This is a genomic window from Parvibaculum sp., from assembly GCF_045863935.1.
In the GTDB taxonomy this organism is placed as follows: Bacteria; Pseudomonadota; Alphaproteobacteria; order Parvibaculales; family Parvibaculaceae; genus Parvibaculum.
On record NZ_BTVP01000002.1, the window covers coordinates 110,784 to 156,680 of the forward strand.

Consider the following 45,897-nt stretch of genomic DNA (forward strand, 5'->3'; position numbering starts at 1 on the left):
GAGCGCGCCATCTGGAGGGAGACACAGGCGCAGCTACGCTGGAAGTGGCACCAGTTCTTCAAATCATACGACGTCGTTCTCGCGCCGGTCATGATGCGCCCCGCCTTCGAGCACAATCACGAGACGAACTGGCACAAGCGCGAACTCGCCGTGAACGGCATCATGCGGCCCTACATGGACGTGCTGATCTGGGCGGGCCCCGCCGTCGTCTCCCACCTCCCCGCCTCCGTCGCGCCGGCCGGCATCACCAGCGAAGGCAAGCCCGTCGGCATCCAGATCATCGGCCCGCATCTCGAGGACTACACAACCATCGAAGTGGCGGCGATGTTCGAGGAGATACTGGGCAGCTTCAAACCGCCGAAGGGGTGGTGAGGCAGTAGGATTTCCACAACTGCCAATCTGGGCATCAAATGTGTGATCGGGCCTGACGTTCAAATGAATGATGTCTTACTTCTCTGTCTCGTCGTTCTCGGCCTTGTGTCGATGGGTTCATATATCTATTTGCGACTTGTCACAAACAGTCGTCCTCACTCCAACAATACTCCTGTTGCCTCTGAAAGTTTGCACCGCTTGGTCGCTATAAATGAAAGGCACCTTCGGATACTCGTTCCCCTAATTATTGACTTAGAGAAGGTTCGATCCGATCTGAGGTTTGACGAACAATTTAAAGTGGCCATGGGGGCCAAGGCGGGTCTTGTTGCAATCGCCGAGATCAACAAACGATTAAAAGAAAACACGGCGCCAATGACTGTCAGTGAGTTCGAGCATCATCGCGATAGCTGCAAGCGTGTCGTGATAAGCATGTATGAGGCATTGAAGACCATACATGGCGAGCATCGCGCAACACAGTTGATTTCGGATTCAAGAATATTAGAAAAGCTGGAATAAGGACGGGCCGACCTCACAAGCTGCAATATCAACGGAAGTATACGCACCATTCCTGTCCCTTATGACCCGCCTAAAGCGGGTCATGACGATTTAGGGGAATGGGAGAGACAAACCGCCCCTTTGACACCCCCTCACGCCCCGCCGCATGATGCGGCCAAGCCTGACACAAGAAACCCGAGGAGCTCACCCATGAGCCTGTCCAACGCCGCCGTTCGCGATATCGAGACCCTGATCCATCCCTACACCAATCTCGACAGCTTCCGCGAAACAGGCCCGATGATCATCGAGCGCGGCGAGGGCATCTATGTCTTCGACAATGGCGGCAACAAATATATCGAAGGGCTTTCCGGTCTCTGGTGCACCTCGCTCGGCTATAACGAGCAGGAGCTGATCGACGCGGCGATGGAGCAGTTCCGCCAGATCCCCTTCACGCATACATTCGGCGGCAAGAGCCATGAGCGCGCGGCGGAAGCGGCCGAGCGTCTCAAGGCCATCGCGCCGCATGCGGCTTCCAAGGTTCTCTTCTGCGGCTCGGGCTCGGAGGCGAACGACCAGCAGGTGAAGCTCGTCTGGTATTACAACAACGCGCTCGGCCGCCCGAACAAGAAGAAGATCATCGCGCGCCAGCGCGGCTATCACGGCGTCACCGTCGCGTCCGGATCGCTCACCGGGCTTCCCGCCAATCACCGCGACTTCGACCTGCCGATCGCGGGCATGCTCCACACCGACTGCCCGCACTACTACCGCTATGCGGAGCCGGGCGAAACGGAAGACGAATTCACGACGCGGCTTGCGAAGAACCTCGAGGACATGATCCTCCGCGAAGACCCCGACACCGTCGCCGCCTTCATCGCCGAGCCGATCATGGGTGCCGGTGGTGTCGTCATTCCGCCCGCCGGCTATTTCGAGAAGATCCAGGCGGTGCTGAAGAAATACGACATCTACTTCATCGCCGACGAAGTCATCTGCGGCTTCGCGCGCACGGGCAACATGTTCGGGTCGCAGACCTTCAACATGAAGCCGGACTCGGTCTCCGTCGCCAAGGCGCTGTCGTCGGCCTATTTCCCCATCGCCGCCGTCACGGTCGGCGAGGAGATGTATCAGGCGATGATCGACGAGAGCAAAAAGATCGGCACCTTCGGCCACGGCTTCACCTACACAGCGCATCCGGTCGGCGCCGCCATCGCCGCGAAGACGCTGGAGATTTACGAGAAGCGCAACATCGTCGGCCATGTGCGCTCCCTTGCGCCCCGCTTCGAGGGCCATGTCGAGCGCCTCGCCGAACATCCCCTCGTCGGCCACGCCCGCGCCAAGGGGCTTCTCGGCGCCATCGAACTCGTCGCCGACAAATCCTCCAAGCGCGCCTTCGACGCGAAGGCCGGCATCGGCGCCGCCGTCGTCGCCGCCGCGCAGCGCCACGGTCTCATCGTCCGCGCGCTTGCGGGCGACATCGTCGCCTTCTGCCCGCCGCTCATCATCGCCGCCGAACAGATCGACGACATGTTCGCCGCCGTCCACAAGGCGCTCGACGAGGTGGAGGCCCAGGTAACGAAGGAAGGGCTGCGCGCCGCCTGATGCCCGAACTTCGTTATCAGCTCACCTTCGAGGGCACCGTCTCGCCCGAAGACGAGATGGGAAGCCGCATGAACATCCTGTCCGTCGCAGCCATTCCGCCGGGGCTCGATGCCGCGCTCACGCAAGGCGGCCGCAGCGCGACGCTCAGCGCCACGGTCGAGACGGACGATTACGGCGGCTTCACCGAGACGGGCGAGATTTCCTTCGGTGCCGGCGCGATCCGCTATTCGACGCGCGGCGAAGGCTTCATCGAGGACACGGAAGAAGAAGACATCCAGCAAGGTTGCGTCATCCGCCAGGTCGATGGCGGCAGCGGCATCTTCGAGAATGCAACCGGCTACATCGTCTCGACATTCACGGTCAGCGAAGACGCCGTCATCCGCGACAGCCAGAGCGCGGTGATCTTCACGATGTGAAGGGGGGTGCCCTTTTCTTACTTACTTTGTCATGCCCGGGCTTGACCCGGGCATCCAGAAGCCGCCGCAAGCGGCGTCACTCTTCACACGACTCTTCAAGCCGCACACAAAGGGATTCTTGCGCAGAGAGACGGCGCGTTCCGCGTCTACTGGATTGCCGGGTCAAGCCCGGCAATGACGAAACTAAAGAGAAAGCCCCACCACGCCCCTTAAACGTGCTGCCCGCCGTTGATCTGAATCTCTGCGCCGTTGACGTAGCTCGACTGATCCGTGCACAGAAAATAGATGGTGCGGGCGACTTCTTCCGGCGTGCCGAGGCGCTGCATCGGGATTTCCGCGACGATCTTGTCGGTTCCCGGCGACAATATCGCCGTGTCGATCTCGCCCGGCGCGATGGCGTTCACGCGGACGCCGAGGCGGCCGAATTCCGAGGCCATTTCCCGCGTCAACGCCGCAAGCGCCGCCTTCGAGGTCGCGTAGGCGGAGCCTGCGAAAGGATGCACGCGCACGCCCGCAATCGAGGTCACGTTCACGACCGAGCCTTGCGCCTTCTTCAGCTCCTCCACGAGCCCGCGCGCCAGCATCACCGGCGCGAAGAAATTGACCTGAAAGACCTGGGTCCAGGTGGCGACTTCCGTATCGAAAACGCCGAGGCGCGAGCCGCCCGGCCCCTTGGGCGAGATCGCCGCGTTGTTCACAAGTGCGTGAAGCCGCCCGCCCTGATCCTTCAGCCGCTCGCGCATTTCGGCGATGGCGGCTTCCGTGTTCTTCACATCGGCAAGATCGACCTGGATGTGATCCTCCGGGCCCGCCTCCCAAGGACAGTCCTCGGGAAAGGGATGGCGCGAACAGGTAATCACGCGCCAGCCCGCGCTCGAAAAGCGCTTCACGGTCGCATGGCCGATGCCCCGGCTCGCGCCGGTCAGGATCAGCGTCTTGCGCTTGGCATTGTCGTTCTGTGTCATGGGCGCAATCTAGAGGAAGGCGCGGGTGCGCGCCAGCGATGGCGCATCGCTAAACAAATATGTCACCCCCGGGCTTGACCCGGGGGTCCAGAACGGCAGTCGCCGGGCAAGCGGCCCCTGGATGCCCGGATCAAGTCCGGGCATGACACTATTGGTTTTGATTGAGGACCATTTTCAGCGCCCCCGCCAGCGCCTGCTCCGGCGCGCCGGACGCATCGACCTTCTTCCAGGTCATCTCGCCGAGATCGTAGCCAAGCTGCTGCTTCAGCACGGCGACGCCCGCATCCGAGGGATCGCGGCCCTGCCGTTCGCGCGCCGCGACGCGCGCTTCGAGCACGGATGCGGGTGCATCGAGCCAGAGCCCGTCGAAGGGCGCGCCCGACGCCGAGGCAAGCTCCGCCACCGCGCGGCGCTCCTCTTCCGTCGCGAACACAGCATCCGCCACCACGCTCATGCCCGCATCGAGCGCGAGCGTCGCGAGCCGCATCATCTCCGCATAAACCCTTTCGCCCGCGTCGCGCGCATAGGCTTCATCCGGCAGCCGGTCGAGCGGCCCCACGCCGAAGAGCCTCTTGCGGATCGTGTCCGTCCGCAGATGCACCGCGCCTACGGTGCCGCCGATGGTCCCTGCGAGTTGCTTCGCCAGCGTCGACTTTCCGGTGCCTGACAATCCGCCCACAGCGACAAGCCTCACCGGACAAGGCTTCAACGCGCGGCCGGCAAAATCGAGATAGGCGCGCGCGAGATCGCGCTTCCCGTCGTTCCCGCCCTTTGCCTGCACCGCCGTCACCTTGGCGCGGACCACGGCGCGCATGGAAACGAAGAGCGGCAGCAGCGCAAGGCCCCGTGTCGCGGCGTCGATTTCCACCATCGTCAGATGATCGAGATAGACATTGAGCGCGCGGTTCGCAAAGCCGCGGAGCCGCTCGTCGCGTTCACCGCGAAAGGCAAGGTCCATCAGCAGGAAGGCGAGATCGTAGAGAGTGTCGATGCGCGCGATATGGTCGCTGAACTCCACGCAGTCGAAGATGACGGGCTTGCCATCGATTTGCGTCACATTGCCGAGGTGAAGGTCGCCGTGGCAATGGCGGACCCAGCCCTGCTCGCGCCTCTCGTCCAGCAGCGCGCAGTGACGCGAAATCAGCGCGCGGCTCTTTGCCGTCACGTCCCGCGCCTCGTCCGCATCGAGCACGGGCCCGACAATCTCCTTCATATCCTCTTCGCTGCCCGCGACGATCTTCGCTGTTCCCTCCGCGCCGCCGAAGTCGCGCCGCACCTCGGCCCTGCGGTGAAACGCGGCGACCTCCGCCGCCAGCTCTTCCACGAGCGGAAGCTTCAATCCGCCGCTGCCGGCCAGCGTTGCCAGAAGCCCCTCGTCGCCGAAGCGTTTCATCTCCACGAGATATTCGGCGATCTCGCCTTCATCGCCGCCAAGGCGGAAGCCGCGTCCCACGCGCCACACCGGCACGACCCCCAGATAGATGTCCGGCGCGGTGCGGCGGTTCAGCTCCACCTCGCGGTCGCAGGCCGCCTTCCGTTTCTCGAGCGTCGAAAAATCCAGGAAGGTGAACCTCACGGGCCTTTTCATCTTGTAGGCGCGCGCGCCTGCCAGAAACACATGCGAGGCATGCGTGTCGATGCGCCTTATCTCGTCGCGCGCGTCGAGGCCGTAGGCTTCCGGCTTCGCAAGGAAGTCGAGCAGCGCGGCATTCTCGGGCAAGCCGGTCAAACGATGCGTCCGTTCACGTGCGCTGCAGGCGGGTCAGCTTCTCGATGCCTGCCGGGTCCTGGTGGATGATGACCTCGGCACCGGGAAAAGCCGTCATCACTTCGTTCTCCACCTCATCCGAAATCCGGTGCGCCTCCATCAGCGAAATCTTGCCGTCCAGTTCGAGATGGAACTGGATGAAGCTGTAGATGCCGGAGGTGCGCGTCCTCAGTTCGTGCAGGCTCACGACCTCGGGGTGCTGGCGCGCGATATCCTTGATGCGCTCGCGATCCTCTTCGGAGAACTCGCGGTCCATGAGCTGGTCGAAGGCGTTGATCACGATTTTCGCCGCGCTCCAGGCAATGAGCGCCGCGATCACGATGCCGAAGGCGGGGTCGGCCCAGTGAAAGCCGAGATAGCCGGAGAGCACGAGCGCGGCGATCACGGACAGGTTCATGAACAGGTCGCCGCGATAGTGGATCGAGTCCGCTTCGATGGCGAGCGAACGCGTTTGGCTGACCACATGGCGCTGATAGGCGACGAGGGCGAGCGTCAGCACGATCGCGACAACAACGACGGCGATGCCCGAACCCGAATAGGCGACAGGCTGCGGGTCGAGGAACCGCCTCACCGCTTCGAAGACGATGTAGGCGGCCGATCCGAAAATGAAGATCGACTGGCCGAGCCCCGCCAGCGCCTCCGCCTTGCCATGACCGAAGCGGTGTTCCCGGTCGGCGGGCGCGAGCGAGGCCCGCACCGCGAAGAGGTTGAGGAGCGAGGCCGCGCCATCGAGCAGCGAGTCGGTGAGCGTGCCGAGCATCGCGATCGAGCCGGTGAACCAGAAGACTGTCCCCTTCAGCGCGATCAGAATGACCGCGACCGCGACGGCGGCGAGTGTCGCGCGCCGCATCAGCCGTTCATATTCCGGCGCGACGTTCTCGGGCGCGTTTCCGGGGATATCTTTTTTCGCAGTCTCGGCGGCGCTCATGCGTCGGTCCATGACCCGTGGGATTTGTGACAGTTCGATGACATTTCAATGACAGTCAGGGGTAGAGCTTCTCGGTTTGCCACCGGTCTGCGGGAGATTCCCGTTTGAAAACAAGGCGGTCGTGCAATCTGAAGGGCCTGTCGCGCCAGAATTCGATGCGTCGCGGCTCGATACGAAAACCGCTCCAGTGAGGTGGTCTCGGAATCTGGCCCAAGCCGAATTTTGCTACAAAAACAGCGACTTGCTTCTCCAGTTCAAAACGCCCCTCCAGCGGCCGCGACTGCTTCGAAGCCCAGGCACCGATCTGACTGTCGCGGGCGCGGGTGGCAAAATAGGCATCCGCCTCGATGTCGGAAACACGGGTCACGGTGCCGCGCACACGGACCTGACGGCGCAGGCTCTTCCAGTGGAAGCACAGGGCAGCACTCGGATTTTCCTTTAATTCCAATCCCTTGATGCTTTCGAGATTGGTATAGAAAACGAAGCCCTGCTCGTCCACGTCCTTCAGCAGCACCATACGGACGTCGGGAAAGCCATCCGCATCCGCCGTCGCCAGCGCGACCGCGTTCGCATCCTCGGGTTCCTTCTCGCGCGCAAGCTTCATCCATTCGTGAAACAGCGCAATCGGCTCGTCACCCTCGAATATCCGGCTCTCCTCCGCTTCGGCCACCGTGTCGCTCATAACCTGTCCATCAGACGGAAATGCTTTGAAAAGCGCCATTTTCTGCGCTTTTTGCCGCAGCTCTCCGCTCCATTCTCGCCACAATCTGGCTCCTATATAGGTAAGTCTTATATCGCTTGAGGGCGACCAACGCACAGGATTGATCACCATGAAATTCGTTCAAGGCATAGCCATCGGCGCAATAGCGCTGTCGCTCGCCGCATGTGACCAGAGCATGTATGGCAATGGCGGCGGCATCAACAAACAGACCGTCGGCACCGTCGGTGGTGCGGTGGCAGGCGGCCTCGCCGGTCAGGCGATCGGCAGCGGCACTGGCCGGCTCTGGGCCACCGGCGCCGGCGTCCTTCTCGGCGCCTTGATCGGCAGCGAGATCGGCAAGTCGCTCGACCGCGCCGACCAACAGTATATGGGCCAGACGACTTACAACGCGCTGGAGAGCGGCCCTTCCAATCAGGCCGCCCGCTGGACCAACCCGGACAGCGGAAATTATGGTACGGTGACGCCTTACCCTGCCTATCAGCAGGGCAACTATAACTGCCGGGAATATACGCAGACGATCTATGTAGACGGGCGCAGCGAAACGGCCCGAGGCACCGCCTGCCGGCAGCCGGATGGATCCTGGCAGATTCAGAACTGATCGAAACACCGGGGGTGGACCGATACTCATGCGTTTTCTTTGGTCCACTCTTCGGTCCGGGTTCCTGTTGCCGGCGCTGTTCCTTGCCCTTTTTCCTGCCGCATCCGGGGCAGCGCCCGGCGTTACGGTTCAAGAACAGATTGAAAAAAGCGGCCCGACCAGAGGCGAGCTCAGAGCGCGCTTCGACGAGGGCGTTGCGTCTTACGACAGGGGCGACTACGCCCGCGCCTACGAAATCTGGTTGCCGCTCGCACAGCGCGACGATCTCGCTGCAATGCGCAATGTCGCGCTACTCCTCCGCAAGGGGCGCGGCGTCGAGCGCGACCCGGAGCGCGCGCTCTATTTCTACGAACGCGCCGCACATGGCGGTCTCGTGTCCGCGCAGGTGAACACCGCCTTCATGTATCTCGCTGGCGACGGCGTTCCGCAGGACTACAAGACGGCCTCCTTCTGGTTCCACGCCGCCGCCATCGCGGGCGTTCCGGCCGCCAGGTACAATCTCGGCGTCATGTACGAAAAGGGTCTCGGCGTCGAAAACGATCCCGCCCGGGCCCTCGCCTGGTATGCACTCGCCGCGCAGGTCGGCCATGAACAGGCCCTTCAAAGGTTAATGCAGCTCGTTCCGAGCCTGCCGGGTCCGCCTCCGCCAAGCGGTGCCGATGCCGCACCTTCTGTGACCGCGCCGCCTCCGCCGCCAGCCGAACTGGACTACCTCGATCACGAGGCGCCTTAACTAATTTGTATGGGGCCTGCCCTAACCTGCTCTCTCCATCAGGTCAGGGAGTGGCGCCTTTGCGCGATCCTTACGAAGTCCTGGGCGTGGGCCCCGGCGCGAGCAACGCGGATATCAAGGCTGCCTATCGCCGGCTCGCGAAGGAACTCCATCCCGATGCGCGCGGCGGTTCGCCCAAGCTCCCTGCGCGCTTCCAGGAGGTGACGGCCGCCTATAATCAGCTCAAGGACGAGGCGGCGCGCCGCCGTTTCGAAGCCGAACGCCTGAGCCAAACCATGCGCCGGCAGCCAGCATTCGAGGAAACCGCCGCCCCGTCCGCCACCACGGACCATGCGGCAGATGACGTGTTCTCGGAACTTTTCGAGGGCATCAAGAATGCAGGCAAACGTGTCTTCCGCGCGCGCGGCGAAGATCAGACCTATCGCCTCTCGGTCGATTTCCTGGAAGCGGCAAATGGCGCGCGAAAGCGCGTGAAGCTCGCGAGCGGGCGAACCATGGAAATCACCGTCCCGCCCGGGATCAAGGACGGCGCCCGTATCAAGATGCGCGGTCAGGGCGGCGACGGCCATGGCGGCGCGGCGGCTGGAGACGCAATTGTCGTCGTTGAGGTCGGGCCGCATTCTCACTTCGTCCGGGAAGGCGCGAATATCCACCTCACCCTCCCGGTGACGCTGCCCGAAGCCGTGCTCGGAGCAAAAGTCGAGGTTCCGACGGTCTCGGGGCCCGTATCGCTCACGATCCCCGCCGGTTCCAATTCGGGAACACGGCTCCGGCTCAAAGGCCGAGGCCTGCCCGAAGAAGATGGAGCGGCACGGGGGGACCAGTACGTTACCCTCTCTATTGCCCTCCCGGACGCTCCAGACAACGCTCTGCGGGACTTTGCGGCAAGCTGGAGCCAGAGTCTCAAACACAATCCCCGCAAGGGTTTTTCGTAAGACCGGCCGACACGAATCGACACGATTCGTGAAGGAAGCCCATCCTCGAAACCCGGCTTTTTTGTTAGACCCCTAGGACCTTTTGTGTAGGATGCGGCTCGATTTTCGGCCAAGACAGTTCATGGGGAAACGATGAGCGAAGCCATCACCAGCACGAGCCCGGTCGTGACGGGCAGCCTGATGAAGGGCAAGCGCGGCCTCATCATGGGCGTCGCGAATAATCGTTCAATCGCCTGGGGCATAGCCAAGGCCTGCGCCGACCACGGCGCGGAAATCGCGTTCACCTATCAGGGCGAAGCGCTGCAGAAGCGCGTCATCCCGCTTGCGGAATCCGTCGGCTCGAAGCTCGTGCTACCCTGCGACGTCACCGATGCGGCCAGCATGGACGCGCTCTTCGAACGCCTCGCGAAGGAATGGGGCAAGATCGATTTCTTCGTTCACGCCATCGCCTATTCGAACAAGGACGAGCTCGACGGGCGCTACCTCGATACGACGCTCGACAACTTCACCGCCACCATGGCCATCTCCTGCTACTCGTTTGCCGCGCTCTGCCAGCGCGTCGAGAAGCTGATGACGGATGGCGGATCGATCGTCACCCTCACCTATTACGGTTCGGAAAAAGTTATCCCGCACTACAACGTGATGGGCGTAGCAAAGGCGGCCCTTGAAGCGAGTGTGCGCTACCTCGCGGTCGACATGGGACGGAACAAAATCCGCGTCAATGCCGTGTCAGCCGGTCCAATCAAGACGCTTGCCGCGTCGGGCATCGGAGACTTCCGCTATATCCTCAAGTGGAATGAGCTCAACTCGCCCCTGAAGCGCACCGTCACGATCGAGGAAGTGGGCAACACCGCGCTTTACCTCCTTTCCGATCTCGGTTCGGGGGTCACCGGCGAGGTGCACCACGTCGATGCCGGCTACCACGTCGTCGGCATGAAGGCGGAAGATGCACCCGACATGAGCATCGTCTGACGATTTCCTGTATCGTTTCCCGCAATTGGGGCCCGCCGGGTCATGTGTATGAGGGAGGTCCTCCGGGACCAGACTGACAGCCATGTCGCACAACACGTTCGGCCATCTGTTCCGCGTCACGACCTGGGGTGAAAGCCACGGGCCGGCGCTTGGCTGCGTGGTCGACGGTGCGCCGCCGCGCATCCCGCTCAAGGCCGAGGATATCCAGCGCTGGCTCGACCGCCGCCGCCCCGGCCAGTCGCGTTTCACGACGCAGCGGCGCGAACCGGATGCGGTCAAGATTCTCTCCGGCACTTTCGTGGAAGATGGCGTGGAACTTACCACTGGCACGCCGATCTCGCTGATGATCGAGAATGTCGACCAGCGCTCGAAAGACTACGGGGACATCGTCGAGAAGTTCCGTCCGGGTCACGCCGACTTCACCTATTTTTCGAAATACGGCATTCGCGATCATCGCGGCGGCGGGCGCTCCTCCGCGCGCGAAACGGCGGCGCGCGTCGCGGCGGCGGGCGTTGCCCGCGCCATGCTTCCGGGCATCACCATTCGCGGCGCTCTCGTGCAGATGGGACCGCACAAGATCAACCGCGCGAATTGGGACTGGGAGGAGACGGAAAACAATCCCTTCTGGTGTCCGGACGCGAAAGCCGCTGCGCATTGGGAAACCTATCTCGACGGCGTGCGCAAGAACGGTTCGTCCTGCGGCGCGGTGATAGAGGTCGTTGCCTCGGGCGTGCCCGTGGGCCTCGGCGCGCCGATCTATGGCAAGCTCGATGGCGATCTCGCGGCCGCGATGATGAGCATCAATGCGGTGAAAGGCGTCGAGATCGGCGAAGGCTTTGCCGCCGCCGCCCTTTCCGGCGAGGAGAATGCCGACGAAATGGAGTCCACCAATCATGGGCTCGCCTTCTCCTCCAACCATGCAGGCGGCATTCTCGGCGGGATATCCACGGGTCAGGACGTCGTGGTGCGCTTTGCCGTGAAGCCGACATCGTCGATCCTCGCGCCCCGCAAAACCGTGACAAAGAGCGGTGAGGCGACGGAGATCGTGACAAAGGGCCGGCATGATCCTTGTGTCGGCATTCGTGCGGTGCCTGTCGGCGAGGCCATGATGGCCTGCGTGCTCGCGGACCACTTGCTCCGCCACCGGGCGCAGGTCGGAGAACGGCGGAACGATGAGTGAAGCCGGGGACAATTCGTCCGGGGGCGCTGTTTTTCTGACCGTGCAATATGCAAGGCAGAAGGGCGAGAGCATCGTTTATAGCGGCGTGCTGATCGCGGGGGCGCTTGTCCTTTTCGGCATGCCGCGCGCGCCGATCCTCGCCCTCATCGCCGCCCTCGTGTCGGCGGGCGTCGCGATCTATCACTGGCCCTATGTCGCGAAGGATCGCAAGGCGTTCGCTGTGACACCGGCGGGGATAAATATCGACCGGCTGGGACTGCTGCCCTGGAATGCGATCGCGGGCGTGGAGATCGTGGACCGCTATGTGCGGATGATCCGCAACGCGGAGTTGCGCATCGCGCTCAAGCGGCCGTTCGACACGGCGGTGGAGAATGCGCCGCAGGTGGGCCCGTTGCGGCGCCATATGTATCGCTGCTGGGGCATGGTCTCGCCGCAGGAAATCTCCGTGAAGCTCTCGACACTCGACACGCCGCCAGAGACCGTCGAAGCGGCGATCCGGCCGCACATCCATCGCAATATCTGACCGGCGCTCAGCCGCGCCGGAATATCCCCACCAGTTCGACATGGGCCGACCAGAGGAACTGGTCGACCGGCGTCACGCAGTCGAGACGGTATCCCCCATCGAGAAGCGTCCGCGCATCGCGCGCGAAAGTCACCGGATTGCACGAGACAGAGGCGACGACGGGCACTTTCGATTTCGCGATTTCCTCCGCCTGCGCCAGTGCGCCCGCGCGCGGCGGATCGATGACGATGGCTTCGAACTTGTTCAGTTCCTCCGCAAGAAGCGGGCGGCGGGCAAGATCGCGGGCCTCGGTGGTCAGGGGCTTCAGGCCGAAGCCGGGTCCGTACATCCGGGCTGCGCGTTCCAAGGCAGCGAGCGCCGGCTTCTCGCCCTCCACCGCGTGAACGGCGGCCGTGCCGGCAAGCGACGCCGAGAAGGTGCCGCAGCCCGCGAACAAGTCCACGACGCGGCGCGCTTCGCCCACACCGGCGCGCACGAGGGCAATGAGCGCTGCCTCGCCTTCCTGTGTCGGCTGAAGAAAACCGCCGACAGGCAGGATGACGCGGAGCCCCGACAGATCGATCTCGGGCGTGCGGCGCTCGGCAACGATCTCGCCGTCCCACGAAAGCCGCGCGACATCGGCCGCCTGCGCATGTCCGCCGAGGTCGGCACGAAGAGGACCGTCGAGCGGTTTGCCTCCGGTGACTGCAACATCGAGCCCGTTCGCCGTCGAAGTGACGAGGACAGAAGCGCGCGTGCGGCGCGAGAGGCCCGGCTGTATGAGTTCACCGAGCCGGGGGATAAACCGCTCGATCTCGGGAACAACCAGCGGGCATTCGGAAAGAAGCACAATGTCGTGGCTGCCGCGCGCATAGTAACCGGCGGTGACGCTTTTCTTCGTGCGCGTGAGCGCGAAGGTCGCGCGGCGGCGACTGTGCGGCGGCGCGGCGACAAGGGGTTCAACCTCCGTCTCGATACCCCGCGCCTTCAGCGCGACGGCGACCTGCTCTCTTTTCCATGCGGCATAGGCGGTTGGCGCCATGTGCTGAAGCGTACATCCGCCACAGCGCGTGAAATGCGAGCAAGGAGGCGAAACGCGCTCCGGTGAAGGCTCGAGCACCTTCGACAAGGAAGCGCGGCCGCCCTCCTCCCGCGCGATGCGCACCCGTTCGCCCGGCAATACGTAAGGCACGTAGATTGTTTCGCCGTCGACTTCGGCGATGCCGTCCGCCTGTGCGCCGAGCGAGAGGACAGTGGTTTCGATGTCAGTCATTTTTCTCCGCCGCGATCAGGAATTCGCGGTTGCCATCGCCGCCTTCAATGGGGCTTTGCGTGAGCCCGAGAACCCGCCAGCCCATATCATCCGAAAGCCAGCGCGAGATATCCCCGCATATGCGCTCGTGCAGTGCCGGATCGCGCACAATACCGCCTTTTCCCACATTTTCGGGCCCGGCCTCGAATTGCGGCTTGATAAGCGCGACAAGGACCGCGCGCTTCTCAGCCAATGCGAGCGCGGGAGGCAAAGCCTTCTGCAAGCCGATGAAGCTCAAATCTGCGACGAGAAAGGACACCTGTTCGGGGATGTCCCGGCGCGTCAAATCCCGCGCGTTCAGGCCTTCGAGCGAGCGCACGCGCGCGTCGCTTTCGATTTCCTTCGCAAGCTGGCCGTGGCCGACATCGACGGCAACTACGAAAGCAGCGCCGCGTTCCAGCAGAACCTGAGTGAACCCGCCCGTGGAGGCGCCGAGATCGAGGCAGACCTTCCCCGAGGGATCGAGACCGAAAACGTCGAGCGCATGAAGGAGTTTCAGTGCGCCGCGCGAGACATAGGTTTTCTCCGGTGCGTCGAACTCGATTTCATCGGCGGCGCTCACCATGTCGGAGGGCTTCGATGCGACTTGTCCCCGGAGACGGACCTGACCGGCCTTGATCGCCGCCTGCGCACGGGCACGGGTGGAGACGAGGCCCAGCTCGACCAGCGCGAGGTCGAGACGCGTTTTTCCGTTTTGCATACAGTGGCTCAGACGAGCTTCGGCAGCGGCTGCGGCGCAAGCTCGCGCAGATCGGCAAACTGCCGCTCCAGACCGAGCGCGGCAACCGCCGTCTCGGCGATCTGCGCGGCGTTGAGCCCTGCAATGTCATACATCTTCTCGGGCTTGTCCTGGTCGATGAAGATGTCGGGCAGCGCCATGGGCCTGATCTTGAGACCACGGTCGAGCAAGCCGGAGCGGGCGAGGAAATCGAGCACGTGGCTGCCGAAACCGCCGATGGATCCTTCTTCGACCGTTATCAGCACCTCATGACCGATGGCGAGGCGCGCAATGAGGTCTTCGTCCAGCGGCTTTGCGAAGCGCGCATCGGCAACCGTGGTCGAAAGACCAAGCGCGTTCAGATGGTCGGCTGCCTTCAGCGCCTCGGCAAGCCTCGTTCCAAGCGAGAGGATCGCGACTTTCGTGCCTTCGCGGAGAATACGTCCCTTGCCGATTTCGAGCGGCGTGCCGATGACGGGCATTTCGACGCCGATGCCTTCGCCCCGGGGATAACGGAGCGACGAGGGCCGGTCGTCGATGGCGACGGCGGTCGCCACCATGTGCTTCAGTTCCGCCTCGTCCGCCGCCGCCATGACGACGAAGCCGGGCAGGCAGGCGAGATAGGTCACGTCGAAGGACCCCGCATGGGTCGGGCCGTCGGCGCCGACGAGCCCCGCGCGATCGATCGCAAATCGCACGGGCAGGCGCTGGATTGCGACATCGTGGACCACCTGATCGTAAGCGCGCTGAAGGAAGGTCGAATAGATGGCTGTGAAGGGCTTGAACCCTTCGGCGGCGAGGCCCGCCGCAAAGGTCACGCCGTGCTGCTCGGCTATGCCGACATCGAAAGTGCGGGCGGGAAACCGCTCGCCGAAGAGATCGAGGCCGGTGCCCGACGGCATCGCAGCCGTGATGGCGACGATCCTGTCGTCCTGTTCGGCATGCGCAACCAGGCTTTCGGCGAAAACCTTGGTGTAGCTCGGTGCATTCGCCTTCGCCTTTGCCTGCGCGCCGGTGACGACATCGAATTTCGAGACGCCGTGGTACTTGTCCTCGGCGGCTTCGGCAGGCGCGTAGCCCTTGCCCTTCTGCGTCACGACATGAACGAGGATCGGCCCTTCGCCTGCGTCGCGAACATTCTTCAGCACCGGGAGCAGATGATCGAGGTTATGCCCGTCTATCGGGCCAACATAATAGAGGCCCAGTTCCTCGAAAAGCGTGCCGCCCATCGCCATGCCGCGCGCATATTCCTCGGCACGGCGGGCGCTTTCCTCGAGACGCTTCGGCAGCAGCTTCGCCAGCTGCTTGCCGAGATGGCGCATGGATCGATAGGTGCCGCCGGAAAGAAGGCGCGCGAGATAGGCGCTCATGGCGCCGACAGGCGGCGCGATCGACATGTCGTTGTCGTTCAGAATGATGATGAGGCGGCTGTCCATGGAGCCGGCATTGTTCATCGCCTCATAGGCCATTCCGGCGGACATCGCGCCGTCGCCAATCACGGCGACGACGTTGTTGTTCCCACCCTTGAGGTCGCGGGCGACGGCCATGCCGAGGCCCGAGGAGATCGAAGTCGAGGAATGGGCAGCGCCGAACGGGTCGTACTCGCTTTCGGCGCGCTTGGTGAAGCCGGAAAGTCCGCCGGCCTGGCGCAGCGTGCGGATACGGTCGCGGCGACCGGTCAGAATCTTGTGCGGATAGGCCTGATGGCCGACATCCCAGATGATGCGGTCTTCCGGCGTATTGAAGACGTAGTGCAGCGCCACGGTGAGCTCGACCACGCCGAGACCCGCGCCCAGATGGCCGCCGGTCTGCGAGACGGCGTCGATCACTTCCGCGCGCAGCTCGTCCGCAAGCTGCCTCAGCTCGCTTTCAGCGAGCATGCGGAGATCCGCCGGGTTTTTCACCCGGTCAAGCAATGGGGTAGCTGAATCGCTGCTCAACACTCACCTCGGCCGGCATGGGCCCGATATGGCCAGAAGCTGGCCCTCAAGCGGAGACCGCGGACAATGCGCACCGGGGCGCGCGCCGTCCATCGTCCTCAGTTGCGGCGCGTTATAACGAAATGCGCAGCCTGACGCAAAAGATCGGCTCTTTCATCAAACAAATCAAGGTGTTGGATCGCCTGATCGGCCAACATCCGGGCCTGGGCGCGGGCCCTTTCGGCCCCCAGGATCGAAACGAAAGTCGCCTTGCCCGCCGCCGCATCCTTGCCCGCCGATTTGCCTAGCGTTCCGGCATCGCCTTCGGCGTCGAGCAGGTCGTCCGTGATCTGGTAGGCCAGGCCCATGTCGTGTGCATAGGCGTGAAGCGCGTGGTCCGCCTCTGCCGAGGCCCGGCCGAGCACGGCCCCCGCCTCACAACAGAAGGCAATGAGCGCGCCCGTCTTCAGCTGCTGAAGGCGGGTGATGCCGCCCATATCGAGGCTCCGGCCTTCGCTTGCGAGGTCGATCATCTGGCCGCCAACCATGCCATGGGCGCCGGCAGCGCGGGCAAGACGGCGCACAAGCTCGATGCGGACGCGCGCGCGCTCATGCGTTTCCGGACCGGCGAGGATGTCGAAGGCGAGTGTCAGCAGCGCGTCTCCCGCGAGGATGGCCGTCGCCTCGTCATATTGCCGGTGCGTGGAGGGCGCGCCATGGCGAAGGTCATCATTGTCCATCGCGGGCAGGTCGTCATGGACCAGCGAATAAATATGCACGCATTCGGCGGCGGCGGCGGCGCGCAGCGCCGGCTCCGCGGCCACGCCGAAGAGCGAGGCACTCTGGCAGACGAGAAAGGGACGGAAACGCTTGCCGCCGCCCAGTGCGGCGTAGCGCATGGCGTCGGCGAGGCGGCCTTCAGGTCCCTCGACGCGCGGCAGCAGCCGGTCGAGCATCTTCGCGACATCTTCCGCCACCGTGGCGAGCGCGGCCTCGAAGGCTTTCATCTTTGCTGAGGATGCCACCATCTTTTGCCGGGCACTCAGCTCACATCGAGCGGTTCGGAACCCGAAGGCTCGCCGGAGGATGAGAGGGTGATCTTCTCGATCTTGGCTTCCGCCGCCTTGAGACGCGCCTCGCAATGCGCCTTCAGCGCCGTGCCGCGCTCATAGAGTTCGATCGAGCTTTCGAGCGCGGCGTTACCGGATTCAAGCTGGCTCACGATCTTCTCGAGCTGCGCAAGCGCCTCCTCGAAGCTCAGCTTCTCGATATCCCTGTGGGCGTCGGCTTTGGCGGCGGACATTGTCGTCTCCTCTCGCGCGTGTCGCGGTCTTCGGGGCGCATCTTCAGGCGGCAAGCATCAGCGCTTTCACATGCGCCGCCGCGCTCGCCGCCAGCGCCTTCAAGTCATACCCGCCCTCAAGTGCGGAAACAACGCGTCCGCCGCAAAGCCTGCCGGCCGCCTTGACGAGTTCGGCGGTCGCCCAGCCGAAGTCCCCGTCAGTCAGCCGCAGATTCGCCAGCGGGTCCGCCATATGCGCATCGAAACCGGCCGAAATGAAGATGAAATCGGGGCGGAATTGCTCAATGGTGGGGATAACCGCATCCGAGATGGCGGCCCTGAATTCCTCCGAGCCCGCGCCCGGCGGCAGGCAGCGATTGTAGATGTTGCCGAGACCATGCTCGCTCGCCCTGCCCGTGCCCGGATAGAGCGGCCATTGATGCGTGGAAATATAGAGGAGCGAGGGGTCGGTCTCGAAGGCCGCCTGCGTGCCATTGCCGTGGTGGACATCGAAATCGACGACGGCCACGCGCGCGCAGCCATGGACCGCGCGGGCATGAAGCGCGCCGATGGCGATGTTGTTGAAGAGGCAGAAGCCCATGGCGGTCTCGGGCTCGGCATGATGTCCCGGCGGACGCACCGCGCAGAAGCCGTTGCGCGCCCTGCCCGCCATCACCTCATCCACCGCATAGACGACGGCGCCTGCCGCACGATACGCGGCCTCAAGCGAGCCCGGCGACATGGCGGTGTCGGCGTCGATGCGGCGGAAGCCTTCCTGCGGCACCGAGCCGTCGATGAAGTCGATATGGCCTTCGGGATGGACGCGGGCGATCTGCTCGCGCGTCGCGCGCGGCGCCTCCGCACGCTGGAGAAGTGCGAATTCCTCCGCTTCCAGCGCCCCCAGCACGGCGCGCAGCCGGTCCACGCATTCGGGATGGCCGGGCGGCATCTCATGCTCGAGACAGGCGGAATGGGTGACGAGGAGCGTGGTCATGTTTTTAGTTTAACACATGGAATGACGTGCTTCAGGCGCGTCGGTACCAGTTCACGCCCTTCTCGTCGCGCGTAACCGTTGCGAGGCCGCGGCCGAGCAGGCAGTTCAGGTGGGCGAGGCTCTCGCCTGTCGCCATGAAGAAGACTTCAGGACCGATCTTGCGCTTGAAGAGGGCGGGGAAAACGTCGATGGCGCGCTTGGGCTCCTCCAGCATGGCAAGCAGTTTTGCAAGCCCGTCCTCGTGACCGTCGATCAGCTGCGTCAGGCGCTCGTGCAACCCGTAGAAGGGTTCGTTATGCGCGGGCAGGACGAGAAGATCGTTCGGCAGGGCGGCGCGGATGCGCTTGCAGCTTTCGATCCAGTCTTCGAGCGGATTCTCGTAGGCTTCGGTCGGATGGACACTGACGTTTGAAGATATCCTCGGCAGCACCTGGTCGCCGGAGATGAGTATCTTTGCTTCCTCGCAATAGAGGCAGACATGCTCCGGCGCATGACCGGAGCCGACGACGACGCGCCAGGTGCGCGCGCCGATCTGCAACTCGTCATTCTCGCGCAGACGGCGGAAAATATCAGGCATGCGCGAAACACGCTCGCCGAAGCCGCCGAAGCGCTTCCTGTAGCTTTCGACGCCGCGATCGCTGAAGCCCGCCGCGCGGTAGAAATCGAGCGCCTCCTGCGGCGCCTCGCGGCCGGTGTCGAGCACGAGGGTCTTGCACATCAGGAAATCGGTGCGCGACATGCGCAGCTCAATGCCCCATTTGCGCGTGAACCAGCCCGCAAGGCCGACATGATCGGGATGAAGATGGGTGACGACGAGGCCCGTCACGGGCTTGCCGCGAAGGCCGGTCTTGAAGACCTCGCGCCAGAGCGCCTTCACCTCGTCGGAGGCAACGCCCGTGTCCACCACCGTCCAGCCGTCGCCGTCCTCCAGCAACCAGAGGTTGATGTGGTCGAGCTGGAAGGGAAGCGGCATGCGCACCCACCAGATACCGGGCGCGGCTTCGATCATTTCCGCAGGCCCCGGCACCCTGTCGAAGGGATAGCGCAGATTGCCGCTTTCAATGGTCGCCTGGGAAATGTCGGACATCAGAACTCTCGCACCGGACCGCGCGGGGGTTCGCGCAGCATCCATCCGTGATAGGCGCAGGGCGAAGCGAGGTCAAACCGGCCCTTCACCATGCCAGCCGAACGCTGCGGAAAGGCTGGCGGTCAATCCGCGAAGACGGCGGAATCGCACTCGAGAAGGCTTTCCGCACCAGCGGTTGCCGGAGCAAGGAGGCCGTGCACCGCCGGCAGGACATTCGCCGCATAGAACTGCGCGATCTCGCGGCGCGCCGAGGCGCCGTTTCCCATCGCCGCGCGGGTGAGGTAGTGCCCGCCTGCCGCCGTGCCGAAGAGGCGCAGATAAGGCGTTGCGCCCGCAAGGCAATCGTTCGGCGACGATTTCAGGTTCGCGAGCATGTAGTCCGTGACCTTGTCGAGCGTATCGAGCGCATCGTCGAGCGCTGCGCCGATGCCAGTCATCACCTTGTCGTTGGAGGAACGCGCTTCCTTCGCGGTGTCGCGCATTTCCGCGATGAAGGCGCGTGCGACGTCGCCATTGCCGAGGGGAAGCTTGCGCGTCACGAGGTCGATCGCCTGAATGCCGTTGGTGCCTTCGTAGATCGGCAGGATGCGTGCATCGCGGAGGAACTGGGCGGCGCCCGTTTCCTCGATGAAGCCCATGCCGCCGTGGATCTGCACGCCGATGGAGGCGGTTTCGACGCCGGCATCGGTGGAGAAGGATTTGGCGATGGGGGTCAACAGGTCGGCGCGCGCCTGAGCGGCGCGGCGCTTTTCCTCGCTGCCGCCCGCATGTGCACCGTCGATGGCGACGGCGGTCGCGTAGCAAAGGGCGCGGGAGGCCTCCGTCATCGCCTTCATGGTGAGCAGCATGCGGCGGATATCGGGATGTTCGATGATCGGCGCCATTTCGCCCACTGGAAGGTCGGAACCCAGGGGACGGCCCTGTTTGCGCTCCTTGGCATAGGCGAGTGCGTGCTGACAGGCGGCTTCCGCGATGGCAACGCCTTGCGTGCCGACAAGAAGACGGGCGTTGTTCATCATCGTGAACATGCAGGCAAGGCCGCGATTTTCCTCGCCGATGAGCGTGCCGACGGCGCCACCGTTTTCGCCATAGGACATGACGCAGGTGGGGCTGCCATGGATGCCGAGTTTCTCTTCAAGACCAATGCAGTAAGCATCGTTGCGCGCACCGAGCGAGCCGTCCGCGTTGACGAGGAACTTCGGTACGAGGAAGAGCGATATGCCTCTGGTGCCGGCGGGTGCATCGGGAAGGCGCGCGAGCACGAGATGGACGATGTTCTCCGCCATGTCGTGATCGCCATAGGTGATAAATATCTTGGTGCCGGTGATGCGGTAAGTGCCGTCGCCTTGCGGAATTGCCTTTGCCTTCAAGGCGTTGAGGTCCGAGCCCGCCTGCGGCTCGGTGAGGTTCATGGTGCCGGTCCACTCGCCCGAGATGAGCTTTGCGAGGTAGAGCGCCTTCTGCTCGTCCGTGCCGTGGGCGGTCAACGCCTCGATGGCGCCCTGGGAGAGGATGGGGCAGAGGCCAAAGGACATGCAGGCCGCATTCCACATTTCCTGCATGGCGACCGAGAGCGCGACGGGAAGGCCCTGACCGCCGAAATCGGGAGACGCGGCGAGGCTGCCCCAGCCGCCCTCGACCCATTTGCGATAGGCGTCCGCGAAGCCGGAAGGTACTGAAACACCATCGTTTTTCAGCTTCGCGCCTTCGGCATCGCCCGAGCGATTGAGCGGCGCGAGCACCTCGGCGGCGAGCTTCGCGCCCTCCTCCATCACCGCTTCGACGAGATCGGCGGAAACATCCGCGAAGGGACCGGCCCCGAGGAGATGCTTGAGGCCCGCGACCTCGTTCAGCAGATAGGCCATGTCGCGGACGGGCGGGCGATATGTCATGAAGGCTCCGGAAACGCAGAAGAGACGCGGGAAGGGCTTGTTTGCGGCCTTTTACTGTATTCTCCGGCGTCTGTGTACCGAGCGAAGGAATGGTATTTTGGCGCAGTGCCTGAAGGCGACGGCGGAAGCGATCAGACAGGCGGGCGCGGCGATCCGCGAGGGGCGGCTTGTCGCCTTTCCGACGGAGACGGTCTACGGGTTGGGCGCGGATGCGACAGACGACAAGGCGGTCGCGAGCATCTTCGAGGCGAAGGGGCGGCCGCGCTTCAACCCGCTGATCGTGCATGTGGCGAACCTTCAGGAAGCCGAAAAACACTGTGTTTTCAACGCGGAAGCGGAGAGGCTCGCGAGGCGGTTCTGGCCCGGCGGGCTGACGCTGGTGCTGCCGCGGCGCGAGGACACGGCGCTTTCGCTGCTGGTGAGCGCGGGGCTCGACACGGTGGCGGTCCGCGTGCCCGCACATGAGACGGCGCGCGCCCTTATCAAGGAGGCGAAACGGCCGCTCGCCGCCCCATCCGCGAACCCTTCAGGCAAGGTGAGCCCGACCAGGGCGGCGCATGTCATGGAGGGGCTTGGGGAGGCGCCGCAACTTGCCTTCGTGCTCGACGGGGGCGCCTGCCCGCTTGGGCTTGAATCCACCGTGATCGGATTTCCTCAAGGAATTCCGACACTTCTCCGCCCCGGCGCGGTGGCGCGGGACGAGATCGAGGCGGTGCTGGGACGGCCACTCGCCGATGCCGATGCGGCGAGCGGCGAGGAAGGCCGCGCCTCGCCCGGCCAGCTCGAAAGCCATTACGCGCCGGGATCGCCGATCAGGCTCGACGCGGCAGAGGTGGCGGAAGACGAGGTGCTGCTGGCCTTCGGCCCCGATGCGCCAAAGGCAAAAACCTCAATGAATCTATCGGCTTCCGGCGACCTGACGGAAGCGGCGGCGAACCTCTTCGCGATGCTGCGCGCGCTCGACGCAGAAGCGGGAGGCAGGCGCATCGCGGTCATGCCGATCCCCATGACGGGGCTCGGCGAGGCGATCAACGACCGGCTGAAAAGAGCAGCCGCACCAAGAGATTAGAGGGAGCCAACCAGGATCGTCGGGACGCCGTTCGTCGGCGGGCGGATGGTGGCGACGGCGGTGCCTTCTTTCCGGCCGGGCTTCACCTCCGACACGTCGAGACCGGCGGCGGCGAGACGGTCGCGGACGGCCTCAACCTTCTCCGCTTTCCAGGCAAGTCCCCAGAAATGCTCGGCTTTCGGCGCCTTCGCCTTGTCGAGCGGCTCGACCACTTCGATGGTGACGCCGCCGGCGCGGAAGAAAAGCTGGCGGACGCCCCATTCGGGTTTCGTGTGATCGAGGGCGAGGCGGATGCCCAACTTGTCCCCGAAAAGCGCCTTGCAAGCTTCCGCATCGGGGGTCATGACGACGACATGATCGCAGGCGGCGACGGCCTGCGTTTCCGAAACGCCTTCGGACAGGGGCGCGGGCGGGAGCGCGGCGGCAGGGCTAAGGTGTTGAATTCCCAGCATGAAAAGGCCACGCACCTCATCCTTCGGCATGGCGATGGTGCGCCATTCGCGGATCGCGCCGGTGATCTCGTCGCGGCCCTTGCCATCGACGGGTGTCCCCGATTTCAGGCCGCGCGCATTGAAGGCGGCAGTGGCGGCGGCGTCGTCGACGCCCAGCACGATGCCGTAGAGGCCCTCGCCATGGGCGTCGAGATGGGCTTTCAGTGCCTCCGCATTCGCCCCTTCGGCGACCGGCGCATAGAGCTCCACATAGGTATTTGCGAGGCGGTACAAGATGTTACCCGTGCCGACGCCGGGATGGACGCCCTTCCAGGAGGGCGCGCGGCCGAAGATCGCCGTGTAGTTTTTCTCGGCTTCCTTGAGGTCGCGGACGGCGATGATGATGTGGTCGACGCTTGTAACTTCGGTCATTTGTGACAGCCCTTCAGACGAAAACGCGCGGCACTCTAGAAGCATTCCGGGAGGGCCGCCAGATGCCCGAATGGCAAGGCGTTTTGCGCGGAGCGGGGATAAGGCGGGGGTGACTGTCATCGTAATGTCACGATACTGTCACGAAGGGTGTTTCGATTTAGTTCGTGCACGGATTAAATGGGCGTTATCCTCTCTCCTGCCGCTTCCTGTCCTGACGGCCCTCCCCCCACCCGGATCGCGTTCCGCGATCCGCGCCTCCCCGCGAGGGGGAGACAAATTGAAGAAAGTAATCCCCGGGTGGGTTGTCCCCGGTTTTGCGGCGGCTCCTTGCTGTCCCTCCCCCCGCCCCGAGGGGAGGGTGGGAAGAGTGGCTCACGATGTTTAGGATCGGTGTCCCGAGCAACATTCAAGAAGCGACCAACCCATGCCCCTCTCCCCTGCCCGCCTTCGCACCATGCTCGATACGCTGACGCGGCAATATGGCGTGCCGGGGGCGGCGATTGCCGTGTGGGCGGGGGGCGAGCTGAAAGAGGCGGCGGCGGGGGTCTGCAATATCGAGACGAAGGTGCCCGCGACGGCGGAGACGCTGTTCCAGATCGGCTCCATCACCAAGCTCTATACGGCGGCGCTGGCGATGCAGCTTGTGGAGGAGGGAAAGCTCGGCCTCGACCAGCCGGTGCGCAAGGTGCTGCCCGATTTCGCGGTGGCGGATGAAGAAGCGAGCGGGAAGATCACGCTTCGGCATCTCCTCAACCACACAAGCGGGATTGATGGCGACTTCTTCAAGGATGCGGGGCGCGGCGAAGACCGGATCGCGAAATATGTCCGCCTGCTGAAGAATGTGGAACAGATACATCCGCTGGGCGCGATGTTTTCCTATTGCAATGCGGGCTTCGTTGTCGCAGGCCGCATGATCGAGGTGGCGGCGGGCAAGGGCTGGGACAAGGCTATCCGCGAGCGGATCGCCAAGCCCTTGGGCACGCCCGCCTTCTCGACGCTGCCCGAACAGGCGATGCGGCACCAGACGGCAATCGGCCATGTGGGACAGCCGGGCGCGCTCATGGTCACGCCGATTGCCTATCTCGCGCAATCGAACGCGCCGGCAGGCTCGATGCCCATGGCGAAGGCCCGCGATGTCATCGCCTTTGCGCGGATGATGATGAATGAGGGCGTGGCCGCAAACGGCACACCGGTGTTGAGCGCGGAGAGCGTGCATCGGATGCATCTGCGGACGATCACCTGCCCGCCGCAGATGAATATCGACGCGATAGGGCTTGGCAGCTTTCTCTGGGACTGGAACGGCGATGGACATTACGAGGTCTTCGGCCATGACGGCTCGACCATCGGACAGGCGGCATGGCTGCGCTATCACACGGAGAGCGAGACGGCGGTGGCGCTGCTGACGAATGGCGGCAACGGCAAGGGACTTGCCGACGAGGTGCTGGCGGCGATCTTTTCGGACGCCGCGGGGATCGCGCCGCCGGAGCCGCCCGCGCCTGCGGGGCAAGGCATGCCGGAGGTTTCGCGGCTCACCGGCACCTATGCCAAGGCGAGCGGGACCGTCGAGGTTTCGGTGAAGGAGGGCATGCTCATCGCGCTTCACAAGCCCGCGCCCGACTTTGCGGCGCTGCAGGGGACCTATGCGGTGGAGCTTCGCCCGGTGAGCGAGACTTTGTTCACGGGCACGATGCCGGGCTATACGCGGCCCGCGACCTATCACTTTCTCGAAGAGGATGCGCAAGGCCGCGCGCTTTACCTGCATACTGGCGCGCGGGCGCATCGAAGGGTGGTGTGAGGGTTTTCTCCAAAACTAAAAATAGTATGTCACCCCCGGGCTTGACCCGGGGGTCCAGGGGTTCCCGGCAGGAGCTGTTTTGAGTCTTGTGAAGAGAGACGGCGCTAGCGCGCCTACTGGATTGCCGGGTCAAGCCCGGCAATGACATGTTAGTTTGAGTTTTGAGTATTCAGCCCTACCTTCGCCGGGATGACATTGTTTTTTTATTTTGCTCCGAACAAAAAGCAGATGCCGAAACCCACACCAGAGACATTGCAGCGGCTGAAGGAGATCGTCGGCGAGAAGGGGTTTGCCGACGATGAACGCGATATGGCGCCTTATCTCGTGGAGCGGCGGGAGCTCTACAAGGGGCGCGCGGCGGCGGTGCTGAAGCCGGCGAGCGTGGAAGAGGTTTCCGCGATCATGAAACTCGCGCATGAGGCGGGGCTTCATGTCGTGCCGCAGGGCGGGAACACGGGGCTTGTCGGCGGGCAGGTGCCGGACGGGACGGGTGAGGAGATCGTGCTGTCGCTGTCGCGCATGAACCGCGTGCGCGGGCTCGATGCGGAGAACAACACGCTGACCGTCGATGCGGGGGTGACGCTCGCCGCCGCGCAGGATGCGGCACGGCAAGCCGGCCGGCTTTTTCCGCTGAGCCTCGCTTCGGAAGGCTCGTGCCAGATCGGCGGAAACCTTGCGACCAATGCGGGCGGCACGCAGGTGCTGCGCTACGGGAACGCCCGCGACCTCGTGCTCGGGCTCGAAGTGGTGCTCGCCAATGGCGACATCTGGAACGGACTGACGGGGCTCAGGAAAGACAATACGGGCTACGATCTTCGCCATCTCTTCATGGGGTCGGAAGGCACACTCGGGATCATTACCGGCGCCGTGCTGAAGCTCTTCCCGCGCCCGCGCGCCGTCTCGACCGCTTTCGCCGCCGTGCCGGACGTGGACGCGGCGGTGAAGCTGCTGCGCATCGCCGACGATCTTTCCGGCGGGCAGGTCACGACGTTCGAACTGGTGCCGCGCATCGGCATCGAGTTCGTGACGCGCCACCTTGAAGGTGCGAGCGATCCGCTGCCGGACATTTCGCCCTGGTATGTGCTGATCGAGATGACGGCCGGAACGGAAATGGCGAAGCTCGACGAGACGATGGAGATGGCGCTCGCCGAAGGGCTCGACACCAAACTCGTGACGGACGCCGCCATCGCGCAGTCGGAAACGCAGCGCGGCGACTTCTGGCGATTGCGCGAGGCGCTGTCGGACGTGCAGCGCGCGGAAGGCGGCAGCATCAAGCATGACGTCTCCGTGCCGGTGTCGCGCATGGCGGATTTCATCGCGGCGGCGACGCATGCGGTGAGCGCGAGGCTGCCGGGCATCCGCCCCGTTCCCTTCGGCCATATCGGCGACGGGAACGTGCATTTCAATCTCAGTCAGCCCGTGGGGGCGGACAAGGATGCGTTCCTCGCGTTGTGGGGCGAGATGAACGGCATCGTGCACGGGATCGTGCGCGAGATGGGCGGCTCGATCAGCGCGGAGCACGGCGTCGGGCAATTGAAGCGCGACGAGATCGCGGCGACGAAATCGCCGGTCGAGATGGCATTGATGCGTGCACTGAAGAAGGCGCTGGACCCGAAGGGGGTGCTCAATCCGGGGAAGGTTGTTTGAGGGGGGGGGGGCGCGGAGGCGCGAAGAGAGCGCAGCAGCACAAACGCAGAATACGGAGCAAGAACCTACTGGATTACCGGGTCAAGCCCGGCAATGACATATTGGTTTTAGTTTCTTTGGTTGGGTATTTGCTTTCGGAGGAGCTGTCCGCCTTTTCGAATTTCAAACAACCATGTCACCCCCGGGCTTGACCCGGGGGTCCAGGGGCTCTGGACGAGGCGCATGAAAGACTATTATGTCTACATCCTCGCGAGCGGACGGAATGGAACACTCTACACCGGCGTGACCAACGATATACAGCGCCGCGTTTCCGAACACCGTGAAGAGGTCGACAAAGGTTTCACGAGCCGGTACGGCGTGAAACATCTTGTCTGGTATGAAGTGCACAGCGAAGCCAGAGCAGCAATACAACGCGAGAAGAATCTGAAGCACTGGTCACGCGCATGGAAGATCGCATTGATCGAAGAAATGAATCCTTCGTGGCGCGATCTTTATCCAGAACTTTTTTGAGTCTTGCGAAGAGAGACGCCGCCTGACGGCGGCTTCGGGATTGCCGGGTCAAGCCCGGCAATGACATGATTGTTTGGTTATGTTTGAGCCCCAAGCGTTTGCCGGGGTGACATCCTTGTCTTCAATCCGCGCTGCGCGCCATGGCGCTGCCGATGGGGAGGTTTTGGGCGGGGACGATGAGCACCTTGTCGATGCGGGGGCCGTCCATGTCGACGATCTCGAAGCGGTAGCCGTTCCAGGCGAAGTAGTCGCCCTCGCGCGGCAGGCGGCCGAACCAATTGAACATGACGCCCGCCAGCGTGTTCACTTCCGAGCTTTCATCGCCCGGCAGCTTCTCGAGCTTGAGCAGGCGGCGCACTTCCTCGACCGAGACGACGCCGTCGATGATCCACGAGCCGTCCTCGCGGATGGCGACGGCCGAGTTGTTGTTCGCCGCGTGATCGGAAATGTCGCCGATCATGGCGAAGAAGATTTCCGACATGGTGACGGTGCCGACGACATCGCCATATTCGTCGATGACGAGCCCCATGAACATGTTTTCGGACTGGAGGATGCTCAAGGCCTTCAACACGCTCGCCGTGCGCGGAATGTAGAGCGGCGGCGACATGCGCGCGAGGAGTTGGTCGTTCGAGCGGGGCTGGAGGAACAGGTCCTCGAGGCGGATCATGCCGATGAAGGGCCCGCTTGACCCACGGCGCACGGGATAGCGCATCTTCTGCTGTTCGCGGATGAGGGCGAGATTCTGTTCCACCGGCTCGTCGGCGTCGAGCCAGACGAGCTGGACGCGCGGCGTCATGATTTCGGCGACGCGCGTGTCGCCAAGGCGGAAGACACGGTTCACGATGTCGCGCTCGACACTTTCGATGGCACCCGATGCCGCGCCCTCCTCCACGAGATGCCTGATCTCGTCTTCCGTCACCTGCGGCACTTCGCGGCCCGTGATGCCGTAGACGCGGATGACAGCCTCCGTCGACCAGGAGAGGAAGGTGACGGCGGGGCCGAGCAGCTTCGAGAGGCGGCTCATCGGGCGCGCGATGGCAGAGGCGATGCCTTCCGGGTTGGAAAGGGCGATGCGCTTTGGCGCCAGCTCGCCGATGATCAGCGAGAGATAGGTGATGATGACGACGACGAGACCGAAGGCGACGGGCTCGGCATAGGCGCCGATCCAGGGCAGGCCCGACATCGCGGCGCCAAGGGGACCGGCCAGCGTCGCGCCACCGTAGGCGCCGGCGAAGACGCCGACCAGCGTGATGCCGATCTGGACGGAGGAGAGAAAGCGGCCGGGCTCCGCCTGGAGCTGGAGCGCCGTTTCCGGGCCCGCGAGGGGAGCGCCGGTCTGCTTGCGCTTCGTCAGCTGCGCCTGAAGCCGCTGGCGGCGCGAGGAGACGACCGCCATTTCCGACATCGAAAAGAACCCGTTCAGCGCGATCAGAACGAGCAGGATGATGATGTTCGAGAGCATGGTGTCCCCGGGGGCTGGGAGACAAGTATAGAGGCAAGAGCGGGGATTGGCGACGGGGTAGCGGGAGGCGCGGGAAAGCCGCTATCGTTGCCCGCTTTCCGGCCGGGAACGAGAAAGCACATGCCGAACATGGACATCGAATCAATCGGGGTGCGGCCCGCCCGCGACGCAGACGCGGAGGCGCTCGTCGCGCTGTGGGAGGCTTCAGGCCTGACGAGGCCGTGGAACGACGCGAGGGAGGACATCGCGTTTGCGCTCGGCGGCCCGGCTTCCGGCGTGCTGGTGGCGGAGAAGGACGGGCGCATCGTGGCATCCGTCATGGTCGGCCATGACGGACACCGGGGCGCCGTCTATTACGTCGCGGCGGACCCGGCGCTCAGGGGACAGGGGCTCGGGCGGCTCATCATGGATGCGGCGGAGGCGTGGCTTCGCGCGCGGGGTGTGTGGAAGCTCAACCTGATGGTGCGGAGGGGGAACGAGGGCGCCATGGGGTTCTATGCGGAACTCGGCTATCAGGAGGACGAGGTCGTGGTGATGTCGAAGCGGCTGAGGGAGACGCCGACGGCGGTGGGGTGAGGGCGGCGCTGAGGCCTTTTCCCCTCCACATGTCACCCCCGGGCTTGACCCGGGGGTCCAGAGCGGCGAGCGACGGCGACGCCTGAATCCGTATCATTGAAGAGTCTTGCGGAAGAGGACGGCGCGTCCCGCGCCTACTGGATTGCCGGGTCAAGCCCGGCAATGACAAATTTTCTTTTAGAACAGGCCCATCTGGCGGGTGTCGGCGGCGGGTTTTTTCGGGCGGGCGGGTTTTTCGGGTGCCGTTTCCACAAGGGCGGGCTCCTGAAGGGAGGGGCCGTCATTCGCGGCGCTGTTGATCCGTGTACTGACGGGTATCGCCTCCAGGAGATCGTCCGGCGCGGGGCGGAGCAGCGCCAGAAGCTCGCGCTCGGTCGCGGCGGGATCGAGCCAGAGGTCCCAGTCCTTCTCGTCGAGGATGACGGGCATGCGATGGTGGACGGGTTTCAGCGTTTCGTTCGCTTCCGTCGTCACGATGGCGCAGCTGTCGAGTTCGCTGCCGCCGGACGGCATCCATATGTCCCAGACGGCGGCCATGGCGAAGGGTTTGCGGTCGCGGCGGCGAATGAAATAAGGCTGTTTCGCCCCCTTCCCCACAGCCTGCCACTCATAGAAGCCGTCGGCCGGCATCAAGGCGCGGTGATGACGGAAGGCGCCGCGGAAGGACGGCTTTTCGGCAATCGTCTCGGCGCGGGCGTTGATGAGGAGGGATTGCGGCATTTCCTTCGCCCAGGAGGGAACGAGGCCCCAGCGGACGAGGAGGAAACGGCGCTTGCCCTGCTCGCGGATGACGATGGGGACGGGCTGCGAGGGCGCGATGTTGTAGCGCGGCGGAAAATCCGGCTCGTCGAGATAGCCGAAAAGCGCCCGCATCGCCTCCGGCGGCGTGGTGATGGAAAAGCGTCCGCACATGGGCGCGAGGGTAAGGCGAGTCGCGGGGAGGACAAACCCCGCTGTTATGATGTAACATTGCCGAAACGAAGGAGGCGGCATGGCGGCGCGCGGCGCGGCACAAGCTCACCAGACGCATAATCACCGCGAGTGCATCGACGATGCGCTGAAGCGGGCGCGCGAGATTTGCGAAGGCCGCGGGGCGCAGCTCACGCCGCTGCGCGAGAAGGTGCTGCAGATCGTCTGGCGGAGCCACAAGCCGGTGGGCGCCTATGACGTGCTGGACGAGCTTGCGCGGAGCCACAAGGCGGCGCGGCCGCCGACGGTCTATCGCGCGCTCGACTTCCTGATGGGCGAAGGGCTGATCCACAAGATCGAATCGCTCAATGCCTATCTCGGCTGCGTGGAGGCGGGTGCGCCCCATTCGGGACAATTCCTGATCTGCCGGCAATGCGGCGCGACGGAGGAGATCGTCGACAGCAAGCTCGAGACGGCGCTCGACCAGGCGGCGAAGCGGGCGCATTTCGCGGCGGAACGCAAGGTGGTCGAGATTTCGGGCCTGTGCGCCAGATGTGCCGCCTGAAACGGACGGGTTCCGGAGCGGATTTCCGGCGCGGCTTTCCCCATAAACGGAAAAATGATCTAGGATCGCGGCGACCCTGCCTTTCGCCACGGAGCGACGACATCATGACCCGCCCCCTGCCCTTATTCGCGTGCCTCCTGGCTGCGGGCCTGACCCTTTCCGCGACGGGCGCCGCTGCGGAAAGCGCCAAGTTCAAGACGGGTACGCGCTCCGGCCCCTTCGTTGCGACGGACAAATCGCTCACCGACCTCGTGAGCGACGGCTACAGCATCAGGGGCAATCTCGGCACGGCGCTGATCCTGCAGAAGGGGCCGTCGGTCTTTTCCTGCCAGATTCCGCCCGACCCCGAGGCGCTCGGCTTCAAGCCCTATTTCGTCTGCGCGGAACTGAGGGAAGAGCCGCGCGAGGCGGAAGAGCCGGAGGACACTCCCCCATCGGGGAATTGACCGGGCGCGGCGCGGCCCCGATGCTGCGCGCCTCGCATTGCACTCAAGAAAACGAAAACAAGATCAGGGAGACGAAGAGATGAGCTACAAGCCTTTCGACCTTTCGGGAAAGGTGGCCCTCGTGACCGGCGGCAATGGCGGCATTGGGCTCGGTATGGCGGACGCGATCGCGCAGTCGGGCGCCGACGTGGCGATCTGGGGCACCAATGAGGACAAGAACAAAAAGGCGGCCGAGCAGCTTCGCGCGCATGGCGTGAAGGTCTATACGCGCAAGGTGGACGTGTCGGACGAACGGCAGGTCGTGGACGGGATCGGCGCGACCGTGAAGGAACTCGGGCGGATCGACGCGGTGTTCGCGAATGCGGGTGTCGGCTTCGGCGCACCTTCCTTCATCGAGATGTCGACGGAGGTCTACAAGAAGACGCTGGCGGTCAATCTCGACGGCGTGTTCTGGACGCTGCGCGAGAGCGCGCGGCACATGGTGGAGCGCGCGAAGAGCGGCGATGCGGGCGGCTCGCTTGTCGGCATCGCGAGCCTTGCCGCCATCGAAGGCGCGGCGCGCAACGAAGCCTATGCGGCGACGAAGGGCGGCGTGATCTCCATGATCAAGAGCATCGCGGTGGAACATGCGCGCTACGGCATGCGGGCGAATGCGATCCTGCCGGGCTGGATCGCCACCGACATGACGGCGCAGGCGCAGGCGGCCCCCGCCTTCGCGGAAAAGGTGATCCCGCGCGTGCCGGCACGGCGCTGGGGCGAACCTGCCGATTTCGGCGGCGTCGCGGTCTATCTCACCTCGGACGCCTCGACCTATCATTCGGGCGACACTTTTGTGATCGATGGCGGCTACGCCATTTTCTGAGGACACATGACGGACAAGCGGGACAGCATGACAAAGGGCGGCGAGACTGCCGACATCGACCGGCGCCTCATCCTGATGGCGCGCACGGTCGTGGTGCTGTTCCGCGAGTTCGAGAAGATCGCGCGCGAACTCGACATCACAATCCCGCAATACCGCTTCCTGCTGTTCCTGAAGCGCGGGCCGAAGCGGGCGGGCGAACTGGCCGTGGAAGCGGCGATCCGCAAGCCGACCGCGTCGGGCCTCATTGCCGACATGGAGAAGCGCGGGCTCATCGCGCGCAAGCCCGACAAGGATGACGGGCGGAGCGTGAAGCTCAGCCTGACGCCGAAGGGCCTGAAGAAGCATCGCGAATTCGAGGAGGCGCTGGCGCGCTACCTGCCCTCGCTGCTCGACCAGGGCGATCATGAGCGGATGCTCGATGCGTTTTCCGAGCTTGCCTATATCATCGACAGCCGGCGGGAGAATGCCGGTCCGGTCGCGGTGGACGAGCTCATGGAGGATGCGAGCCGGGGGTGAGGGGCGGGAAATCCGCTCCATCGTTCGTCATGGCCCGGCTTGTCCGGGCCATCCACGTCTTTAAGCTTCTTGCGTGTATCCAAGACGTGGATGACCCGCATAAAGCGGGTCATGACGGTATTGGTTAAATGGGCGGGTGAAAGAAAGTGGGAGGGCGGCAATTGTGAGTCTCGATCTCAATCCGGTGTCGGTGGCGGATTATCGCGCGCTGGCGAGGAAGCGGCTGCCGACGCAGCTTTTCGACTATCTCGACGGCGGCTCCTATGCGGAACGGACGCTCGCCGACAATGTGGAAGCCTTCGCGCGGCTGAAGCTGCGCCAGCGCGTGCTGCGCGACGTGGGCAAGGTCGACACGACGACCGAAATCTTCGGCAACAGGTGGACGATCCCGGCGGCGCTCGCGCCGGTCGGCTTTGCGGGCATGTTCGCGCATCGCGGCGAAGTGCAGGCGGCGAAGGCGGCGGAGAAGTTCGGCGTGCCCTATACGCTGTCGACGGTCGGCATCTGCTCCCTCGAGGAAGTGGCGGCAGCGACGACAAAGCCCTTCTGGTTCCAGCTTTATGTGATCAAGGACCGCGGCTATGCGGCGGCGCTGATGAAGCGCGCGCATGAGGCGGGTTGCACCGCGCTCGTCTTCACGGTGGATCTTGCCGTGCTCGGCGCGCGCTACCGCGACATCAGGAACGGCATGAACGCGCCGATGCCGCTCGGCAAGCGGCTTCGCGTCGCCGCCGATTACGCGCGGCGCCTGCACTGGCTCCGGCATGTCGCGATCGGCGGCAAGCCGCTCGATTTCGGCAATCTGCGCGAGGCGGTGCCGCATGCGAAGGGCTTCGGCGAGTTTGGCGCCTGGGTGGCGCAGAACCTCGATCCGGCGATGACCTGGAAAGACCTCGAATGGGTGCGCGCGAACTGGCCGGGCAAGATCATCATCAAGGGGGTGATGGACGCTGAGGATGCGCGCATGGCGATGCAGACACTCGCTCCGGACGGGATCGTGGTGTCGAACCATGGCGGACGGCAGCTCGACTCGACGCCCGCGACCATCGACGCCCTGCCCGCGATCCGCGAGGAGGTGGGCGACGCCACGACGGTGTTTCTCGATGGCGGCATCAGGAGCGGGCTCGACATCGTGAAGGCGGTGGCGCTCGGCGCGGATGCCTGCCTGCTCGGACGGGCATGGGCCTTTGCGCTGGCGGCGCGCGGGGAAGCGGGCGTCTCCGCCATGCTCTCCACGATGCGCGGCGAGATGAACGTCGCCATGGCGCTGACGGGCTTCACCAAGGTGAGCGAGATCGACAAAAGCGCGATTGCGTGAAGCGGAAACGCTTTCCCCCTTCGCGCGTTTTTGTGGAGATGGGGAAAGGAGGAAACCATGAGGCCGGTTTCGTTCCTGCAATTCATAGCCCTTGTTTTCGCTGCACTCGCACTGATCCCTGCCGGTGCGCATTTTTTCGAACTGCCGGGGAAGATGGCGCTCGGGCGCGACGAATATTTCGTCGTGCAGCAGATTTATGCGGGCTGGAGCCTGTTCGGCATCGCGCTGTTCGGATCGCTCGCCGCCAATCTCGCTCTTGCCGTTGCGGTACGGCGAGAGCGCGTGGTCTGCGTTTTTGCGACGGCAGCTTTCGCTTCCATGCTGGCGGTGCTGCTTCTGTTTTTCGGCTTTGTCTATCCGGCGAACGGGGCGACGGAAAACTGGACGAGCATCCCCGCGAACTGGGACGCGCTACGCACCCAATGGGAATATGGGCACGCGGTCAACGCGGTGCTGACCTTCGTCGCCTTCCTCTGCGTTTCGCTGAGCGTCGTCGTGCGGCGGGAGTGATGGATCAAAGGCCGAGTTCGGCGCGGCAAGCGGCTTTCAGGAGCGGGAGCCTGCCTACCGTTACCTGCCAGATGATTTCGACGTCCACGTCGCCATAGTCGTGGCGGAGAATGGAACCGAAGCGGCGCAGGTTCGGAAAGTCAACGTCCGGATAGCGTTCATCCAATTCCTCGCCGATCTTGCGGGCGGCTTCGCAAATGCGCTCAAGGCAACGCTCGACGGCATCCTGCGCAAGTGCATTCGTGCGGAAGGCGGCGAGATCGAGGCCCGCGATATGGCTCTCAATCCGCGCGATCTGATCGAGTATGTCCGCGATGCGCTTCAGCGGGTCGCTAGAAGACATATATTTCGTCCTCGGCGAGATGTTCCTTGAGTTCGGGCTTCATGTCCGGGCGGCGGCGGACGATGTCGACAGACGACCCGAGAAGCCGCTCAATGAACCCTCCGATGCCTGCCAGGCTCACAATATCGATGCGGCGGGCGGGATCGACATCCACCACTATGTCTATGTCGCTGTCCGGCCTGTCCTCCATGCGGGCGACGGAGCCGAAGACGGCGAGATGAAGAACGCCCTGTTCCTCGAGTTCAGGACGCGCTTTCTGCAGTGTACGGAGCACATGGGCGAGGCGGCTTCTGTGTTGGGGGCGATCCGACAGGGCGGACTGGAGCGCCTGCAGGCTTGCGCGCAGCGGCTCGCCCCTGCCCTTCTCGAAGTTGACGAGGGTCGCGCGCGAAATACCGGCGCGGCGGGCAAGCTCCGCCTGAGTGAGCCCGAGACGGGCCCGGGCGACGCGGCAGTCGGCGGGGGTGAGGCTGTTGCTGGCAGTCTGCATAGTGATAGAATGTATAATATATGTCTTTTTGTCAAATATTATACATTGATGATAAAATGTTCGATGTGAGCGATAGGGGACTGAAAGGGGTCGTTGCGGAGAGAGACGCCGCTGACGCGGCTTCTGGATTGCCGGCCTTCTTGATCATCAAGGAGGGCCCGGCAATGACGGGTTGGGAGGTTGTGGGAATTAGGTGCCTCAAGCGCCCCCTCACCCTTCCGCATCCTTCGGATGCTCCCTCCCTCTCCCCGGCGGGGAGAGGGAAAGAAGCGTCCTACTCCGCCTTCACGATGCGGAGGAGCTGGCCGTCTTCTTCGTCGGTGAGGAGGTAGAGGGCGCCGTCGGGGCCTTGGCGCACATCGCGGATGCGCAGGCCGAGGTCTTTCAGCATGGGCTCGTCGCCCGTGACCTTGTCGCCGTCGAGCGAGAGGCGGTAGAGGCCGGGGCGGGCGAGGCCGCCGACGAAGAGCGAACCCTTCCATTCGGGAATGGCATCGCCGGTGTAGAACGCCATGCCGGAGGGGCCGATGGAGGGCACCCAGTAGTGGGCCGGCTCTTCCATGCCGGGCGCCGCGCTTTCGCCCTCGCCGACCGGCAGGCCGCTATATTCGGTGCCATAGGTGACGACGGGCCAGCCGTAATTTTTGCCGGGCTCGGGAATGTTCACCTCGTCGCCGCCGCGCGGCCCGTGCTCGTTCTCCCAGAGCCTGCCGGTTTCGGGATGAAGCGCCGCGCCCTGCGCATTGCGGTGACCCCAGGACCAGATTTCGGGAAGCGCGCCCTCCCTGTTCACAAAGGGATTGTCGTCCGGCACGGTTCCGTCCGGCCGGATGCGGACGATCTTGCCGAGATGGGATGAGAGCTCCTGCGCCTGGCCGCGAAATTCCTTCTTCGAGCGCTCGCCCATGGTGATGAACAGGTGGCCTTCGCGGTCGAAGACGAGACGCGAGCCGAAGTGGAGCGTACTCGGCAGTTTCGGCTGCTGACGAAAGATCACTTCCACGTTGCGCAGTTGCGGGGAGAGGCTTTCGGTGAGGTGGCCGCGCGCGACGGCGGTGCCGTTCTTCCCGTCCCCACCCTTCTCGGCATAGCTCAGATAGACGAGGCGGTTTTCGGCGAAGTCCGGATCGAGCGCGACATCGAGCAGGCCGCCCTGCCCGCGCGCATCGACCTGCGGCACGCCATAGATCGCGTTCCCGATCTTTCCCTCGGGCGTGACGATGCGCAGGAAGCCCCGCCGCTCTGTGACGAGAAAATTTCCGTCCGGCAGGAAGGCGAGGCCCCAGGGATGTTCGAGGCCCTGCGCCACCGTCTCGACCCGGATCTTCACCTTCTCCGTGACGAAGGTCCGGTCGAGGGCGAAGGCGGGGGCTGCGAGGGCGGCGGCAAGGACGGAAACGATGGCAAGGCTGCGAGCGGACATGAAGCACCAGCTTATATTCAGAGCAGCACACAGGATTGCCAGCGCAACCGACAAAAATATGGCGGGCGCCGAGCAATGAGTCAGATTGATTTTGTTGAACGAAGCCAAACAAAATAGGCACAATGACCAAGAAAAACTCCCAGCCCAGCACGCACTCCCGCCGGAACTACGCCGTTGTACTGAAATCCCAAAAAATGAGTTTCCAGCATAGGCTCTAACAGCGTCACAGCAGCGATACCAACCACGATAGAAAATGCGTGTCTCGGATTAATCTGCTGCTTCATTTTCCCGCCCCTGTCTTATTCGCCCCGCGGCTCCGGCCTCGGGCTGCAGCGTCCATCATCGCAACTAAATCGTCTATCGACCATAGCTTGCCGCTAAGGTAGCGGGTTGCTTGACATCAAGATTGCAATTATTTAGTTAGGTAACCGAACTAAATAACAACCGGCAGGCGCCGGGTTTTCCGCGTGCAGGGAGAGACCCCAATGACGATCCACACACCGCTTTGCGACCTTCTCGGCATCAAATATCCGATCATGCTGGCGGGCATGGGCGGGGTTTCCTATGCGGAACTCGCCGCCGCCGTTTCCAATGCCGGCGGCTTCGGCACGCTGGGCATGGCGGGGCTGCAGCCGGAAGAAATCCGTGTGCAGATGAAGAAGGTGAAGGACCTGACCGACAAGCCGTTCGGCGTGGACCTGCTCGCGGCCGTTCCGGAATCGCTGGAGAGGACCGCCGACATCATGATCGAGGAAGGCGCGGCGGCGTTCATTTCCGGTCTCGGCGTGCCGAACAACATTCTCGACAAGCTGCACAAGGCCGGCATGAAGGTCATGAATCTGTGCGGCACCGTGAAACATGCGGTGGCGGGCGAGAAGGCCGGCCTCGACGGCGTGATCGCGCAGGGCACGGAAGGCGGCGGGCATACCGGCAAGGTGGCCGGCATGGCGCTCATTCCGCAGATCGTGGACGCGGTGAAGACGATCCCCGTGATCGCGGCCGGATCGATCGTCGACGGGCGCGGGCTCGCGGCGGCGCTCGCCTTCGGCGCGCAGGGCGTGTGGATGGGCACGCGCTTCATCGCGGCGAAGGAAAGCCATGCGGGCGACATGTACCGCCAGGTGATCGTGGAAGCGAAGGACACGGACACGATCGTGACGCGCTGCTATTCCGGCAAGACGATGCGCGTGTTCAACAATCCTTACGTGCAGGACTGGGAGAGCCGGCCCGCCGACATCCAGCCCTTCCCGCAGCAGGCGATCCTGTCGCATCAGAACAATGTGATGGGCGGCATCGGCGGCCAGATCGAGGGGCTCGACCGCGACCGCTCCTGCTTTGCCATGGGCCAGGGCGCGGGCGGCATCCACGACATCCTGCCGGCGAAGGACATCGTGGAAAAGACGATGGCGGAAGCCGAGGCCGTGCTCGAGCGGCTGAAGAAGTTCGGCTGATCCGTTTCGTATCGTCCCGATGAGGCCTATTTCCTGCAGCGGTGATCGCGACAAGGCGATCACCGCGGCCACAGGAGGGCCTTCGGGGCTTTATGGCACAGGATTTGTGCAAAAACGGGACGGCGACGAGGAAGCGGCGGTTTTTGCCGCTGGCGCTCGCGGCCGCGCTCGCCCTGCTCCCTTTCCTGACCGTGCGGGCCGAAGCGATGCCCGCCGGCGTTGCGCAACTGGCCGAAGTGCTGGGCGGCATTCACCATCTGCGGGCGCTTTGCGGCACCAATGAGGGCCAGCTCTGGCGCAACAAGATGATCGAGATGATGGGCGCGGTGCGTCCGAGCGAGACGGAACGCCAGGCGCTCATCAAGCATTTCAACGACGCCTATTACCGCTACCGCAACGCCTATCCCAACTGCACGAGCACGGCGGCAACCCAATCCGACAAGCTGATGCAGGACGGACAGCGGCTCGCCGAGGAACTGGCCGCAAGCGGACTCGGCCGATAGAAACCATACCGTCGACGTGGTTTCCCTGTCCCTTCTCCTCCGCAATGCTTTCCATTGTGACGGCTATTAACCTGCCTTTCACGAAACGGGAGACATTCGACGCTGTTGTGTTACAAAGGCGAAGAATAGGAATGCGCCGCTCCGAAGCGGCCCATGCGAAACGCTGAGAGAGGACCCATGGCAGAAGATTTTCCGGGAGACGCCAGCTTCGGTCCGCTCGACGAGGACGGACACGACACCTCCCCGCTCACCGAATCCGAACAGCGGCGCGTTGCGCTTCAGAACATTCTGGACGCCTGGGACGAAGCGCTCGGCGACGGCGTCGATGCCGACATTCTCGCGACCACCGCGATCTTCGCGGCGCTTTCCGACATGGTGGAAGCCTATGGCGAGGAAGCCGTGGCCGAGATGGCGAACGGTCTTGCCGACCGCGTGCGTCAGGGCGAGTTCACGCTCAACCGCGTGCTGAACTAGGCATAAGCAGATATCAAACCGAAAGCCCGCCGTTTCCTGCGAGACGGCGGGCTTCGCTATTCATTGGCGATGTTTTCGTCAGAAGCGGAAGTTGACGCCGAGCGAGACACGATCACTCGTCAGGTCGATATCGCCATCGACCGGCAGACCGAACCATGTGCCGGCGTAATTTTCACTGCCGAGATCCATGTAGAGATATTCGGCCTTCACCGACATCCTGTCGCTGAGCGCATATTCCAGTCCAGCGCCGGCGGTCCAGCCGACCCGGTTTTTCGTCTCGTTCACATTCGTCGTGAAGCCGAAACCGAAATCCTGAAAATAATCCACTTCCTGCCGCGCCCAGGCGATGCCACCTGTGAGGTAAGGAAGGAACGCGCCTGCCGCATATCCGAGCCGGCCGCGAAAAGTGCTGTAGGCTTCGGTCTTGCTGCGGGTTTGCGTGACGACGGTGATGCCACCCGTGTCCACGATGTTGCGACTGCCGGAAGCCTCGGACAACCCGATGTCGGCAATAAAACCGGTTACGATGCCATTCGGGTGCTGGTGATCGTAACCGACCTGAATGCCGCCGGAAAAGCCATCGAGGTCGTGGTCGTAGCCGTAGTAGTCGTTCGTCTCCGTTTCAAACCAGTCGTAGCCCGCGTGCGCACCTACATAAAAACCGGACCAGTTATGGCCGCTGTCGGTGGCGAGCGCGGGCGTTGAGAACATAGCGGCGACTGCCGCGAGACAGGCAATGCGTTTCATGGAGGGGTCCCCTTGCCGAACTCATAATTTCACTCGTGCAAACTAAGGAGCATTGGTGTGAGGTCAATAAAAAACGGGCGGCGAAGACTGATACCCCTCGCCGCCCGGGCATCTTCCAAATTTCCGCTATAGCATCACTTCGATGAGGCGCGGGCCCTTCTGCTTCATGGCGGAGGAGAAGGCGTCGATGAAATCCTCGACCGTCTCGACGCGGGTGGACTCGACGCCCATGCCCTTGCCGATCGATGCCCAGTTCAGCTCCGGGTTGTGCAGGTCGAGCATGGAGAGCGCCTTCGGCCCCGGATTTTCCGCGCCGACGCGCATCAGCTCGACATTGAGAATGGCGTAGGAGCGGTTCGCGAAGATGACGGTCGTCACGTCGAGCTTCTCGCGGGCCTGCGTCCAGAGCGCCTGAAGCGTATACATCGCGCCGCCATCGCCATGAAGGCAGACGGTTTTGCGGTCCGGACAGGCGACGGCGGCGCCGGTGGCGAGCGGCAGGCCCTGACCGATGGAACCGCCGGTGAGCGATAGATGGTCATGTGGCGCGGCTGTCGCGGTTGCGATCATCGAACCGATGCCGGAGGTCGCGGCTTCGTCGGAGATGACGGCATTTTCCGGCAGGAAGTGACCGACGATCTGGCCGATGGTGAACTGGTCGAAGGATGCGCCGGCCTTGGGCAGATCGGGCTTCTGAAGCGGCGCGACATTCGCGGGCTCCTTCGGCGCGCCGATCGCTTCGGCGACGGCTTCGAGGGCGGCGGTGCCGTCTTCATGGCCGTGCGCAAGGTAGAGAATGTCCGCGCCTTCGGGCGTGCACCAGCTCGGCTTGCCCGGATAGGCGAAGAAAGAGACGGGCGGCTTCGCGCCAACAAGGATCAACTGCTCGACGTCTTTCAACGCTTCGACGATCTGTTCGGCGAAATAGGGGATGCGTTCGATGGCAACGCGGCCGGCGCCACGCTGGAGGCGCGGCGCGAAGGTGTCGCACATGATGCGCGCGCCCGACTTCGCGGCAATGCGGCCGGCAGCGACAAGGCCCTTTTCCTTGAGCGCGGCACCGCGCACGAGGATCGCCGTCTTCTTGCCGTTCGCCAGCGCCTTCGCGGCGCGGTCCACCGCGTTCGTGGAAACGGCGGCGGGCGCGGGCACCGGCAGCGCATCGGCGGCGTGTTCGGCTTCAAGCCAGGCGGTGTCGGCGGGAAGGATCAGCGTTGCGACCTGACCCGGCGCGGAACGCGCGGCCTGAACCGCGCGGGCGCCATCGGCGGCGACGGTCTTCGGGCTCGTGGAGGAATGGACCCAGCCGGAGACGGGGCGCGCAAAGCCTGCAATGTCGGAAGCAAGCGGCGCGTCATATTGCGCGTGGTAGGTCGCGTGATCGCCGACGATGTTGACGAGAGGCGTTTGCGCACGGCGCGCGTTGTGAAGGTTGGCAAGGCCGTTCGCGAGGCCCGGCCCAAGATGAAGGAGCGTCGCGGCGGGCTTTTCCGCCATGCGGCCATAACCGTCGGCCATGCCGGTGACGGCGCCCTCGAAGAGCCCCAGAATGGCGCGCATGCCGTCGACCTTGTCGAGCGCAGCGACGAAATGCATTTCAGAGGTGCCGGGATTCGAGAAACACACCTCGACGCCGGAGTTCACCAGCGTCCGCACAAGGCTTTCCGCACCATTCATGATCGACTCCCCTGAATTTCTTTTTCGATTTCGAGATTAGAGCAAAAACGCGATCGCGACACGCGCAAGAACGACAACGCCGAATATCACGATCAGACAGCCGGAGACGCGGTTCACGACGGCGAGCAAGCGGTCGTTCATCTTCTGGCGGAAGAGGCTGACAAAGCTCGAAAGCCCCGCCCACCAGAGCGCCGATCCGCACAGGACGGCAAGCACGATGGTCGCCGCATGCCCGTAATCCTCGCCCGCATCGGCGAGGCCAGCAACGCCGCCGAAGATCGCCAGAAAGCCGAGCATGGTGGCGGGGTTGGTGATCGTGAGGAAGAAGGTGGTGACGAAGACCGCGGCGATGGCGCCGGAGAGATTTTCCTCCGTCGCCTCGTCGAAATGCGGTTGCGCTATCCAGGTGCGGGTGCCAAGCGCCACGAGGAAGAGGCCGCCGACGATCTGCAGCGCGGTTTCGAAGCGCACGACGATCTCGATGGCGGCGGTGAGGCCGAAAGCGGCGATGGCGGCGAAAATCGCATCGCCCGTGGCCGCGCCCGCGCCCGAGAGGAAGCCATTCAACTGGCCGTAGCGGAGCGTGCGGCGAATGACGATGAGATTGACGGGGCCGATGGGCGCGGCGACCGCAAGACCAATCGCAACACCGTTTGCCACCAGACCGAAATCAATCATGGCGGCAGCAGCCCTTCCCGTCAGACAACCACGACATCATTGCCCGGCGGCTCCGCATACAGCTTCTCGACGAGCGACGCCCGGCGGCCGAGGGCGACCGACTGATTGATGTATCCCTTGTCGGTGAGTTCGCCCGCGTCGACGCTCGGCGGCTCCGTCATCAGGAGCGCGCGCACGACCCGGGTGCTCGATCCCGGATTGCCCTTGTTGTGCGTGCGCAATCCTTCCGCGAGACGCTCCAGCACGGCCGGATGGCGAACCAGATCCTCGACCGCAAGCGACGGGTCGCCCGCGATGTTGCGGCAGGCGGGAATATTCGGGAAGCCGAGAATGCCGATGAAGGTGCGATCGAGACCGGCGACGAGAGCATCCGACAGGACGCCGTTCGAATTCGCGACGACATCGACGCGAAGCTTGCCCGCGCTCACCCATGTGCCGGTGGAAAGCTTGAAATCCTCCGCCACGCGGCCATCGAAGACGAGGCCTTCTTCGGGGCGCTCGGGATCGAGGAAGCGCGCGCCGTCGCCGAGGCGGTAGAAACCTTCCTCGTCATAGGCCTCTGCCGTCTTCTCTGCGTTCTTGTAGTAGCCGGGCGTGATGCAATCGCCGCGAACGCGCACTTCCATCTTCTGGCCGACGGGAGCGAGCTTCAGGTCGATGCCGGGAAGCGGAAGGCCGAGAAGCCCCATCCGCTCGGTCGGCCAATGGACGTTGCAGATGGTGGGCGCCGTCTCCGTCGCGCCATATCCCGACGAGAAGACGATGCGCTCGCCCGCGGCGCGGATCGCGACCTTCTGGATGCGGTCGTAGAGATCCTGGCTCAAGGCGGCGCCGCCATAGGCGAGCGTGCGCAGGCGCGAGAAGAAGTTCTTCGCCAGCGCCTCGTCGGCTTCGAGTTCGTCCACCAGCATGGTGTAGGCGGCGGGCACATTCGAATAGGCTGTGGGCGCGATCTCGCGCAGGTTCGCCACCGTTTCGGCAAAACCGCCCGGCACCGGACGCCCGCCATCGATGTAGAGCGTGCCGCCGCCGACGAGCAGATTGTTCAGGATCGCGTTGCCGCCGAAGCAGTGGTTCCAGGGAAGCCAGTTGAGAAGCACGGAGGGCTCCTCGTTCTCTTCTTCGAGCGTCACGCTTTTCGGCATGACGGAGTTCACGCACATCATGCGCTGCGTGGTGATGACGGCCTTCGGCATGCCGGTGGAACCGGAGGTGAAGAGATATTTCGCCACCATGTCGAAGTTGAGCCCGGCATAGCTTTCCTCGACCGCATTGCCCGGCGCCGTTTCGAGGAGCGAGGCGAAGGGCGTTCCGAGCGAGCCGTCGACGGTTACAAGTTCAACACCGTCCAGGTTCAGCGCGGCGAGCCCGCGCTCGAAGGGGGCGCCTTCCTGCATGAAGACGAGCTTCGGTTCGACGAGATCGAAGACATAGCGGAGCTTGTCGAAATCCGAGCTCATGGTGCTGTAGGACGGCGAGACCGGCGCAACGGGCACGCCTGCGAGGATCGCGCCATAGGTCATGAGCGCATGTTCGATCGAATTGCCGGAAAGGATCATCACCGGCTTCGAGCTGTCGAGGCCACGATCGAGCAGCGCCTGCGCGATGGCATTCACCTTCGCGTTCGCGGCCGCGTAAGTCAGGAGATCCCAGTCGCCGAGACCCTGCTTTACGGGTTTGCGCTTGCCGAGCCAGACGCGGTCCGGCGCTTCGGCCGCCCATCTGCGGATGGGTTCGATGAGGTTCGAGGGCACGGGGCGAAGCGGATGCGGATTGCGCAATATGATGGAGCCATCCGCGCGGCGTTCGATTTCGAGTTTGCGGGTCACATAGCCCGGATCGCGATAGGGCGGCGTGTTCATGTCCAAGGCCGTCATCCCTCTCACGCGTTCACATCGACGATGACGCGGCCGCGCACCTGGCCCGCGATAATTTCCTGCCCGAGCTTCGGCACATCGTCGAGCTTCGCGCGGACGCTCATGGCGTCGAGCTTCTTCATGTCGAGATCGGTGGCGAGGCGCTTCCATGCCTCGACGCGTTTCGCCATCGGCGCCATGACGCTGTCGATGCCGGCCAGCGTGATACCGCGCAGGATGAAGGGAGCGACGGAGCCCGGCAGGTCCAGACCCTGCGCGAGACCGCAGGCCGCGACCGTGCCGCCATATTTCGTCATGGAGAGGACGTTGGCGAGCGTGTGGCTGCCGACGCAATCGACGGCGGCTGCCCAGCGCTCCTTGCCAAGCGGCTTGGCGGGGCCTGAGAGTTCGCCCCGGTCGATGATTTCCGCCGCGCCGAGGCCCTTCAGGTAGTCCGCTTCCGAGGCGCGGCCCGTCGAGGCGATGACGCGGTAGCCAAGCTTCGCGAGAATGGCGATGGCGACGGAGCCGACGCCACCCGCCGCGCCCGTGACGAGGACGTCGCCCTTGTCCGGCGTGACGCCGTTCTTTTCGAGCGCGAGGATGCAGAGCATGGAGGTGTAGCCGGCGGTGCCGATCGCCATGGCGTGTTCGTTGGAAATCGCCTCCGGCAACTTCACCAGCCAGTCGCCCTTCACGCGCGCCTTCTGCGCATAGCCGCCATTGTGGCCTTCGCCGACGCCGTAGCCGTTCAGCACGACGCGCTCGCCCGGCTTGAAGTTCGGATTGTCCGACTTCTCGACCTTGCCCGAGAAATCGATGCCGGGGATGAGCGGCCAGTTGCGGATGATGGGCGCGGCGCCGGTGAGCGCGAGACCGTCCTTGTAGTTCACGGTCGAATAGTCGACGGCGACGGTGACGTCGCCTTCCATGAGGTCTGCCTCGGTGAGGTTCGCAAATTCGACCTGCGGAGCCTTTTCGCCCTTCGACACGCGGATGGCGCGGAACGTCCCTGTCATTTCCCGTCCTGACTTTGGTTTTGACGCCTTTGAAGCGTTTTTCTGGATGCCCTGTTGGCGACAAACGAACCCAAATCCGGGTTTCGGTCAAGCGAGCGGGCGGCGGGCGGCGGCGGCGCTGGCACTCGCTCACCCATGTGAGTGCTAATCCATTGAATTTGTTGAACGAATCGTACGCCTCAAGAGTTTGTCAATCTCGACGCGTGAAAATTTCATGACTACGATTCTTCCGTTGCGAGACTCTTTATGTGCGGCGTTGTCGTCTGGATTCACCGATCTGGAGGTTCAAGCGTGAGACAGGTTTCGGAACTGAAGAAGCTGCTGGAAGGCTACCGGCTGGTGACGGCCGAAATTCTCTACCGGATGCCCGATCATCCCAGGCTGCTGCAGAGCTATATCTGGCAGGATTACGACATGGAGCCGAAATATCCGGCGCTGTCGAAGTTCCTCGACTTCTGGGGACGGGAACTCGACGGGCCGATTTATTCGGTGCGCGTCGGCACAAGGCGGGTGATCCATCCGAGCGAGTTCCGCCATGCGGATTTCATGGGGGCGATTCACTAATAGTCCGCACAAAGGTGGTTTCGGGTCCACCCTCCCACAGGAGGAGGGTCGAAAAACGAGCGCAGCGAGATTTTCGGGGAGGGGATGCTCCGCTCTCGTTGGACAACTCGTTGGCGGTGGCATTCCGGTTTTCGATCCCGACCCCTCCCCTAAAAATCCTGACGGATTTTTAGACCCTCCCACAGGGGATTCCTCTGCGAAACCGTCGCATTGGAGGTTGCCGGGTATGAGGGTCGATG

The 45,897-nt window shown here is 63.8% G+C and carries 49 protein-coding genes (1 of these 49 cut by a window edge); 25 read left to right on the top strand and 24 right to left on the bottom strand.

Going from position 1 to position 45,897, the window contains the following annotated elements; genetic code table 11:
* The 4 genes from ACKUUH_RS01780 to ACKUUH_RS01795 form a co-directional block, all read left to right on the top strand.
* Window positions 1-372 carry the final stretch of an amidase gene (locus ACKUUH_RS01780; protein ID WP_407948126.1) on the top strand. 1,086 nt of this gene lie to the left of the window's left edge, so 372 of the gene's 1,458 nt are visible here — the last part of the coding sequence; its start codon lies beyond the left edge, outside the window; its stop codon occupies window positions 370-372.
* A gap of 42 nt (window positions 373-414) precedes the next feature.
* On the top strand, window positions 415-888 hold the full coding sequence (locus tag ACKUUH_RS01785; protein WP_407948127.1) for a hypothetical protein: 474 nt from the start codon (window positions 415-417) through the stop codon (window positions 886-888).
* Window positions 889-1,077: 189 nt separating this feature from the next.
* Window positions 1,078-2,463 (top strand): aminotransferase, encoded by a 1,386-nt coding sequence (locus ACKUUH_RS01790; protein WP_407948128.1) that lies wholly within the window; start codon window positions 1,078-1,080, stop codon window positions 2,461-2,463.
* Window positions 2,463-2,879 carry a hypothetical protein gene (locus ACKUUH_RS01795; RefSeq protein ID WP_407948129.1) on the top strand — a complete coding sequence of 139 codons (417 nt, stop codon included), beginning with the start codon at window positions 2,463-2,465 and terminating at the stop codon, window positions 2,877-2,879. Before ACKUUH_RS01790 ends, ACKUUH_RS01795 begins: the two co-directional genes overlap by 1 nt.
* A gap of 209 nt (window positions 2,880-3,088) precedes the next feature.
* Here the strand turns inward: ACKUUH_RS01795 and ACKUUH_RS01800 are convergent, their stop codons facing one another.
* From ACKUUH_RS01800 to pdxH, 4 genes are all read right to left on the bottom strand, one after another.
* Window positions 3,089-3,844 (bottom strand): SDR family NAD(P)-dependent oxidoreductase, encoded by a 756-nt coding sequence (locus tag ACKUUH_RS01800; protein ID WP_407948130.1) that lies wholly within the window; start codon window positions 3,842-3,844, stop codon window positions 3,089-3,091.
* Between the two features lie 148 nt (window positions 3,845-3,992).
* Window positions 3,993-5,573 (bottom strand): AAA family ATPase, encoded by a 1,581-nt coding sequence (locus tag ACKUUH_RS01805; RefSeq protein WP_407948131.1) that lies wholly within the window; start codon window positions 5,571-5,573, stop codon window positions 3,993-3,995.
* A 13-nt stretch (window positions 5,574-5,586) separates the two neighbouring features.
* Window positions 5,587-6,540: a cation diffusion facilitator family transporter gene (locus ACKUUH_RS01810; RefSeq protein WP_407948132.1), complete on the bottom strand. Its 954-nt coding sequence runs from the start codon at window positions 6,538-6,540 to the stop codon at window positions 5,587-5,589.
* A gap of 55 nt (window positions 6,541-6,595) precedes the next feature.
* Window positions 6,596-7,222, bottom strand: a complete 627-nt coding sequence (gene pdxH, locus ACKUUH_RS01815; protein WP_407948133.1) for a pyridoxamine 5'-phosphate oxidase — start codon at window positions 7,220-7,222, stop codon at window positions 6,596-6,598.
* 148 nt (window positions 7,223-7,370) lie between these two features.
* Between pdxH and ACKUUH_RS01820 the strand changes: the two genes are divergently transcribed.
* From ACKUUH_RS01820 to ACKUUH_RS01845, 6 genes are all read left to right on the top strand, one after another.
* On the top strand, window positions 7,371-7,859 hold the full coding sequence (locus ACKUUH_RS01820) for an RT0821/Lpp0805 family surface protein (protein ID WP_407948134.1): 489 nt from the start codon (window positions 7,371-7,373) through the stop codon (window positions 7,857-7,859).
* Window positions 7,860-7,887: 28 nt separating this feature from the next.
* Entirely contained in the window at window positions 7,888-8,592 is a 705-nt protein-coding gene (locus ACKUUH_RS01825) for a tetratricopeptide repeat protein (RefSeq protein WP_407948135.1), read from the top strand.
* A gap of 59 nt (window positions 8,593-8,651) precedes the next feature.
* Window positions 8,652-9,527 (top strand): DnaJ C-terminal domain-containing protein, encoded by an 876-nt coding sequence (locus tag ACKUUH_RS01830; protein WP_407948136.1) that lies wholly within the window; start codon window positions 8,652-8,654, stop codon window positions 9,525-9,527.
* Between the two features lie 132 nt (window positions 9,528-9,659).
* Window positions 9,660-10,499 (top strand): enoyl-ACP reductase FabI, encoded by an 840-nt coding sequence (gene fabI, locus ACKUUH_RS01835; RefSeq protein ID WP_407948137.1) that lies wholly within the window; start codon window positions 9,660-9,662, stop codon window positions 10,497-10,499.
* A gap of 82 nt (window positions 10,500-10,581) precedes the next feature.
* The gene (gene aroC / locus ACKUUH_RS01840) at window positions 10,582-11,679 is read left to right on the top strand and encodes a chorismate synthase (protein ID WP_407948138.1); all 1,098 of its coding nucleotides are present in this window, start codon (window positions 10,582-10,584) and stop codon (window positions 11,677-11,679) included.
* A complete protein-coding gene (locus ACKUUH_RS01845) occupies window positions 11,672-12,202 on the top strand; it encodes a hypothetical protein (protein WP_407948139.1) in 531 nt (176 codons plus the stop codon). Before aroC ends, ACKUUH_RS01845 begins: the two co-directional genes overlap by 8 nt.
* Before the next feature lie 7 nt (window positions 12,203-12,209).
* On the opposite strand, the gene ACKUUH_RS01850 is transcribed toward ACKUUH_RS01845, so the two are convergent.
* The 8 genes from ACKUUH_RS01850 to ACKUUH_RS01885 all read right to left on the bottom strand — a co-directional run bounded on the left by ACKUUH_RS01850 (window position 12,210) and on the right by ACKUUH_RS01885 (window position 21,385).
* On the bottom strand, window positions 12,210-13,454 hold the full coding sequence (locus ACKUUH_RS01850) for a class I SAM-dependent RNA methyltransferase (protein WP_407948140.1): 1,245 nt from the start codon (window positions 13,452-13,454) through the stop codon (window positions 12,210-12,212).
* Window positions 13,447-14,193: a TlyA family RNA methyltransferase gene (locus tag ACKUUH_RS01855; protein WP_407948141.1), complete on the bottom strand. Its 747-nt coding sequence runs from the start codon at window positions 14,191-14,193 to the stop codon at window positions 13,447-13,449. Before ACKUUH_RS01855 ends, ACKUUH_RS01850 begins: the two co-directional genes overlap by 8 nt.
* An 8-nt stretch (window positions 14,194-14,201) precedes the next feature.
* The gene (gene dxs, locus ACKUUH_RS01860; protein WP_407948142.1) at window positions 14,202-16,151 is read right to left on the bottom strand and encodes a 1-deoxy-D-xylulose-5-phosphate synthase; all 1,950 of its coding nucleotides are present in this window, start codon (window positions 16,149-16,151) and stop codon (window positions 14,202-14,204) included.
* A 98-nt stretch (window positions 16,152-16,249) separates the two neighbouring features.
* Window positions 16,250-17,158: a polyprenyl synthetase family protein gene (locus ACKUUH_RS01865; protein WP_407948143.1), complete on the bottom strand. Its 909-nt coding sequence runs from the start codon at window positions 17,156-17,158 to the stop codon at window positions 16,250-16,252.
* 14 nt (window positions 17,159-17,172) lie between these two features.
* Complete coding sequence (locus ACKUUH_RS01870; RefSeq protein ID WP_407948144.1) at window positions 17,173-17,433, bottom strand: exodeoxyribonuclease VII small subunit; 261 nt, start codon at window positions 17,431-17,433, stop codon at window positions 17,173-17,175.
* A 43-nt stretch (window positions 17,434-17,476) separates the two neighbouring features.
* Window positions 17,477-18,406: a histone deacetylase family protein gene (locus tag ACKUUH_RS01875; protein WP_407948145.1), complete on the bottom strand. Its 930-nt coding sequence runs from the start codon at window positions 18,404-18,406 to the stop codon at window positions 17,477-17,479.
* A 31-nt stretch (window positions 18,407-18,437) separates the two neighbouring features.
* Window positions 18,438-19,493 (bottom strand): MBL fold metallo-hydrolase, encoded by a 1,056-nt coding sequence (locus ACKUUH_RS01880; RefSeq protein ID WP_407948146.1) that lies wholly within the window; start codon window positions 19,491-19,493, stop codon window positions 18,438-18,440.
* 122 nt (window positions 19,494-19,615) lie between these two features.
* Window positions 19,616-21,385 (bottom strand): acyl-CoA dehydrogenase, encoded by a 1,770-nt coding sequence (locus ACKUUH_RS01885; RefSeq protein ID WP_407948147.1) that lies wholly within the window; start codon window positions 21,383-21,385, stop codon window positions 19,616-19,618.
* 94 nt (window positions 21,386-21,479) lie between these two features.
* Between ACKUUH_RS01885 and ACKUUH_RS01890 the strand changes: the two genes are divergently transcribed.
* On the top strand, window positions 21,480-22,454 hold the full coding sequence (locus tag ACKUUH_RS01890) for an L-threonylcarbamoyladenylate synthase (RefSeq protein ID WP_407948180.1): 975 nt from the start codon (window positions 21,480-21,482) through the stop codon (window positions 22,452-22,454).
* On the opposite strand, the gene ACKUUH_RS01895 is transcribed toward ACKUUH_RS01890, so the two are convergent.
* The gene (locus ACKUUH_RS01895) at window positions 22,451-23,317 is read right to left on the bottom strand and encodes a VOC family protein (RefSeq protein WP_407948148.1); all 867 of its coding nucleotides are present in this window, start codon (window positions 23,315-23,317) and stop codon (window positions 22,451-22,453) included. The genes ACKUUH_RS01890 and ACKUUH_RS01895 overlap by 4 nt on opposite strands.
* A 424-nt stretch (window positions 23,318-23,741) precedes the next feature.
* Between ACKUUH_RS01895 and ACKUUH_RS01900 the strand changes: the two genes are divergently transcribed.
* From ACKUUH_RS01900 to ACKUUH_RS01910, 3 genes are all read left to right on the top strand, one after another.
* Window positions 23,742-25,112, top strand: coding sequence for a serine hydrolase domain-containing protein (locus ACKUUH_RS01900; protein WP_407948149.1), 1,371 nt, complete (start codon window positions 23,742-23,744; stop codon window positions 25,110-25,112).
* A 228-nt stretch (window positions 25,113-25,340) separates the two neighbouring features.
* On the top strand, window positions 25,341-26,759 hold the full coding sequence (locus ACKUUH_RS01905; RefSeq protein ID WP_407948150.1) for an FAD-binding oxidoreductase: 1,419 nt from the start codon (window positions 25,341-25,343) through the stop codon (window positions 26,757-26,759).
* Window positions 26,760-26,981: 222 nt separating this feature from the next.
* Complete coding sequence (locus ACKUUH_RS01910) at window positions 26,982-27,269, top strand: GIY-YIG nuclease family protein (protein ID WP_407948151.1); 288 nt, start codon at window positions 26,982-26,984, stop codon at window positions 27,267-27,269.
* A gap of 121 nt (window positions 27,270-27,390) precedes the next feature.
* Here the strand turns inward: ACKUUH_RS01910 and ACKUUH_RS01915 are convergent, their stop codons facing one another.
* A complete protein-coding gene (locus tag ACKUUH_RS01915; protein WP_407948152.1) occupies window positions 27,391-28,731 on the bottom strand; it encodes a hemolysin family protein in 1,341 nt (446 codons plus the stop codon).
* A 120-nt stretch (window positions 28,732-28,851) separates the two neighbouring features.
* Between ACKUUH_RS01915 and ACKUUH_RS01920 the strand changes: the two genes are divergently transcribed.
* Entirely contained in the window at window positions 28,852-29,307 is a 456-nt protein-coding gene (locus tag ACKUUH_RS01920; protein ID WP_407948153.1) for a GNAT family acetyltransferase, read from the top strand.
* Window positions 29,308-29,484: 177 nt separating this feature from the next.
* Here ACKUUH_RS01920 and ACKUUH_RS01925 read toward each other — a convergent pair whose 3' ends face one another.
* Window positions 29,485-30,219 (bottom strand): SOS response-associated peptidase, encoded by a 735-nt coding sequence (locus ACKUUH_RS01925; protein ID WP_407948154.1) that lies wholly within the window; start codon window positions 30,217-30,219, stop codon window positions 29,485-29,487.
* A gap of 79 nt (window positions 30,220-30,298) precedes the next feature.
* Here ACKUUH_RS01925 and ACKUUH_RS01930 point away from each other — a divergent pair, with 79 nt between their 5' ends.
* The 6 genes from ACKUUH_RS01930 to ACKUUH_RS01955 all read left to right on the top strand — a co-directional run bounded on the left by ACKUUH_RS01930 (window position 30,299) and on the right by ACKUUH_RS01955 (window position 34,433).
* Complete coding sequence (locus ACKUUH_RS01930) at window positions 30,299-30,781, top strand: Fur family transcriptional regulator (protein WP_407948155.1); 483 nt, start codon at window positions 30,299-30,301, stop codon at window positions 30,779-30,781.
* A gap of 104 nt (window positions 30,782-30,885) precedes the next feature.
* A complete protein-coding gene (locus ACKUUH_RS01935; RefSeq protein WP_407948156.1) occupies window positions 30,886-31,227 on the top strand; it encodes a hypothetical protein in 342 nt (113 codons plus the stop codon).
* Window positions 31,228-31,306: 79 nt separating this feature from the next.
* Window positions 31,307-32,089, top strand: coding sequence for an SDR family NAD(P)-dependent oxidoreductase (locus ACKUUH_RS01940; protein WP_407948157.1), 783 nt, complete (start codon window positions 31,307-31,309; stop codon window positions 32,087-32,089).
* Window positions 32,090-32,095: 6 nt separating this feature from the next.
* Window positions 32,096-32,605: a MarR family winged helix-turn-helix transcriptional regulator gene (locus ACKUUH_RS01945; RefSeq protein WP_407948158.1), complete on the top strand. Its 510-nt coding sequence runs from the start codon at window positions 32,096-32,098 to the stop codon at window positions 32,603-32,605.
* Between the two features lie 163 nt (window positions 32,606-32,768).
* Window positions 32,769-33,923, top strand: coding sequence for an L-lactate dehydrogenase (locus tag ACKUUH_RS01950; RefSeq protein WP_407948159.1), 1,155 nt, complete (start codon window positions 32,769-32,771; stop codon window positions 33,921-33,923).
* Window positions 33,924-33,980: 57 nt separating this feature from the next.
* Window positions 33,981-34,433 carry a DUF1772 domain-containing protein gene (locus ACKUUH_RS01955; RefSeq protein ID WP_407948160.1) on the top strand — a complete coding sequence of 151 codons (453 nt, stop codon included), beginning with the start codon at window positions 33,981-33,983 and terminating at the stop codon, window positions 34,431-34,433.
* A gap of 4 nt (window positions 34,434-34,437) precedes the next feature.
* On the opposite strand, the gene ACKUUH_RS01960 is transcribed toward ACKUUH_RS01955, so the two are convergent.
* The 4 genes from ACKUUH_RS01960 to ACKUUH_RS01975 form a co-directional block, all read right to left on the bottom strand.
* A complete protein-coding gene (locus ACKUUH_RS01960; RefSeq protein WP_407948161.1) occupies window positions 34,438-34,776 on the bottom strand; it encodes a DUF86 domain-containing protein in 339 nt (112 codons plus the stop codon).
* Window positions 34,766-35,266: a helix-turn-helix domain-containing protein gene (locus ACKUUH_RS01965; RefSeq protein ID WP_407948162.1), complete on the bottom strand. Its 501-nt coding sequence runs from the start codon at window positions 35,264-35,266 to the stop codon at window positions 34,766-34,768. Before ACKUUH_RS01965 ends, ACKUUH_RS01960 begins: the two co-directional genes overlap by 11 nt.
* 274 nt (window positions 35,267-35,540) lie before the next feature.
* A complete protein-coding gene (locus ACKUUH_RS01970; protein ID WP_407948163.1) occupies window positions 35,541-36,689 on the bottom strand; it encodes a PQQ-dependent sugar dehydrogenase in 1,149 nt (382 codons plus the stop codon).
* An 80-nt stretch (window positions 36,690-36,769) separates the two neighbouring features.
* Window positions 36,770-36,973 (bottom strand): hypothetical protein, encoded by a 204-nt coding sequence (locus tag ACKUUH_RS01975; RefSeq protein WP_407948164.1) that lies wholly within the window; start codon window positions 36,971-36,973, stop codon window positions 36,770-36,772.
* A gap of 201 nt (window positions 36,974-37,174) precedes the next feature.
* Here ACKUUH_RS01975 and ACKUUH_RS01980 point away from each other — a divergent pair, with 201 nt between their 5' ends.
* From ACKUUH_RS01980 to ACKUUH_RS01990, 3 genes are all read left to right on the top strand, one after another.
* Window positions 37,175-38,140 (top strand): NAD(P)H-dependent flavin oxidoreductase, encoded by a 966-nt coding sequence (locus ACKUUH_RS01980; RefSeq protein ID WP_407948165.1) that lies wholly within the window; start codon window positions 37,175-37,177, stop codon window positions 38,138-38,140.
* Between the two features lie 143 nt (window positions 38,141-38,283).
* Window positions 38,284-38,643 (top strand): TIGR02301 family protein, encoded by a 360-nt coding sequence (locus ACKUUH_RS01985; protein WP_407948166.1) that lies wholly within the window; start codon window positions 38,284-38,286, stop codon window positions 38,641-38,643.
* Between the two features lie 177 nt (window positions 38,644-38,820).
* Window positions 38,821-39,117 (top strand): hypothetical protein, encoded by a 297-nt coding sequence (locus tag ACKUUH_RS01990; RefSeq protein ID WP_407948167.1) that lies wholly within the window; start codon window positions 38,821-38,823, stop codon window positions 39,115-39,117.
* Window positions 39,118-39,195: 78 nt separating this feature from the next.
* Here the strand turns inward: ACKUUH_RS01990 and ACKUUH_RS01995 are convergent, their stop codons facing one another.
* The 5 genes from ACKUUH_RS01995 to ACKUUH_RS02015 all read right to left on the bottom strand — a co-directional run bounded on the left by ACKUUH_RS01995 (window position 39,196) and on the right by ACKUUH_RS02015 (window position 45,094).
* Entirely contained in the window at window positions 39,196-39,864 is a 669-nt protein-coding gene (locus ACKUUH_RS01995; RefSeq protein ID WP_407948168.1) for an outer membrane beta-barrel protein, read from the bottom strand.
* A gap of 126 nt (window positions 39,865-39,990) precedes the next feature.
* Window positions 39,991-41,541, bottom strand: a complete 1,551-nt coding sequence (locus ACKUUH_RS02000) for an acetolactate synthase large subunit (protein ID WP_407948169.1) — start codon at window positions 41,539-41,541, stop codon at window positions 39,991-39,993.
* Window positions 41,542-41,577: 36 nt separating this feature from the next.
* Window positions 41,578-42,219 carry a LysE family translocator gene (locus ACKUUH_RS02005; RefSeq protein WP_407948170.1) on the bottom strand — a complete coding sequence of 214 codons (642 nt, stop codon included), beginning with the start codon at window positions 42,217-42,219 and terminating at the stop codon, window positions 41,578-41,580.
* Window positions 42,220-42,239: 20 nt separating this feature from the next.
* Window positions 42,240-44,096, bottom strand: coding sequence for an AMP-binding protein (locus tag ACKUUH_RS02010; RefSeq protein WP_407948171.1), 1,857 nt, complete (start codon window positions 44,094-44,096; stop codon window positions 42,240-42,242).
* 5 nt (window positions 44,097-44,101) lie between these two features.
* Window positions 44,102-45,094 carry an MDR family oxidoreductase gene (locus ACKUUH_RS02015; RefSeq protein WP_407948172.1) on the bottom strand — a complete coding sequence of 331 codons (993 nt, stop codon included), beginning with the start codon at window positions 45,092-45,094 and terminating at the stop codon, window positions 44,102-44,104.
* Window positions 45,095-45,385: 291 nt separating this feature from the next.
* On the opposite strand from ACKUUH_RS02015, the gene ACKUUH_RS02020 reads away from it, so the two are divergent.
* Complete coding sequence (locus ACKUUH_RS02020; RefSeq protein WP_407948173.1) at window positions 45,386-45,658, top strand: usg protein; 273 nt, start codon at window positions 45,386-45,388, stop codon at window positions 45,656-45,658.
* The last annotated feature ends 239 nt before the right edge of the window (window positions 45,659-45,897 follow it).

What these genes read in the sequence shown, in the direction of transcription:
- ACKUUH_RS01790 (WP_407948128.1), top strand. Translation starts at nt 1,078, where the DNA reads ATGAGCCTGTCCAACGCCGCCGTTCGCGATATCGAGACCCTGATCCAT.
- ACKUUH_RS01795 (WP_407948129.1), top strand. Translation starts at nt 2,463, where the DNA reads ATGCCCGAACTTCGTTATCAGCTCACCTTCGAGGGCACCGTCTCGCCC.
- ACKUUH_RS01800 (WP_407948130.1), bottom strand. Translation starts at nt 3,844, where the DNA reads ATGACACAGAACGACAATGCCAAGCGCAAGACGCTGATCCTGACCGGC.
- ACKUUH_RS01810 (WP_407948132.1), bottom strand. Translation starts at nt 6,540, where the DNA reads ATGAGCGCCGCCGAGACTGCGAAAAAAGATATCCCCGGAAACGCGCCC.
- pdxH (WP_407948133.1), bottom strand. Translation starts at nt 7,222, where the DNA reads ATGAGCGACACGGTGGCCGAAGCGGAGGAGAGCCGGATATTCGAGGGT.
- ACKUUH_RS01820 (WP_407948134.1), top strand. Translation starts at nt 7,371, where the DNA reads ATGAAATTCGTTCAAGGCATAGCCATCGGCGCAATAGCGCTGTCGCTC.
- ACKUUH_RS01825 (WP_407948135.1), top strand. Translation starts at nt 7,888, where the DNA reads ATGCGTTTTCTTTGGTCCACTCTTCGGTCCGGGTTCCTGTTGCCGGCG.
- fabI (WP_407948137.1), top strand. Translation starts at nt 9,660, where the DNA reads ATGAGCGAAGCCATCACCAGCACGAGCCCGGTCGTGACGGGCAGCCTG.
- aroC (WP_407948138.1), top strand. Translation starts at nt 10,582, where the DNA reads ATGTCGCACAACACGTTCGGCCATCTGTTCCGCGTCACGACCTGGGGT.
- ACKUUH_RS01845 (WP_407948139.1), top strand. Translation starts at nt 11,672, where the DNA reads ATGAGTGAAGCCGGGGACAATTCGTCCGGGGGCGCTGTTTTTCTGACC.
- ACKUUH_RS01850 (WP_407948140.1), bottom strand. Translation starts at nt 13,454, where the DNA reads ATGACTGACATCGAAACCACTGTCCTCTCGCTCGGCGCACAGGCGGAC.
- ACKUUH_RS01855 (WP_407948141.1), bottom strand. Translation starts at nt 14,193, where the DNA reads ATGCAAAACGGAAAAACGCGTCTCGACCTCGCGCTGGTCGAGCTGGGC.
- ACKUUH_RS01865 (WP_407948143.1), bottom strand. Translation starts at nt 17,158, where the DNA reads ATGGTGGCATCCTCAGCAAAGATGAAAGCCTTCGAGGCCGCGCTCGCC.
- ACKUUH_RS01870 (WP_407948144.1), bottom strand. Translation starts at nt 17,433, where the DNA reads ATGTCCGCCGCCAAAGCCGACGCCCACAGGGATATCGAGAAGCTGAGC.
- ACKUUH_RS01875 (WP_407948145.1), bottom strand. Translation starts at nt 18,406, where the DNA reads ATGACCACGCTCCTCGTCACCCATTCCGCCTGTCTCGAGCATGAGATG.
- ACKUUH_RS01880 (WP_407948146.1), bottom strand. Translation starts at nt 19,493, where the DNA reads ATGTCCGACATTTCCCAGGCGACCATTGAAAGCGGCAATCTGCGCTAT.
- ACKUUH_RS01885 (WP_407948147.1), bottom strand. Translation starts at nt 21,385, where the DNA reads ATGACATATCGCCCGCCCGTCCGCGACATGGCCTATCTGCTGAACGAG.
- ACKUUH_RS01895 (WP_407948148.1), bottom strand. Translation starts at nt 23,317, where the DNA reads ATGACCGAAGTTACAAGCGTCGACCACATCATCATCGCCGTCCGCGAC.
- ACKUUH_RS01900 (WP_407948149.1), top strand. Translation starts at nt 23,742, where the DNA reads ATGCCCCTCTCCCCTGCCCGCCTTCGCACCATGCTCGATACGCTGACG.
- ACKUUH_RS01905 (WP_407948150.1), top strand. Translation starts at nt 25,341, where the DNA reads ATGCCGAAACCCACACCAGAGACATTGCAGCGGCTGAAGGAGATCGTC.
- ACKUUH_RS01910 (WP_407948151.1), top strand. Translation starts at nt 26,982, where the DNA reads ATGAAAGACTATTATGTCTACATCCTCGCGAGCGGACGGAATGGAACA.
- ACKUUH_RS01915 (WP_407948152.1), bottom strand. Translation starts at nt 28,731, where the DNA reads ATGCTCTCGAACATCATCATCCTGCTCGTTCTGATCGCGCTGAACGGG.
- ACKUUH_RS01920 (WP_407948153.1), top strand. Translation starts at nt 28,852, where the DNA reads ATGCCGAACATGGACATCGAATCAATCGGGGTGCGGCCCGCCCGCGAC.
- ACKUUH_RS01925 (WP_407948154.1), bottom strand. Translation starts at nt 30,219, where the DNA reads ATGTGCGGACGCTTTTCCATCACCACGCCGCCGGAGGCGATGCGGGCG.
- ACKUUH_RS01930 (WP_407948155.1), top strand. Translation starts at nt 30,299, where the DNA reads ATGGCGGCGCGCGGCGCGGCACAAGCTCACCAGACGCATAATCACCGC.
- ACKUUH_RS01935 (WP_407948156.1), top strand. Translation starts at nt 30,886, where the DNA reads ATGACCCGCCCCCTGCCCTTATTCGCGTGCCTCCTGGCTGCGGGCCTG.
- ACKUUH_RS01940 (WP_407948157.1), top strand. Translation starts at nt 31,307, where the DNA reads ATGAGCTACAAGCCTTTCGACCTTTCGGGAAAGGTGGCCCTCGTGACC.
- ACKUUH_RS01945 (WP_407948158.1), top strand. Translation starts at nt 32,096, where the DNA reads ATGACGGACAAGCGGGACAGCATGACAAAGGGCGGCGAGACTGCCGAC.
- ACKUUH_RS01955 (WP_407948160.1), top strand. Translation starts at nt 33,981, where the DNA reads ATGAGGCCGGTTTCGTTCCTGCAATTCATAGCCCTTGTTTTCGCTGCA.
- ACKUUH_RS01960 (WP_407948161.1), bottom strand. Translation starts at nt 34,776, where the DNA reads ATGTCTTCTAGCGACCCGCTGAAGCGCATCGCGGACATACTCGATCAG.
- ACKUUH_RS01965 (WP_407948162.1), bottom strand. Translation starts at nt 35,266, where the DNA reads ATGCAGACTGCCAGCAACAGCCTCACCCCCGCCGACTGCCGCGTCGCC.
- ACKUUH_RS01970 (WP_407948163.1), bottom strand. Translation starts at nt 36,689, where the DNA reads ATGTCCGCTCGCAGCCTTGCCATCGTTTCCGTCCTTGCCGCCGCCCTC.
- ACKUUH_RS01975 (WP_407948164.1), bottom strand. Translation starts at nt 36,973, where the DNA reads ATGAAGCAGCAGATTAATCCGAGACACGCATTTTCTATCGTGGTTGGT.
- ACKUUH_RS01980 (WP_407948165.1), top strand. Translation starts at nt 37,175, where the DNA reads ATGACGATCCACACACCGCTTTGCGACCTTCTCGGCATCAAATATCCG.
- ACKUUH_RS01990 (WP_407948167.1), top strand. Translation starts at nt 38,821, where the DNA reads ATGGCAGAAGATTTTCCGGGAGACGCCAGCTTCGGTCCGCTCGACGAG.
- ACKUUH_RS01995 (WP_407948168.1), bottom strand. Translation starts at nt 39,864, where the DNA reads ATGAAACGCATTGCCTGTCTCGCGGCAGTCGCCGCTATGTTCTCAACG.
- ACKUUH_RS02000 (WP_407948169.1), bottom strand. Translation starts at nt 41,541, where the DNA reads ATGAATGGTGCGGAAAGCCTTGTGCGGACGCTGGTGAACTCCGGCGTC.
- ACKUUH_RS02005 (WP_407948170.1), bottom strand. Translation starts at nt 42,219, where the DNA reads ATGATTGATTTCGGTCTGGTGGCAAACGGTGTTGCGATTGGTCTTGCG.
- ACKUUH_RS02010 (WP_407948171.1), bottom strand. Translation starts at nt 44,096, where the DNA reads ATGACGGCCTTGGACATGAACACGCCGCCCTATCGCGATCCGGGCTAT.
- ACKUUH_RS02015 (WP_407948172.1), bottom strand. Translation starts at nt 45,094, where the DNA reads ATGACAGGGACGTTCCGCGCCATCCGCGTGTCGAAGGGCGAAAAGGCT.